General features: G+C 69.8%; 52 protein-coding genes and 1 other RNA gene (2 of these 53 only partly in view). 23 read left to right on the forward strand and 30 right to left on the reverse strand.

Features of this window, described 5'->3' with window-relative positions:
- The 3 genes from G4D86_RS28545 to G4D86_RS28555 form a co-directional block, all read left to right on the forward strand.
- A protein-coding gene (locus G4D86_RS28545) for a tetratricopeptide repeat protein (RefSeq protein WP_163997214.1) crosses the window boundary here: on the forward strand, window positions 1-48 show its end. It extends 1686 nt beyond the left edge of the window; only the last 48 of its 1734 coding nucleotides appear in the window; its start codon lies off the left edge, out of view; the stop codon is at window positions 46-48.
- The gene (locus G4D86_RS28550; protein WP_163997215.1) at window positions 42-458 is read left to right on the forward strand and encodes a MerC domain-containing protein; all 417 of its coding nucleotides are present in this window, start codon (window positions 42-44) and stop codon (window positions 456-458) included. Before G4D86_RS28545 ends, G4D86_RS28550 begins: the two co-directional genes overlap by 7 nt.
- 75 nt (window positions 459-533) lie before the next feature.
- Entirely contained in the window at window positions 534-1082 is a 549-nt protein-coding gene (locus tag G4D86_RS28555; RefSeq protein WP_163997216.1) for an isochorismatase family protein, read from the forward strand.
- 3 nt (window positions 1083-1085) lie between these two features.
- On the opposite strand, the gene G4D86_RS28560 is transcribed toward G4D86_RS28555, so the two are convergent.
- The 7 genes from G4D86_RS28560 to G4D86_RS28590 all read right to left on the reverse strand — a co-directional run bounded on the left by G4D86_RS28560 (window position 1086) and on the right by G4D86_RS28590 (window position 8065).
- Entirely contained in the window at window positions 1086-2567 is a 1482-nt protein-coding gene (locus G4D86_RS28560) for a hypothetical protein (RefSeq protein WP_163997217.1), read from the reverse strand.
- A gap of 155 nt (window positions 2568-2722) precedes the next feature.
- Window positions 2723-3595 carry a metal ABC transporter permease gene (locus tag G4D86_RS28565; protein ID WP_163997218.1) on the reverse strand — a complete coding sequence of 291 codons (873 nt, stop codon included), beginning with the start codon at window positions 3593-3595 and terminating at the stop codon, window positions 2723-2725.
- Window positions 3576-4367 (reverse strand): metal ABC transporter ATP-binding protein, encoded by a 792-nt coding sequence (locus tag G4D86_RS28570; RefSeq protein ID WP_163997343.1) that lies wholly within the window; start codon window positions 4365-4367, stop codon window positions 3576-3578. The genes G4D86_RS28565 and G4D86_RS28570 overlap by 20 nt, the downstream gene beginning before the upstream one ends.
- Window positions 4368-4383: 16 nt before the next feature.
- The gene (locus G4D86_RS28575; protein ID WP_163997219.1) at window positions 4384-5256 is read right to left on the reverse strand and encodes a hypothetical protein; all 873 of its coding nucleotides are present in this window, start codon (window positions 5254-5256) and stop codon (window positions 4384-4386) included.
- A gap of 3 nt (window positions 5257-5259) precedes the next feature.
- Window positions 5260-6183, reverse strand: coding sequence for a metal ABC transporter substrate-binding protein (locus tag G4D86_RS28580; RefSeq protein WP_163997220.1), 924 nt, complete (start codon window positions 6181-6183; stop codon window positions 5260-5262).
- Window positions 6184-6208: 25 nt separating this feature from the next.
- Window positions 6209-7567, reverse strand: coding sequence for a zinc-regulated TonB-dependent outer membrane receptor (locus tag G4D86_RS28585; RefSeq protein ID WP_163997221.1), 1359 nt, complete (start codon window positions 7565-7567; stop codon window positions 6209-6211).
- Between the two features lie 75 nt (window positions 7568-7642).
- The gene (locus tag G4D86_RS28590) at window positions 7643-8065 is read right to left on the reverse strand and encodes a hypothetical protein (protein ID WP_163997222.1); all 423 of its coding nucleotides are present in this window, start codon (window positions 8063-8065) and stop codon (window positions 7643-7645) included.
- A gap of 154 nt (window positions 8066-8219) precedes the next feature.
- Here G4D86_RS28590 and G4D86_RS28595 point away from each other — a divergent pair, with 154 nt between their 5' ends.
- The 5 genes from G4D86_RS28595 to G4D86_RS28615 all read left to right on the forward strand — a co-directional run bounded on the left by G4D86_RS28595 (window position 8220) and on the right by G4D86_RS28615 (window position 13727).
- Complete coding sequence (locus tag G4D86_RS28595; protein WP_163997223.1) at window positions 8220-8561, forward strand: Rieske (2Fe-2S) protein; 342 nt, start codon at window positions 8220-8222, stop codon at window positions 8559-8561.
- Between the two features lie 104 nt (window positions 8562-8665).
- Window positions 8666-9223, forward strand: coding sequence for a GTP cyclohydrolase I (folE, locus tag G4D86_RS28600; protein WP_240360532.1), 558 nt, complete (start codon window positions 8666-8668; stop codon window positions 9221-9223).
- Window positions 9220-10644 carry an FAD-binding oxidoreductase gene (locus G4D86_RS28605; RefSeq protein ID WP_163997225.1) on the forward strand — a complete coding sequence of 475 codons (1425 nt, stop codon included), beginning with the start codon at window positions 9220-9222 and terminating at the stop codon, window positions 10642-10644. The genes folE and G4D86_RS28605 overlap by 4 nt, the downstream gene beginning before the upstream one ends.
- Before the next feature lie 221 nt (window positions 10645-10865).
- The gene (locus tag G4D86_RS28610; protein ID WP_163997226.1) at window positions 10866-11615 is read left to right on the forward strand and encodes a sigma-70 family RNA polymerase sigma factor; all 750 of its coding nucleotides are present in this window, start codon (window positions 10866-10868) and stop codon (window positions 11613-11615) included.
- Window positions 11616-11855: 240 nt separating this feature from the next.
- Window positions 11856-13727, forward strand: a complete 1872-nt coding sequence (locus G4D86_RS28615) for an AMP-dependent synthetase/ligase (protein WP_163997227.1) — start codon at window positions 11856-11858, stop codon at window positions 13725-13727.
- Window positions 13728-13898: 171 nt separating this feature from the next.
- On the opposite strand, the gene tatA is transcribed toward G4D86_RS28615, so the two are convergent.
- A complete protein-coding gene (gene tatA / locus G4D86_RS28620; RefSeq protein WP_163997228.1) occupies window positions 13899-14135 on the reverse strand; it encodes a twin-arginine translocase TatA/TatE family subunit in 237 nt (78 codons plus the stop codon).
- A gap of 76 nt (window positions 14136-14211) precedes the next feature.
- On the reverse strand, window positions 14212-15213 hold the full coding sequence (locus G4D86_RS28625) for a sensor histidine kinase (protein WP_163997344.1): 1002 nt from the start codon (window positions 15211-15213) through the stop codon (window positions 14212-14214).
- 210 nt (window positions 15214-15423) lie between these two features.
- On the opposite strand from G4D86_RS28625, the gene G4D86_RS28630 reads away from it, so the two are divergent.
- The 3 genes from G4D86_RS28630 (at window position 15424) to G4D86_RS28640 (ending at window position 17481) form a co-directional block, all read left to right on the forward strand.
- Entirely contained in the window at window positions 15424-15798 is a 375-nt protein-coding gene (locus tag G4D86_RS28630) for a response regulator (RefSeq protein ID WP_163997229.1), read from the forward strand.
- A 96-nt stretch (window positions 15799-15894) separates the two neighbouring features.
- Window positions 15895-16221: an SCP2 sterol-binding domain-containing protein gene (locus tag G4D86_RS28635; protein WP_163997230.1), complete on the forward strand. Its 327-nt coding sequence runs from the start codon at window positions 15895-15897 to the stop codon at window positions 16219-16221.
- Window positions 16222-16308: 87 nt separating this feature from the next.
- Entirely contained in the window at window positions 16309-17481 is a 1173-nt protein-coding gene (locus tag G4D86_RS28640) for a CaiB/BaiF CoA transferase family protein (RefSeq protein WP_163997231.1), read from the forward strand.
- A gap of 93 nt (window positions 17482-17574) precedes the next feature.
- Here the strand turns inward: G4D86_RS28640 and G4D86_RS28645 are convergent, their stop codons facing one another.
- The 4 genes from G4D86_RS28645 to G4D86_RS28660 form a co-directional block, all read right to left on the reverse strand.
- Window positions 17575-18702: a hypothetical protein gene (locus G4D86_RS28645; protein WP_163997232.1), complete on the reverse strand. Its 1128-nt coding sequence runs from the start codon at window positions 18700-18702 to the stop codon at window positions 17575-17577.
- A 61-nt stretch (window positions 18703-18763) separates the two neighbouring features.
- Window positions 18764-19342 carry a MarR family winged helix-turn-helix transcriptional regulator gene (locus tag G4D86_RS28650; protein ID WP_163997233.1) on the reverse strand — a complete coding sequence of 193 codons (579 nt, stop codon included), beginning with the start codon at window positions 19340-19342 and terminating at the stop codon, window positions 18764-18766.
- On the reverse strand, window positions 19342-22491 hold the full coding sequence (locus tag G4D86_RS28655; RefSeq protein WP_163997234.1) for an efflux RND transporter permease subunit: 3150 nt from the start codon (window positions 22489-22491) through the stop codon (window positions 19342-19344). The genes G4D86_RS28650 and G4D86_RS28655 overlap by 1 nt, the downstream gene beginning before the upstream one ends.
- Window positions 22492-22530: 39 nt before the next feature.
- Complete coding sequence (locus G4D86_RS28660; RefSeq protein WP_420821870.1) at window positions 22531-23613, reverse strand: efflux RND transporter periplasmic adaptor subunit; 1083 nt, start codon at window positions 23611-23613, stop codon at window positions 22531-22533.
- A gap of 340 nt (window positions 23614-23953) precedes the next feature.
- On the opposite strand from G4D86_RS28660, the gene G4D86_RS28665 reads away from it, so the two are divergent.
- Together G4D86_RS28665 and G4D86_RS28670 are read left to right on the forward strand one after the other, a co-directional pair.
- Entirely contained in the window at window positions 23954-25096 is a 1143-nt protein-coding gene (locus G4D86_RS28665; protein ID WP_163997236.1) for an acyl-CoA dehydrogenase family protein, read from the forward strand.
- A gap of 342 nt (window positions 25097-25438) precedes the next feature.
- Complete coding sequence (locus G4D86_RS28670; RefSeq protein ID WP_163997237.1) at window positions 25439-26536, forward strand: M35 family metallo-endopeptidase; 1098 nt, start codon at window positions 25439-25441, stop codon at window positions 26534-26536.
- Window positions 26537-26596: 60 nt separating this feature from the next.
- Here G4D86_RS28670 and G4D86_RS28675 read toward each other — a convergent pair whose 3' ends face one another.
- Window positions 26597-27175 carry a class I SAM-dependent methyltransferase gene (locus tag G4D86_RS28675; RefSeq protein ID WP_163997238.1) on the reverse strand — a complete coding sequence of 193 codons (579 nt, stop codon included), beginning with the start codon at window positions 27173-27175 and terminating at the stop codon, window positions 26597-26599.
- Between the two features lie 124 nt (window positions 27176-27299).
- Here G4D86_RS28675 and G4D86_RS28680 point away from each other — a divergent pair, with 124 nt between their 5' ends.
- A complete protein-coding gene (locus G4D86_RS28680) occupies window positions 27300-27908 on the forward strand; it encodes a hypothetical protein (protein WP_163997239.1) in 609 nt (202 codons plus the stop codon).
- 82 nt (window positions 27909-27990) lie between these two features.
- On the opposite strand, the gene G4D86_RS28685 is transcribed toward G4D86_RS28680, so the two are convergent.
- The 3 genes from G4D86_RS28685 to G4D86_RS28695 form a co-directional block, all read right to left on the reverse strand.
- Window positions 27991-28869, reverse strand: a complete 879-nt coding sequence (locus G4D86_RS28685; protein WP_163997240.1) for an NHL repeat-containing protein — start codon at window positions 28867-28869, stop codon at window positions 27991-27993.
- A gap of 73 nt (window positions 28870-28942) precedes the next feature.
- Entirely contained in the window at window positions 28943-29230 is a 288-nt protein-coding gene (locus tag G4D86_RS28690; protein ID WP_163997241.1) for a hypothetical protein, read from the reverse strand.
- 61 nt (window positions 29231-29291) lie between these two features.
- Window positions 29292-29714, reverse strand: coding sequence for a hypothetical protein (locus G4D86_RS28695; protein ID WP_163997242.1), 423 nt, complete (start codon window positions 29712-29714; stop codon window positions 29292-29294).
- Window positions 29715-29790: 76 nt separating this feature from the next.
- Here G4D86_RS28695 and G4D86_RS28700 point away from each other — a divergent pair, with 76 nt between their 5' ends.
- The 3 genes from G4D86_RS28700 (at window position 29791) to G4D86_RS28710 (ending at window position 37020) form a co-directional block, all read left to right on the forward strand.
- A complete protein-coding gene (locus G4D86_RS28700; RefSeq protein WP_163997243.1) occupies window positions 29791-30429 on the forward strand; it encodes an SAM-dependent methyltransferase in 639 nt (212 codons plus the stop codon).
- 49 nt (window positions 30430-30478) lie between these two features.
- Window positions 30479-36529 carry an alpha-2-macroglobulin family protein gene (locus G4D86_RS28705; protein ID WP_163997244.1) on the forward strand — a complete coding sequence of 2017 codons (6051 nt, stop codon included), beginning with the start codon at window positions 30479-30481 and terminating at the stop codon, window positions 36527-36529.
- Window positions 36530-36663: 134 nt separating this feature from the next.
- Entirely contained in the window at window positions 36664-37020 is a 357-nt protein-coding gene (locus G4D86_RS28710) for a hypothetical protein (RefSeq protein WP_163997245.1), read from the forward strand.
- A gap of 51 nt (window positions 37021-37071) precedes the next feature.
- Here the strand turns inward: G4D86_RS28710 and G4D86_RS28715 are convergent, their stop codons facing one another.
- From G4D86_RS28715 to ssrS, 5 genes are all read right to left on the reverse strand, one after another.
- Window positions 37072-38208: an EndoU domain-containing protein gene (locus G4D86_RS28715; RefSeq protein ID WP_163997246.1), complete on the reverse strand. Its 1137-nt coding sequence runs from the start codon at window positions 38206-38208 to the stop codon at window positions 37072-37074.
- 250 nt (window positions 38209-38458) lie between these two features.
- On the reverse strand, window positions 38459-39730 hold the full coding sequence (gene tyrS / locus G4D86_RS28720) for a tyrosine--tRNA ligase (protein ID WP_163997247.1): 1272 nt from the start codon (window positions 39728-39730) through the stop codon (window positions 38459-38461).
- Between the two features lie 57 nt (window positions 39731-39787).
- A complete protein-coding gene (locus tag G4D86_RS28725) occupies window positions 39788-40561 on the reverse strand; it encodes a TIGR00282 family metallophosphoesterase (RefSeq protein WP_240360522.1) in 774 nt (257 codons plus the stop codon).
- A gap of 11 nt (window positions 40562-40572) precedes the next feature.
- Window positions 40573-41196: a 5-formyltetrahydrofolate cyclo-ligase gene (locus G4D86_RS28730; protein ID WP_163997249.1), complete on the reverse strand. Its 624-nt coding sequence runs from the start codon at window positions 41194-41196 to the stop codon at window positions 40573-40575.
- Window positions 41197-41215: 19 nt separating this feature from the next.
- Window positions 41216-41412: non-coding RNA, 6S RNA (ssrS, locus tag G4D86_RS54535), on the reverse strand.
- Window positions 41413-41579: 167 nt separating this feature from the next.
- Here ssrS and G4D86_RS28735 point away from each other — a divergent pair.
- The 5 genes from G4D86_RS28735 to G4D86_RS28750 all read left to right on the forward strand — a co-directional run bounded on the left by G4D86_RS28735 (window position 41580) and on the right by G4D86_RS28750 (window position 46694).
- On the forward strand, window positions 41580-42542 hold the full coding sequence (locus tag G4D86_RS28735; protein WP_163997250.1) for a tetratricopeptide repeat protein: 963 nt from the start codon (window positions 41580-41582) through the stop codon (window positions 42540-42542).
- Window positions 42539-43558, forward strand: a complete 1020-nt coding sequence (locus G4D86_RS28740; RefSeq protein WP_163997251.1) for a serine/threonine-protein kinase — start codon at window positions 42539-42541, stop codon at window positions 43556-43558. The genes G4D86_RS28735 and G4D86_RS28740 overlap by 4 nt, the downstream gene beginning before the upstream one ends.
- 140 nt (window positions 43559-43698) lie before the next feature.
- Window positions 43699-43875, forward strand: a complete 177-nt coding sequence (locus G4D86_RS52235; protein WP_205519786.1) for a hypothetical protein — start codon at window positions 43699-43701, stop codon at window positions 43873-43875.
- Window positions 43876-44139: 264 nt separating this feature from the next.
- Window positions 44140-45615, forward strand: coding sequence for an ATPase domain-containing protein (locus tag G4D86_RS28745; protein WP_205519788.1), 1476 nt, complete (start codon window positions 44140-44142; stop codon window positions 45613-45615).
- Entirely contained in the window at window positions 45612-46694 is a 1083-nt protein-coding gene (locus tag G4D86_RS28750; RefSeq protein ID WP_163997253.1) for an ATP-binding response regulator, read from the forward strand. Before G4D86_RS28745 ends, G4D86_RS28750 begins: the two co-directional genes overlap by 4 nt.
- 6 nt (window positions 46695-46700) lie before the next feature.
- Here the strand turns inward: G4D86_RS28750 and G4D86_RS28755 are convergent, their stop codons facing one another.
- The 8 genes from G4D86_RS28755 to G4D86_RS28790 form a co-directional block, all read right to left on the reverse strand.
- A complete protein-coding gene (locus G4D86_RS28755; protein ID WP_163997254.1) occupies window positions 46701-47846 on the reverse strand; it encodes a cysteine desulfurase family protein in 1146 nt (381 codons plus the stop codon).
- Window positions 47843-48988, reverse strand: a complete 1146-nt coding sequence (locus tag G4D86_RS28760) for a DHH family phosphoesterase (RefSeq protein ID WP_163997255.1) — start codon at window positions 48986-48988, stop codon at window positions 47843-47845. Before G4D86_RS28760 ends, G4D86_RS28755 begins: the two co-directional genes overlap by 4 nt.
- A 12-nt stretch (window positions 48989-49000) precedes the next feature.
- Window positions 49001-49168 (reverse strand): hypothetical protein, encoded by a 168-nt coding sequence (locus G4D86_RS52240; protein WP_205519790.1) that lies wholly within the window; start codon window positions 49166-49168, stop codon window positions 49001-49003.
- 211 nt (window positions 49169-49379) lie between these two features.
- Window positions 49380-50222: a Fic family protein gene (locus tag G4D86_RS28770; protein ID WP_163997256.1), complete on the reverse strand. Its 843-nt coding sequence runs from the start codon at window positions 50220-50222 to the stop codon at window positions 49380-49382.
- A 116-nt stretch (window positions 50223-50338) separates the two neighbouring features.
- On the reverse strand, window positions 50339-51679 hold the full coding sequence (locus G4D86_RS28775) for an AAA family ATPase (protein ID WP_163997345.1): 1341 nt from the start codon (window positions 51677-51679) through the stop codon (window positions 50339-50341).
- 160 nt (window positions 51680-51839) lie between these two features.
- On the reverse strand, window positions 51840-52787 hold the full coding sequence (locus tag G4D86_RS28780) for a branched-chain amino acid transaminase (protein WP_163997257.1): 948 nt from the start codon (window positions 52785-52787) through the stop codon (window positions 51840-51842).
- 101 nt (window positions 52788-52888) lie between these two features.
- Window positions 52889-54304, reverse strand: a complete 1416-nt coding sequence (locus tag G4D86_RS28785) for a patatin-like phospholipase family protein (protein ID WP_163997258.1) — start codon at window positions 54302-54304, stop codon at window positions 52889-52891.
- Between the two features lie 21 nt (window positions 54305-54325).
- A complete protein-coding gene (locus G4D86_RS28790; RefSeq protein WP_163997259.1) occupies window positions 54326-55264 on the reverse strand; it encodes an AAA family ATPase in 939 nt (312 codons plus the stop codon).
- Window positions 55265-55453: 189 nt separating this feature from the next.
- Between G4D86_RS28790 and G4D86_RS28795 the strand changes: the two genes are divergently transcribed.
- Window positions 55454-55613, forward strand: partial view of a hypothetical protein gene (locus tag G4D86_RS28795; RefSeq protein WP_163997260.1) — the 5' portion only. Its footprint extends 62 nt past the window's final position; the window shows 160 of its 222 coding nt (coding positions 1-160); the start codon lies at window positions 55454-55456; its stop codon lies off the right edge, out of view.

Genomic DNA, 55613 nt, shown 5'->3' on the forward strand with positions numbered 1-55613 from the left:
GAGGCTGGAAGCCCGGGCCCCCGGCCCCTGGAGAAGGTGTCTTGCTGACCGCTTCGGAGACGACGCCCGCACGCTCGCGCTGGGATGGCGTGGGCCAGCTCCTCTCCGCGCTGTGCGTCGTCCACTGCGTGCTGCTGCCCCTGGTGCTGGGCGTGCTGCCCGTGGCTGTCGCCGGGGTGATGGGGGACGAGTCCGTCCACCGCTGGCTCCTCGTGCTGGTGGCCGCGAGCGCGCTGGCCTCCTTCGTCCCGGGGTGGCGCCACCACCGCCGCATGTCCGCGCCGGGGCTCGCCGCGCTGGGCGTGGTGCTGCTCGCGGGCGGGGCCTTCCTCGTTCCGGAAGGGGCCGGTGGCTCCTGGGAGACGGGCCTCACGCTGGCGGGCGGGCTGGTGATGGCGGTGGCCCACGGGCGCAACCGCGCCCTGTGCCGCGACTGTTGCCCTCCCGAAGCGCGGTGAGCGGGAGCGTCTTTCGCGAGCGGTGTCCTGCTTCCGCCGCTTGACGGGCCGGAGCGGTTCGCGCGAGGAGGAGGCATGCCCACCTTCCGCCTCAAGCTGGACCAGGTCGCGCTGCTCGTCGTGGACATCCAGGAGCGGCTGTGCGCCGCCATGGACCGGGACGCGTTGGACCGGATGCTCATGCGCACCAACGCCGCCATCGAAGGGGCGCGCGCTCTCGGCCTCCCCATCATCGTCACGGAGCAGTACCCCAAGGGGCTGGGCACCACGCACTCGCTGGTGCGCATGCGCTTGCCGGACGCGAAGCCCGTGGAGAAGCTGGAGTTCAGCGCGGCCGTGCCGGAGGTACTCGCCGCGCTGGGTAACCGGCGCCAGGTGCTGGTGGCCGGCATGGAGGCGCACATCTGCGTCTTCCAGACGGTGCGCGACCTCACCGAGCGCGGGCTGTCCCCCTTCCTGCTGGCGGACGCGGTGCTGTCGCGCTCGGCGGAGGACCGCCGCGTGGGGCTCGACTTGTGCCGCGACGCGGGCGCCACCGTCGTCACCGTGGAGGCCGCGCTGTTCGACATGCTCGAGCGTGCGGGCACGCCCGAGTTCAAGAAGGTCTCCGCCGCGGTGCGCTGACGCCTAGAACATGGGCGGCTTGTTGGCCTCCGGCGGCGGCAACGGGCCGATGCCGGACGGCGGAGGCGGCAGCACTTCCTTGGAGATGGCGGGCAGCGACGGCGACAGCTGGCCCACGTAGAGCAGCCCGTCGATGCCCTCGTCCGTGGAGGACTCGAAGCGCTGGACGTACGGCGTCTGTCCCGGCGGGGCGGCGACCCGCTCCGAGGGCGTCGCGCCGATGTAGCCGCACTGCAGCTTGCCGGCGCGGTCCAGGTCGCAGCCCCAGCGCGTGCCCTGCGCGTAGCTCATCTCCAGCACCACCAGCCGTCCCTTCTTCAGGTGGTGCGCCATGGGCGTGAAGTCCCGGTCCCACGGCGTGCCGGTGACGGTGCGCGTGTGCGCGTTGCCGGCCACGATGACGTGGAGCTCGTCGGGGTGGGCCTTGCGGCGCGCGTTCCAGACCTTCGCCAGCTCGGCGTCGCGCTGGCTCGCCCAGGCCGTGTCGGTGTCATAGGCCACCAGCGTCACGCGCAGGCCGGTGGCCCGCATGGCTCGCACCCGGTCGATGAGGTCGAAGACGGCGCGGCTGCTGCGGCCGTCCTGGTAGGGCCGCGTCCAGAAGCGGCCCTCCAGGAGCGCGTCCTGGTCGGCCGGCATGCCCGCGCTCGCGAGGTAGCGGTCCACCCGCTCCTGCTCCGTCTGGGGAATGGAGAGGCCGAGCACCACGGGCAGCCCCGCCTCGGCCATCTGGCAGACGACGTTGCCCACCACGAGAGGCACCTCGCGCGAGCCGAGCTGCTCGCCGATGAGCAGGGTGAGCCCCGGAATCATCAGCCCGTCCAGGTCGCGCACCGCCTCCCCGCACTGGCCCGGCGGCGGCGTCGTGTCATGCCAGCGGGCGAGGTAGAACCCGGCGTCGCGCACGGGCGTGGGCACCGGCTCCTGGTACACGTTGCCGCTCACCACCTCCAGGGAGGGCGCGGACTCCAGGCGCAGGGTGAGCTCCTTCTCCAGGTCCAGGTCCCGGTCGCCGCGCGTCGCCATGCGCATCTCGGGCGGGATGTCGCCGCTCGGGTCCCGGACGACGGTGATGTCGTATCTCCCATCGTGGGTCATCTCGTCGCGCTCCCGGAGGACCTTCCACCATGGGTTGCGACTGGTGGCTGGATTGCTTATCGCGTGGAACTTCATGCGGAAGATGCGGACGACGGACTGGCGCGGGCCCACGGCGATGCCCGTCACCAGGTAGCGGGAGAACGTCATGTCTCCCGTGCCTACGCGGTCCGGCTTCTCCCAGGTGGTGAGCAGCTGGCTCGCGTCCTGCGTCTCCTCGAAGGTGTAGCCCCTCGAAGACAGCAGCTCCCGCGTGGCGGCCAGTGCCTCGGCCAGCGGCTTCTGGAAGACGTGCTCGAACTTCGGCTGCTCCGGTGGCGCGGTCTTGGGCGCATGTGCACAGCCAATACCCACCACCACGAGCCACGGCATCAACCAACGGACATTCATGGAGGCCCCCTCCGGCCTGGGACGGAACGCACGGTCTGCCGATGAAACGCTACGACGGTCGTCGTATATCGGGCCACGCGAAAGGCGCTGGGTGTCGTCTCCGGTGCGAACTCGACCCGGGGGCGGGCGCCGTCAACCCGGCGCCCGCGTCCCGCTCAGGCCACCCGCTGAACCAGCCGCATCAGGCTCCGCACCGCCATGGCCACGGCCACCAGCACTCCGGCGAGCACCGTCTGCGAGCCGCCCACCGGGAAGTCGTAGAAGTAGGCGAAGAGGTAGCCGCCCACGCCGGAGATGGCCCCCGCGAGGGTGGCCACGAAGAACGTCGCCGGCAGCCGCAACTCCAGCATCAGCGCGGCGATGGCGGACAGTGTGGAGAAGGCGAACACCGGCAGCGCGCCCAGGGCACGGGCGCACACACCCACCATGACGCCGATGGAGACCATCAGCACCCCGTCCAGCAGGCGCACCGGCAGCCCCTGCACGTGGGCGCCGATGCGGTCGAAGCTGGCGAAGGTGATGCCCCGGTACCACCACAGGTGGATGACCATCACCAGCCCGCCGGCAATCGCCACGGTGTGCAATTGCTCGGGCGTCACCAGCACTGCGGTGCCGAAGAGGATGCCCTGGATGTCGTGGGCCTCCTGGGCAATGCGGTCACCCACGAGAATCGCCGCTCCGCCGGCCAGCGCGTAGGCCAGGCCGAGCAGGCTCTCGCGCGTCAGCTTCAGCTTGGTGGGCTCGGTCATCAGGAGCAGCGTGGCGGCCAGGGCCATCGCGGTGGCGCCCAGCACGGGCTCCACATGGAAGCCCAGGTGGATGCCCGCGAAGAAGGCCAGGGCCACGCCCAGTCCCGCGGACTGGGCCACCGCGGCGCTGACGAACACCATGCGCCGCAGCACCACGTACACGCTCAGGAAGCCCAGCACACCCCCGGCGATGAGGGCGCATAGCAGGGGGTCTCGGAACAGCTCGAACCCCGCCAGGAACTCCTGCCACTTGGAGGGTTCAGCGAGCATCGTTTCCACGGTGGGGTCCCTTGGGTGCGCGGTGGCAGTACTCGTCGCCGTACTGGCGGCGGAAGGCGGGGTGGCAGAACACGTGCTGCGCGTCGCCCATGACGAAGGCGGACGTCTCCCGGTCCACGAAGAACAGGATGTCGGCGTGCTCGGCGGCCACCTCCAGGTCGTGGACCACTACCACCACGCCCATGCCCCGATTGTGCGCCAGCGAGCACAGCCGCTGCATCGTCTCGCGCTCGGCGACGGCGTCCATGGCGGCGGTGGGCTCGTCCAGAAGCACCAGGTCCGCCTCCGTGGCGATGAGGCGCGCCAGCAGCGTGCGCTGCTTCTGGCCCTCCGACAGCTCGCGGTACGGCCGCGAGGCAATGGCCTTGGCCCCCGCCGTCTCCAGGGCCCGCTCCACCGCGTCGCGGTCCGCCTTCCGGGGGAAGGGCCAGAGGAAGCTCCACCCGCGGAGTCGGCCCCAGCCTGCCAGCTCGCGCGCGCGCAGCGGCATCAGCGAGTCGATGGCGGACGTCTGCGGCACGTACGCACTGCGCATCTCTGGCGAGTTGCTGCGGATTTCGCCCGACACCGGGGGCTGCATCCCCAGCAGCGTCTTGAACCAGGTGCTCTTGCCGGAGCCATTGCGGCCCACCACCGCCACGAACTGGCCGCGACGGATGACCATGTCGATGGGCGGCAGCATGGGCTTGTCGTTGTAGCCGATGACCAGCTTCTCGCACGTGAGCAGCGGGTCGCCGGGCGTGAAGGTGGCGGGCACCGAGTGCTCGGCCATCAAGGGGTCTGTCGGGTCAGCGGTCTTCACGGCTCACCTCCGCGTCGGGTTTCAGCGCGGCCAGCGCCTCCAGCAGTTGCTTGCGCAGGGCCTCGTTCTGCGGCGCGCCCAGGTCCACCACGCCGTCGGCGTCAAGCTTGGCGGCCGACCAGTCCAGCCCGTCGAAGAGGGTGGGGGACAGCGCCAGGGCCAGAGCCAGCTTCACGCGCGGCTCGTGCTCGCGGTCCGCGGGGATGTCCAGCGCCCCGCTCAGCTCCACCAGCGGCTCGGCTTCTTCCTCTTCTCCCTCCACCGCCAGGTCCAGGCGGAAGGGACGCTCGCCCTCGAAGCGCGGCGTGGCGCGGTGGTCTCGCACCGCGCCTTGGAGCCGCAGCGCACTCACGTCCCAGTGCGCTTGTGACACGGTGCCATTCGGCAGCTCGCAGTCCGGCTCGCACTCGGGCGTGAGTGTCTGCGAGGCCAGCAGGTCCAGCTCCGCGTCCACGTGCAGCGCGGCCACCAGCGACGACGTGGCGCCACCGCCGCCGTTCAGCTCCGCCTGGATGTCCTCGTAGCTCACCAGCGCACCGTCATCGCGGTGGCAGTGCCCGCCATGGCACAGGCTGTAGCCGGGCGGAGGGTTGGCCGGGTCGAACGTCTCACCGCTGCCTCCGCCGGTACTGCCGCCGCTCGCGGCGCTGAGCAGCTCGACGTGGGAGATGCCCAGGGACGCGGCGTCCAGGCGCACCTGGAAGTCGGACGCGAGCTGTTGGAAGCCGTTGCCCGCGTCGCGCGAGGACAGGTGCGTGTAGCCGGCGCTCACCGTGGGCTCCAGCACGGCGAAGCCCTCGCCGGCGTCCAGCGCGCAGCCGGACAGGAGCATCAGGGGAAGGAGGAGTCGTGCCCGCATGGCTCAGTCCCCCTTGCCGGCGAGCGCCTTCTCCAGGCGCCCCACCAGCTCTTCGATGTGCTGGATGTACGTCTCACCCGCGCGGAAGTCCGTGCCGCCGTGCACCGTGACGATTGGCGCGGGAATCTTGGAGGCCACGAGCTTCGCGGTGGTGTCCGGGTAGTAGCTTTCGATGAGCAGCATGCGCGCCTTGCGCTGCCTGCCCTGCGCCAGCACCGAGGCGACGTGCGACGGGTTGGGCGGGATGCCGGGCTTGGGCTCCAGGAAGGCGATGGGCTGGAAGCCGAGCCAGTCCGCCAGGTACGCCGTCGTCCGGTGGTACGCGATGACGGGGGCGCCCTTCATGCCGGCCAGCCGCTTCTCCCAGCCCGCGCGTGCCTTCTCGATTTCATCGGAGAACTTCGCGAGGTTGGCGCGGTAGTCGGCGGCGTTCTTCGGGTCCAATTGCGCCAGCCGCTCGGTGATGCCACGCGCCACCGCGAGGCCCTGCCGCGGGTCATAGAGGTAGTGCGGGTTGCCGCCCGGGTGCACGTCACCCAGGCTGCGGTCCACCTTGCCCTGGGGGATTTCCAGGATGCGGGGGAACTGCGAGGCGTTGAGGAAGCCCGGGTTGTTCACCAGGATTTTCGAGTTGCGCGCGCCCTGCTGCAGCGTGGGCAGCCAGCCAATCTCCAAATCCAGGCCGATGGCGATGAGCAGGTCCGCGCGGTTGAGGGCCAGGGCGAGGTTGGGCTTGGCGTCCACGAAGTGCGGGTCCTGGCTGGACAGCGCCAGGGACTGCACCTGCACGTGGTCGCCACCCACCGCCTTGGTGATGGCGGCGAGGTCCGGCAGGGTGGTGACGACGTTGAGGTCCGCGCGCGCGGGCGCGGCGGCGAGGAGGGAAACGGCGGCGCACAGGGCCGCGAGAAGACGGAAGTTTCGCATGGGGCGTGAGCTCCTGTGAGAGGGTTTAGAATGCGTGGGCGCCATGGGCGCCGGTGACCAGCTCGAGGGCGAGGAACACCGAGTACTCCGGCGACTGCTGCCAGCCGACCCGGTCCGTGGCGCCCTGGAGGCGCAGGCGGGAGAACTCGGTGGGCCAGAAGGTGACGTTGGCGGAGACGCGCTGCCGGTCCTCCGTCCAGTCCGGGTCCAACGGGTCGACGACGGTGGCGCCGCCCTCGCCCTTGGCGGGCGTGCCCAGCTCGTAGCGCACGGCGGTGGCCCACCGCTGGGAGAAGCGCCACGCGGCCTGGGCGTAGGCGTTGAAGTCGGTCAGCACGTCGCCGGGCACCTGGCGGCGGCGGTAGAAGCCCTCCGCCTGGAAGGTGACGAGCGTGGTGCTGGCCTCGGTGATGGGCCGGTAGCGCAGGTACACGTCCGTGCCGTACACGTCCGTGCGGTTGCGATGGCCGGTGGGGTTGGGCCCGGTGGCCGCGGACAGTCCCCACAGCAGGGACAGGTTGTCCGACAGCGGGAAGAACTGCTTCACCACGCCGGTGAGCTGGAGGTCCAACGGCGACAGCACGCGCTCGTCGGACGCGCCCAGGAAGCTGCGCGCGGTGCCCTCACCGACGGCGTCGGTGGCGCTGCCGATGAGCTCCACGTACCAGGGCAGGGGCGTGAGCCACGACACCTCCGTGCCCAGGCCGCGGTTGCCCTCGCCCCCGAAGACGCGGCCCACGGCGAAGGGCTGGTCCACGAAGTCCCACGCATGCGGGTGGGTGGCGTTGAGGCGCCCGAAGCGCGTGAGGAACTGGCCCGCGCGCACCTGGAGGTTGGCGGGCAGCGCCAGCGTGGTGCCGTACGCCTCTTCAATCTCCACGCCGAACTGGGCGAAGACGATGTTGGCGTCGAAGCGGAAGTAGGGGTCCACCACCGAGCCGATGGACAGCTCCAATTGCTGGAGGTTGAAGCCGTTGCGGGTGGGGTCATGCCCGCCCGTCTGCAAGGGCTCCTTCGCGGTGAAGGCCGCGGCGGCCACGTCGAGCACGAGGCTCAGGTCCAGGAAGTTGGTGCCGCTGGTGTTCAGCCCCGGCACCGCGAGCGTGTTGCCCCCGGGCGTGGACTGCGGCGCGCTGGCGGTGCCGGAGGGCGCGTTCTGCTGCGCCTCCTGCGTGTCGCTGCCCAGCGCCTTCTGGATTTCCTCCAGCTCCTCCGGGCTCAGCTCGGCGGGCGGCGCCTCTCCGGGAGTGCCCGCCTCGGCCGCGGGCGGTGTGGCTTCAGCGGGTGGGGATGGCTCCTGCGCCGCGGCGCTGGCGGTGGACAGGAGGGTGACGACGGACACGACGATGAGGGCGTCACTGGGACGCCTGGACACGGTGGACACCTGGGATGCTCCTCGTACCGGACGCCCGCGAAGCGGACGTCGACCAAAGGCTGGCTGACCCGACTGGACGCGACTTCAGCCGCGTGCGGGAGGAGAGGCCTTGGGCGCGGTGGCGAGGATGGCGAGGGGAGGGGAGCCCCGGGGCGGCGCGGTGGCGGGAGCGCACACCACGAGCCGCTCCAATGAGAAGGTCACCGGGCGGGAGGCGGGCACCTCGTCGCGCGAGCTGGAGGTGAGCAGCGGGCAGGACTCGTGCAGCAGTCCCGTCGAGTCCGTCCCGGCATCAGGGGCGGCGTTCAGCTGGGGGCTCCGGGCGGCGAGCCGGGACAGGCCCGAGCCGGTGCCACGCGCCGACTCCTCGAAGGCCTGGTGCTGCGGGCAGAAGCGGTGCGCGTGCGCCGCCCTCCCGTGCAACAGCGCTCCCACCGGCTGACACGCCCACAGCGCGACGAGCAGCGTCGCGATGTACCGGGCGAAGGTGTGAGCGTGTCGGGTCATCGGAAGCGGGATGAGCCTGGGTGCTGTACTGACGGACCCCTGGAAGTGTCAAGGCAAGCTATCACGCCTTGTTCATGGAGATGGACGTGTCGGACCTTCCTCCATTCACGGCGGCGGGATGCGTCACGCGCCCCGAGGCGTTGGAGACCCGCGCATGCAAGGACATCCGGACAGCGACTTCATTCCGGTGGCGACGCTGGCGGACCTGGACGACCGGGGCCGCGCGGTGGTGATGGTGGGCGGCACCCGGGTGGCGCTCGTCCGGGTGGAGGGGCGCCTCCATGCCCTGGAAGACACGTGCCCCCATCGCGGCGGCCCGCTGTCGGAAGGAGACCTGGACGGTCCCGTGCTGCACTGCCCGCTGCACGCCTGGCCGTTCGACGTCCGGACGGGGCAGTGCTCGCGGCGACCCGGCGTGGGCGTCCGCATCTACGAAGTGCGCGTGGAGGGCGAGCACATCCTCGTGTCCGCATCGGGTAGCTTCCCGGCCCGCTGAACGCCGCCCCCCACACCAGGAGCGACCGCCCCGTGAGTCCGTCCCGAGCCCGCCGCAAGAGCGCCCCCGCCCCGACTCCCTCCGTCGTCCCGGACCGGGCCGCCATGGCCCGCGCGGTGGAGGACTTCCTTCGCGCCGCGGGCCTGCCGCTCCAGGATGCCAACCTCGAGGGTACCCCCGAGCGCGTGACCGAGGCCTGGGTGAGCGAGTTCCTGGACGGGTATGCCCGGACGCCCGAGGCGGCGCTGGGCGAGACGTTCCCCGCGCCTCCGGACTCGTCGGGCGAGCTGGTGGTGGTGACGAACCTCCGCTTCCACTCCATGTGCCCGCATCACCTGCTGCCCTTCACGGGGCGCGCCCACGTGGCCTACGTGCCGCGCTCGCGCGTGGTGGGCTTCGGCCGGCTGTCGGCGCTGGTGGACTGCTTCGCGCACCGGCTCATCCTCCAGGAGGACCTGGCGCGGCAGGTGGCCGGCTCCCTGGCCCGCGTGCTCGGCAGCCCCGCCACCGCCTGCATCATCGAAGCGGAGCAGGCCTGTATGCGGCTGCGCGGCGACCACCAACGCGACGCCGTCACCCACGCGGAGGCCTACGAGGGCGGCCTGCGGCGCGACGGGGCGCTGCGCCGGGAGCTGTGGGCGCGGCTGGGGGCCCGCCGATGAGCACGCCCGCGCGCTTCACCCGCGTGGAGCTCGCGCGTGTGGAGCGCGCCTGCGCGGACCTGCTGCGCTCGCTGTCCCCGGAGCAGGTGCGGCGCGACGAGGACACGCTCGCCGCCTACGCGCGCGACGAGTCCGACAGCGGCGTGTACGCGCCGGACGCCGTCGTCTTCCCGGAGACGACGGAGCAGGTGTCCGCCGTCTTCAAGGTGTGCAACGCGCACGGCGTGCCCTTCACGCCCTGCGGGGCGCGCAGCGGCAAGAGCGGGGGCTCGCTGCCCCTGTGCGGCGGCGTGGCGGTGAGCCTGGAGCGCATGAAGCGCATCCGCTCCATCTCCGTGGAGGACCTCACCGCGGTGGTGGAGCCCGGCGTGGTGACGGGGGACTTCATGAAGGCGGTGGAGGCGGTGGGCCTCTTCTACCCGCCGGACCCGAACTCGTGGGAGTGGTGCACGCTGGGCGGCAACATCGCGGAGAACGCCGGCGGCCCGCGCGCGCTCAAGTACGGCGTCACGCGCGACTACGTCATCGGCCTGGAGTGGGTGCTGCCGGACGGTGAAGTCGTACGGGTGGGCCGGCGCACCATCAAGGGCGTGGCCGGCTATGACCTCGTGGGCCTCTTCGTCGGCTCGGAGGGCACGCTGGGCGTGGCCACCGAAATCACCGTGCAGCTCATCCCCCTGCCGCGCAGGGTGATGACCGCCCTGGTGGTCTTCCCCTCGGTGCTGCAGGCCGCGCGCGGCGTGTCCGCGGTGCTCGCCGCCGGCATCCTCCCGCGTTGCCTGGAGCTCATCGACGACGTGGCCCTGCGCGCGGTGGACGGCCGCGGCTTCCACTTCCCGCCGGGCGCCGGCGCCGCCGTCATCGCCGAGGTGGACGGCAACAACGAGGACGGCCTGCTCGCCGAGCTCTCGCAGCTCGGTGACATCTGCACACAGCAGGGCGCCACCCAGACGCTGGCGGCCCAGGACGACTCCCAGCGCGAGAAGCTCTGGGCCGCCCGCCGCTCCATTTCCCCAGCGCTCCGCGCTCTCAAGCCTCACAAGATTTCCGAGGACATCGTCGTGCCCCGCTCGAAGATTCCGGAAATCATCGAACGCCTGAAAGCCATGGGCGCGGAGCTGGGCCTCACCGTGGCCACGTATGGCCACGCGGGTGACGGAAACCTGCACGCGAACATCCTCTATGAGGCGCCGCACCAACGGCCCCTGGTGGAGGAGGCCCTGCGCCGCATGCTGGTGATGACGGTGGAGCTGGGCGGCACGATCACAGGCGAGCATGGTGTAGGCCACGCCAAGCGGGAATATTTGTCGTTGGAGCAGCAGCCAGGGCTCATCGAATTGCAGCGCCGCCTCAAGCGCTTCTTCGACCCATCAGGGCTTCTCAATCCCGAGAAAATCTTCCCCGCTCCCGAGCGTTCTTAATTTGTAGCCGAAACGGGCTCATTTTCGCCGGGCCGTCGTGCCGCTTACCTTCCAAGTACCGGGAAGCAATGGGCATTGACGGCCTCGTGACTCAGAAGGGCAGCTGAAATGTCCCTCTGAGGAGGAATGAGAAACCCTTTCGTTCGTTGCGCGTCTTAGTTGCAGGTGGACGCGGAGCGGCGGGGGCGAGCGCGTCCGGCATCGAACGGAGGACGGGAAACATGGCCAACACGACAAAGTACGCGGCCGAGGGCCTGTCGCACTACCTGCGCAACCTCGGCGGGCACCAGCAGCTCACGCGCGAGCAGGAGTACGAGCTGGCTCGGCGCGCCCGGAAGGGAGACGAGTCCGCGCGACAGACGCTCGCCAGCTCCAACCTGGCCTTCGTGGTCGCCGTGGCGAAGAAGTTCGCCAACCGCGGCGCGCGCCTGGATGACCTCATCCAGGAGGGCAACGTCGGTCTCATGAAGGCAATCGAGCACTTCGACCCCAAGAAGAACGTGCGCTTCGCCACCTATGCGGTGTGGTGGATTCGCGCCTACATCACCCGGTATCTGAAGGACAACCGCAGCCAGGTGCGCGGCGGTGAGGCCGAGCGCGGCAGCATGGTGGACTTCTCCCTCGACGCCACCATCGACGAGGAGGGGGAGACCACCTTCCTCGACCGCATCGAGGACGGCGGCCCCTCTCCGCAGCAGGTCTACCTGTCGCGCGAGCAGGACACGGAAATCCAGGAGGCCCTCTCCAAGGTCCGCAAGCGGATTGGCGACCTGGGCTGGGACATCCTCACGGAGCGGCTCACCCAGGACAAGCCGCTCACCCTGGAGGAGCTGGGCCAGCGCTGGGGCGTGTCGCGCGAGCGCGTGCGCCAGGTGGAGCTCAAGACGAAGAACTTCCTCGAGCGCTACCTCTCCGCGTTCAACGAGAACGAGGAGCACATGGACGACCTGGCCTCCGCCGACGCGGCGTGAGTCCGGGCGGCCTCCCCACCCGGGGAGATGCCTCAAGCGAGCGGGACTGGACGGGTTCTCTCCCCGGCCGGCCCCGCTCTCGTTTTTTCGCGTTCCGCTCCTGGCAGGTTGGTTTGCCTGCAAGCAATCGTGCGTGCTAAACCCACCCGCCATGCGCTTGATTTTCCTTGTGTTGTGCGAGGGAGAGCGCGCGCAGATGTGGGCCAGGCAGGCCGAAGCGGATTTCGAGGAGGAGCTCAAGTGAGAGCAGAGAATCAGATGGCAGCTCCGGCTCCCGCGGCCGGGGGGTCGCAAGATGGGAACCTCGTCCAGCTACTCGTCCAGAATGCGCGCAACGCCTCCAAGGTGGGCGTCACGCACAAGAAGGACGGGCGCTGGCAGGACGTCACGTGGGCGCAGGTTCTGGAGGAGGTGAAGACGCTCTCCGAGGCCCTGGTGGCCCAGGGCGTGAAGCCGGGGGACCGCGTGGCCCTCTTCGGCAACACCAGCCTCCAGTGGATTGTGTGCGACCTGGCCATCAGCGCGGCGCAGGCCATCACCGTCCCCATCTATTCGTCCAACACGCCCGACGAGTGTCGCTACATCATCAACCACTCGGAGACGTCGTTCCTCTTCATCGACAACGATGAGAAGGACGCGAAGCAGGCGGGCCGCCTCACGCGCATCCGCCAGAAGCTGGCGGAGATGCCCTCGCTGAAGCGGGTGGTCCTCTTCGACGGCGCCACCGCGGGCGGCGTGGAGATGTCGCTGGCCGACATGATGAAGCAGGGCCGCGAGGCCATCCAGGCGAACGCCGACGCCTTCGACACGCGCGTGTCCGGCATCCGCCTGGACGACACCAACTCGCTCATCTACACGTCCGGCACCACGGGCGAGCCCAAGGGCGTCATCCTCACCCACAACAACTGGTTCTACGAGGCGAAGGCCTCCCAGTCGGTGGGCATGATGGAGCCCAGCGACTCGGTCATGCTCTTCCTGCCGCTGGCGCACGTGTTCGCCCAGGTGGTGAAGGCCGCGTGGCTGAGCATGGGCTACCGCCTCATCATCGCCGAGTCGGTGGACAAGCTGCTCGCCAACCTCGTGGAGACGAAGCCCACCGTGCTGCCCTCGGTGCCGCGCGTCTTCGAGAAGGTCTACAACAACGTCGTCTCCAACGGCTCCTCGGCACCGGGCCTCAAGGGCCGGCTGTTCCGCTGGGCCTTCAAGCTCTTCGACGAGTACGTGGAGGCGCGCAAGCAGGGCCGCGAGTACGACACCCTGGCCTTCTCGCTGGCGAAGAAGCTGGTGTTCTCCAAGGTGCGGGCCGCCATCAGCGAGAAGCTGGGCGGCAACATGCGCCTGTTCATCTCCGGCGGCGCGCCCCTGTCCTCGAAGATTGGCTACTTCTTCGACCTGCTGGGCCTCAAGGTGCTGGAGGGCTACGGCCTGACGGAGACGTCCGCCGGCACCACCGTCAACCGCGAGAACAAGATCAAGATCGGCACCGTGGGCGCCCCCATGCCGGGCACCGAGCTGAAGATTGCCTCTGACGGGGAAATCCTCATCCGCGGCCCGGGCGTCATGAAGGGCTACTACAAGAACCCCGCCGCCACCGCCGAGGCCATCAACCCCGAGGGCTGGTTCCACACCGGCGACATCGGCGAGCTGGACGCGGACAACTACCTGCGCATCACCGACCGCAAGAAGGACATCATCGTCACCGCGGGCGGCAAGAATGTGGCGCCGCAGAACATCGAGAACCAGCTCAAGACGCACGCCATCATCAGCCAGGCGATGGTGTACGGCGACAAGCGCCCGTACCTGGTGACGCTCATCACCGTCTCCGAGGAGGGCGCGCGCAAGCTCCTCCAGGACAAGGGCGCCCCGGTGGGCACCTACGCGGAGAACGCGAAGCGGCCGGAGGTCCACGCCGCGGTGAAGGCCGCCATGGACGCCGTCAACGCGGAGATGCCGCCGTACTCCACCATCAAGCGCTTCTCGGTGCTGGAGGCGGACTTCTCCCAGGAGACGGGGGAGCTGACGCCCAAGCTCAGCGTGAAGCGCAAGGTCTGCAACACCAAGTACAAGGCCCAGATTGACGCCATGTACGAAGGCACCGCCGTCGTGGACTGACGTCCCGATGCCTCACGGCCCGGCTCCCCTCGCGGGGCCGGGCTGTGGGAGGCACAGGCAGTGGCCGGAAACGACGACGCCCGAATCACCTCGCGATGGCGGGGTGGCTCGGGCGTCGGTGCTTCAGGGGCGCGCGGGGCGGGAAGGCCGCTCCGCAGCCACCTGGAGACTTCAGGCGTGGTGGCTGGGCGACTGCGACTTGACGTCCTTCTCCACGCCGCCGCCGGTGGCGAGCGAGCCGGGCGCCTTCTGGCCGGGGGCGGCCTCTTCCTCACCGCCGAAGCCCTTCTTGAAGTTGCGGATGGCACTCCCCAGGGAGGAGCCGAGCTGCGGCAGCCGCGTGGCCCCGAACAGGAGCAGCAGCACGAAAAGGATCAGCATCAATTCCATAGGCTTCAGCCCGAGCATCGGACGGCTCCTTCGCGTAAACGCGGCGGAGCATACCGGTGGGCGTCACCATCCGCCAGCAAAGCCGGTGAGCCTCCTAGGCCTGCATGCTCGCCGGAGGACCAAGCTCGGCCGGCGGGGCGAGGAAGAGTGTGAGGAACAGGGTACTTCCCCCCCGGTCCGTCTCCACGCCCACGCCGCCGCCATGCGCCTCCACCTCCTGCCGGGCGAGGTAGACGCGCAGCGGGTCCTCCAGCTTCTTCTCGCGGAAGGCGCGCTCCTCGCGCAGGAAGACGGCCGAGGCGTCCTCGTCCGTCAGGGGCACCCCGTCGCGGCGCACCTCCACCCTCACGTGGGGCGGGGCGGGGCGCACGCGCAGCTGGATGACCTCGCCGGCCTGGGCGCGCGCCAGTTGGTACTGGATGAAGGACTCCACCGCGTGCTGGATGCGGGCCCCGTCCACGGCCACGTCCGGCAGGCCCACCACCGGGTCCACGTCCAGCACCAGCGCCACGTTGGCCGCCGTGGCCGCCGCGCGCTGGCGTTCCACCGCCGCGTCCAGCAGGGGCAGCAGCGACTGGCGCTCCGGCTCACAGGGGAGCGAGCCCAGGTCCGCGCGGCTGGCGTCGAAGAAGTCCTGCGCGAAGGACAGGGAGCGGTCCGCGTTGCGGAGGATGGTCTCCAGCCCGCGCTTCACCTTCGGCTCCAGCGGCGAGCGCCCGTTGAGCAGCAGGGCCGCGTAGGAGCGGATGTTGGCCAGCGAGCCCCGCAGGTCATGCGAGGCCAGGCCCAGGTACTTCACGTGCTGGCGGACGGACTCCGCGTCCCAGCGCACCGGGAAGGTCCACAGGAGCCGCGCCCCGTCCTCCAGGGCCTCCTCGCCCGCGAGCACCGCGTAGCCGTCGCGCTCCCACACGCTCCGGTCCGAGGAGCGGGGCCGGAAGCCGGCGGCGCCGAGCAGCGCGCTCATGGAGGTCACGGCGGGGGGCAGCTCGCTCAGGCCCAGGTGCTCGAGGAGCGTGCGGCCGAGCAGGCGTGGACCCCCCTGGCGGGGAAGGAGGATGAGACCGGGGGCTGCCGGGGTACCGCCTGCTCCCATCTCCCTTGGGCTCGCCACGTTTTCCGCCTCCAGTCCAGCAGGTCACGGAAAGGGTGGACAGCCACTGTCGGTTTTGCAACGTGCGCCGCAGCTTGGAAGGACTGGCGCACTTTCTTGCGCCGCCGGACGCAGGCATGGTGGGAGAATCCCGGCGACGCACCCAGGGAGACTGCTCTGACCCCGCACAACGCACAACATGCTGGCGCCCCGGTGGTCCTGGTCGTCGACGACGACCCGGACATCCTGGAAGCGCTCTCTGAGATTCTGGAGGCCGAGGGTTTCGAGATTCGCCGCGCTCGCAACGGCAAGGAGGCCCTGGAGCGGCTCGAGCCCGAGCCCCCCCACCTCATCCTGTTGGACCTGATGATGCCGGTGATGGACGGTTGGGAGTTCGCCCAGCGGATGCGGCAGCGGCCCGCGGTGGCCGACGTCCCCATCATCGTCCTCAGCGCGGACCGCAACGTGGGCAGCAAGGCCGCGGACATTGGCGCGGTGGGGCACCTGGCCAAGCCCTTCGAGCTGAACGACTTGCTGGACATGGTCCGCCGCTCGCTGAATCCCACCGCCGCGTCTACGAGCGCCTGACGGATGGCGCATCGGTTGTCTTGACCTACCTGGGGGGCGCCATTACGGTCCCCCCGGTTTGATTCAACAATCAACGACCAGGCCAAGGAGCGAGCCGTGACCGCGCAGGACATTATCGAGACCGAAATCCCCAACGTCCTCAAGCAGAAGCCGGAGCTGGCCAAGGAGATCAACGCCGTCATCCACTTCGACATCTCTGGCGAAGGTGGCGGCAAGTGGACGGTGGACCTGACGAAGCCGGACAACTGGGTCTCCAAGGGTGCCGAGGGCACCGCGAAGATGACCGTTGCGGTGAGCAACGACGACTTCGTGAAGATCCGTGAGAAGAAGCTCAACGCGCAGATGGCCGCCATGCAGGGCAAGCTGAAGTTCAAGCCCATGGACATGGGCCTCGCGATGAAGCTGGCCAAGCTGCTGGCTTGACGAAGCCGGAGCCCCTGGGCTCGCGCGGCGCGACCTCCTGCCGGGGGCCGCGCCGCTGTCGTTTCCACCCCGTGTCGAGGAGTCCCCATGTCGTCGCTTCCGCTCACCGGCCTGCGCGTGCTGGATTTGTCGCGCCTGTTGCCCGGGCCCTACGCCACGCTGGTGCTAGCGGACCTGGGGGCCACCGTGGACAAGGTGGAGGAGCCGGACGGCGGTGACTACGTCCGGCAGATGCCGCCCCTGCGCGACGACGTGAGCGGGCTGTTCTACGGCCTCAACCGCAACAAGCGCTCGGTGACGCTCAACCTCAAGGCGCCCGAGGGGCGCGAGGCGCTGAAGCGGCTGGTGCGCCACTACGACGTGCTGGTGGAGAGCTTCCGCCCGGGCGTCATGGACAAGCTGGGCGTGGGCGAGTCGGTGCTGCGGGCGGAGAACCCGCGCCTCATCTACTGCGCCATCTCCGGCTACGGGCAGACGGGGCCGGACCGGCTGAAGGCGGGGCACGACCTGAACTACGTGGCCCGGGCGGGGCTGCTCGGGTACGGCGGCGAGGCGGGTGGGGCGCCGGCTTTCCCGGGCGTGCAGATGGGGGACATCGGCGGAGGGAGCCTCTTCGCGCTGGTGGGCATCCTCGCGGCGCTGCACGAGCGCGAGCGCACCGGGAAGGGGCGCATGGTGGACGTGTCGATGACGGACGGGGCGGTGGCCTTCCTGCACATGCACCTGGCGTCGCGGCTCTTCATGGGGACGGAAGCGGGGCCGCTGCAGCGCGGGACGGAGGCGCTCAATGGCGGCTATGCGTGCTACGGGCTGTACCGCACGGCGGATGACCGGTGGCTGGCGGTGGGCGCACTGGAGCCCAAGTTCTTCTCGGGCGTGTGCCAGCGGCTGGAGCGGATGGACTTGATGGAGGAGGCGTATGCGCCGGGCGAGGCGGGCGCGCGCGTGAAGGCGGAGCTGACGCGGATTTTCGCGGAGCACCCACTGGCGTACTGGCAGGAGCGCTTCGCGGGCTCGGACCTGTGCATCGAGGCGGTGGCGGAAGGGGACGATGTGCTGCACGACGCGCAGCTCCGCGCGCGCGGCCTCTTCGTGGAGGCGGAGGACGCGAGGCTGGGCCGCAAGGTGACCCACCTCCTGACGCCGCTGCGCATGGGGGACACGCCGCTGCGCGAGCCGCCCGCGTTGGGACAGCACTCACGGGAGGTGCTGGCGGAGGCCGGCTTCACCGAGGACGAGCTGAAGCGCCTGGGGCACTGAAGCGCGGGCTCGTCGGGGTTCTACGTCCCCGCAGGACTGGAACGCCATGCGAGACGAGGCTGAGCCCGTGCTCTCCGGGTGGGCCGTGCGCCGTCAGCGCGCTCCACTTCGCCCGCTCCACAGGGCCTCGCCGTGCGCGGCGTGGCAGGTGTCACCCAAGAGGTCCAGCGCGAGCTGGCGCTCCCGTGCGGCGATGGCCGGCAGCTCGTTGAAGGCGCCGAGCGCCTCCAGCCGGCGCACCGTGCCCTCCAGGTACGTGCGTGCCCGCTCCACCGTCTGGCGCTGGGCTTCCGTGGGCCGCCAGCCCGTGTCGTCCCGATAGCGCCCCAGCGTCTCCAGCAGGTGGCCGTGGAACTTCAGCATCTGCACGAGCAGCGGGAGCCGGTACGCGGGCGCGGAGGCGAGGGCCGTCTCGTACTGCCGCGTCTCCGAGTCCAGCCGGTACAGCAGCACGTCCACCTGCGCGTCCAGCCGCTTGCGCCACGCCTTGCGCACGGAGGGGTGGCGGGCCCAGTCGGCCACCGCCTGGAAGAAGTGCAGCCCGCCGCACGGGTGCGCGTAGATGCCCTGGCCGCGCTTGGGCACCTCGGCGCGGCCGGCCTTCAGTCCCGCGGACAGCTCGGCGTGGGCGGCCTCCAGCGTGGTGAGTGCGGTCTCCATCACCGCGTCGAAGCGCACGGTGGCGCCGGTGCCGTCACGGAAGGTGGCTCCCGGCTTCAGCACCTGGGATAGCGCATCCAGCGTCCAGGCGCCCTCGGGTGACGACGCCAGCGCGGGACGGAAGTCGCGCTTCAGGTCCTCCACCAGCTCGCGGAGCGTCACCGGGCCCCATGACGCCTCGAAGCGCTGGCTCAACGGGTAGCCGGCCAGCAGCAGCGTCTTCACCTGGAGGGCAGGGTGGGGCTCCACCGGCGTGCCGTCCGAGGTGGCCGATTCGAAGAAGAGGTCCGGGGCCGCTGCGGAGGGGCGGGGCGTCCGGTGGAGGAAGTCCGCCACCACCACCTCCGCCGCGGCCCGTCTGTCCATCGTGCGGAAGTCGCGCCCGTCCAGCACCATGCCGTGGGCCAGCGCCCAGGGGTTGCGCGGGTCGGCGGCCCACGCCCGGCACCGTGTCGCCAGCAGCGATGGTGGGGCAGGGGCGGTGCCAGACGGACGAGGTTCACCGGAAGCAGGCGCTCCCAGCGCAACGAGTGCGGCGACGAGAAGAACGGTAGAGAGCATGCGCGACGGGAAGCGGTGCGCGCGTCGAACGGAATCTCCGCCGACGCGCGCCTCTACTCTCTCACATCGCCTGCGCGCGGCTGGCAAGCCGCTGCAGCACCCGCTCCAGCAGCCCGAACAGGGACGCCTGGTCGTCGGGCTCCATCAGCTCCAGCATGCGCCGGAGGCCCTGGTCCACGCTGCGGTTGATCTGGTGATACAGCGCGTCACCCCGCTCGGTGAGCCGCGCGACGACGGCGCGCCGGTCCTCGGCATCCCTGGCGCGCTCCACCAGGTCCATGTGCTCCAGCCGGTCCACCACGCCCGTAATCGTCTTCTTGGTGATGCCAATGCGCTGCGCGAGCACGCCCACGTTCGTCGGGCCGTCGTTCCCCAGCCACATCAACGCGTGAATCTGCGTGGGCGTGAGCTGGTGGTCCTCGCAGATGCCATGGAGCGGATCTCTCAGCGAGCGGTACCGCCCGAGCTGCATGATGAGCTCATGCAGCCGGCGGGACTCCTCGGTGGACGCGTCGACGTCCACCTCGGGAGGAAGGCCCTCGTCCGACAGGCCCCCCTCTTCACCGAGGTCATGCTCCGGCTCACCCGTGACGGCGAGCGGCTTCACGCGCAGGGCCGGCTTGTCGTCCGGCCGCCGCATCAAGCCGTCTCCACCCGGGCTGCCGCGGCGACCCCCGGCTGGGGCTCACCATGCGGGCCCACCGCGTGCGGCGTGCCCGTGCCAGGCGCCATGCCCGGACCCCGGCGGCGCCGGAACTTCTCCGTGAGCTGGTCCATCAGCGAGTACACCACCGGCACCACGCCCAGCGTGAGGAACGTGGAGGTGACGAGGCCACCGATGATGGTGATGGCCATGGGTGCGCGCGTCTCCGCGCCGTCGCCGCGGGCCACCGCCACCGGAATCATGCCGGCGATCATCGCGATGGTCGTCATCAGGATGGGACGCAGACGGACCGGCGCGGCCTCCAGCAGGGCCTCGGTGGCCGTCTTCCCCTGCTCGCGAAGCTGCAGGGTGAAGTCCACCAGGAGGATGCCGTTCTTCACCACCAGACCCATCAGCATGATGATGCCGATGAGGGCGAACATCGACATCGCCTGCCCGGTGATGAGCAGCGCGCCAATGGCGCCGATGAGCGCGAAGGGCAGCGACATCATGATGGTGAAGGGGTGGATGAGGCTCTCGAACTGCGCCGCCAGAATCATGTAGATGAGGATGATTCCCAGGAGCAGCGCCGAGCCGAACGCCGCCATCGACTTGCCCAGCTCCTTCGCGTTGCCCTCGAAGTCGTAGATGACCGTCTTGGGCAGCTCCTTCGCCGCATAGCCATTCATGAAGGCGATGGCCTCGCTCAGCGCGTAGCCGCTGTTCAGGTTGGCCAGCAGGGTGATCTGCCGCTTCTGCGACTCGCGGTCGATCTGCACCGGGCCGTCCGCCGGGGTGATCTTCGCCAGGTTGCGCAGCTCCACCAGCTGCCCGCTCGGCGCGCGCACGGTGAGTTTGCCCAGCGCGTCCGCGGAGGCCAGCGTCTCCTCCGGCAGCCGCAGCTTCACCTCGTACGTGTCGCCGCCCTCGCGGTAGTCCGCGAACTTGTCGCGGCCCAGGAAGGCGCGCAGCGTGGCGCCCAGCGACGCCGCCGGCACGCCCAGGGCGGCCGCGCGCTCGCGGTCCACCTCGACGTCGTACTGCGGCTTGCCGGAGCGGTACGTGAGGTCCACGTCCACCAGGCCCGGGTTCTTCAGCATCTCCTGGCGCACCTTCTCCGCGGACGTCACCAGGTCCTGCCAGTTGTCGCCGCGCAGGTTGAACTGCACCGCCTGCGTGCGATTGCCACCACCGGCCACCGGGGAGATGTCCTGCACCGTGGCCTTGACGCCCGAGCGCGGGTGGATGGTGCGGCGCAGGTACGCCTTCAGCTCGCCCTGACCGAAGCCGCGCTCCTTCAGCGGCACCAGGTTGATGATGATTTCACCCTTGTGGACCTCCTCCTGCACACCGCCACCGACGGTGGAGAAGGTGGAGGCGATGCCGGGCAGCGCGCGGACCTGCGCGGACAGCAGGTCCAGCTCCACCTGCGTCTCCTGCAGCGTCGAGCCGATGGGCAGCTCCACCGCCAGCTTGATGTTGCCGTTGTCCTGCTCGGGGATGAAGGTGAACTTCAGGAAGCGCGCCATGCCGAAGGTGGCGAAGAGCACGCCCACCGCCACCACCAGCGTCAGCGCCCGGCGCCGGAGGATGGCCGCCAGCACCTTGCGGTAGCCGTTCTCCGTGCCGACCAGCACCTTCTCCACCACCGCGGACAGGCCGGTGGGCGCGCCGTGGTGGCGCAGCATGCGCGACGACAGCATGGGCGTCAGCGTCATGGACACGGCGTAGGAGATCATCACCGCCACGGCCACCGTGACACCGAACTGGTAGAAGAACATGCCCATCGTCCCGTCCATGAAGGCCACGGGGATGAACACCGCGACGATGGCCAGCGTCACCGCGAGCACCGCCAGGGCAATCTGACCGGCCCCTTCCAGCGCCGCCTGCATGGGCGTCTTGCCCTCTTCCAGGTGGCGGACGATGTTTTCGATGACCACGATGGCGTCGTCGATGAGCAGGCCGATGGACAGCGTCAGCGCCAGCATCGTGATGATGTTGAAGGTGAAGCCCAGCGCCGCCATGACGGCGAACGTGCCCACCACCGACACCGGGAGCGCAATCGCCGCCACCAGCGTGGAGTTCACGTTGCGCAGGAACACCAGGACGATGATCACCGCGAGGATGCCGCCGAGCACCAGGTCGAACTGCACCGCGGCGATGGACGAGCGGATGAACTTCGCGCCGTCCGTCACCAGCTCCACCTTGACGCCCTCGGGCAGCTTGCTGTTGAGCTCGCTCAGCGACTCCTTCACCAGCTCCGCCACCTGCACCGTGTTGGCGCCGGACTGCTTGCGCACCACCATGGCCACTGCGCTGCGGTCCGCATACTTCGCGCCCGAGCGCGCCTCCGCGGGGCCGTCCACCACGTCCGCCACGTCGCGCACGCGCACGGGCGCACCGTTGGGGCTGGCGATGATGAGGTTGCGCACCTCCTCCACGCTCTTCACCTCGGACGTGAGGCGCACCACGCGCTCGCGGCCGCTGTCCATGGTGCGGCCACCCGGCACGTCCAGGTTCTGGGCCTTCACCGCCTGGCTCACGTCGCTGATGGCCAGCCCGAAGCCGCGCAGCCGCTCCGGGTCCACCACGAGCTGGATTTCCCGCTCGCGGCCACCCGTCACGTCGATGCTGCCCACGCCCGCCTGACGCTGCAGCGCCGGCTTCACCACGTCCTCGGCCGTCTTGGTCAGCGTTTCGATGGGCAGCGGGCCGGACAAGGACAGCGTCATGATGGGCGCCGCGCCGATGTCGAACTTCTCCACCACCGGCGTCTCGATCTCCGCCGGCAGCTTGCGCAGGGTGGCCTGCACGCGATCACGCACGTCCTGCGCGGCGACGTCCACCTTGGTGCCCAGGGTGAAGCGGACGATGATCTGCGACACGTTCTCCACGTTGACGGAGCGCAGTTGCTCCACGCCGTTGAGCGTGTTGAGCGCCTCCTCCAGCGGGTCGCTGACGTTCTTCTCGATCGTCTCCGGGTCCGCGCCCGGGAGCACCGTCGTCACGGTGACGACGGGGAAGTCCACGTCGGGGAACTGGTCCACGCCGATGCGCGGATAGGCATTGATGCCGAACACCACCACCGCCAGCATCAGCATGGCGGTGAAGATGGGGCGGGTGATGAAGGTTTTAAGCGGGCTCATTCAGGAGCTCCCAAGAAGTCGAAGGGGGGAGGGCAGGCGTCACTGCACTACGCGGACGGCCGTGCCCTCCTTCACGTCCAGGGAGGAGTCGGCGAGCACGCGCTCGTCGGCGCCCAGGCCCTGGAGGACACGGACGTAACCGGGCAGCACGCGCTCGACGCGCACGTCGCGCTTGCGCACCGTGCCGTCCTGCACCACCCACACGAAGCCCTGCTGGCCCTTGGCGTTGACGGCCTGGGTGGGCAGGAAGAGGCCCTTGTCGTCGGCCTCACCCACGGAGGAGAAGTCCAGCTCCACCAGGGCGCCGGGGCGCAGCGGCGAGGCCGTCTCGCCCACCACGTCCGCCAGCACCTCCACGGTGCGGTTGGAGGTGTCCACCACCGCGCCCACCGTGGAGATCTGCACGTCGAAGCGCATGCCGCTGGGGCTCACCGTGCCCTGCGTCTTGCTGCCCGGCTTGACCTTGTCCACGACGGACTCGGGCACCAGGGCGCGGACCTCCAGGCCCGTGGTGTCCACCAGCGAGAAGACGGCCGTGGGCGGCACCATCGCCACCGTGTCGCCGATGTTCTTCATGCGCGCGGTGATGATGCCGTCGAAGGGCGCGATGATGGCCATGTCGCGCAGGTTCTCCTCGGCCATCTTCAGCGCCGCGCCGGCCTGGGCCGCCTGGGCGGCCGCCTGCTTCTGGCCGATCTCCGCCTGGTCCAGCATGGACGCGGCCATGCCGCCGCCCTCGGCGACCTTGCGCGAGCGCTCCAGGTTGTTGGTGGCCAGCTGCAGCGCCGCGTCCGCGGCGGCCTTCACCGCGCGCGCCTGCTCCACGCCGATGGCCACGTTCGAGGTGTCGAGGACGGCCAGCGCCTGGCCCTTCTTCACCTTGTCGCCCACCTTGACGTTCATCTTCGCGAGGGTGCCGGTGGCCTGCGCGCTCAGCGTGGCCTCCTGCTTGGAGCGCACCTGGCCCGTCACGCGGGTGACGTTGGCGCTCAGCTCCGTCGCCGGGGCAATGGCCTTCACGCCCAGCGCCGCGGGGCCCTGCTCCGCCGGAAGGGCCGGCTTGTCATGGCCCTTGGCGCAACCCGTCGTCACCACCGCCGCCAGCACCGCGGCCATCCACATGCGTCGAATCACGGTCGTCCTGCTCCTGCCGGCTCGCGTCACCCACCCTCGGGGAGGGCCGCACCGGCTGCTGCTCATGGAAAGTCTGCGGCCCGGAAACTACAGGCCCTATACTGTCTGTCAAGAAGATACTCCGCAACACGGACTATCTCCGACCGGGGGGTGTTTAACACCCAAGGAGCGAGCAGGCAGGCGAAATCGACACGGGCCGTCGCGGGGCCCTTCTCCGAGGGGAAAACCCCATCGGGGTGTGACATCCCCGGCGCTTGTGGCCTCCGGGAGTGCCTGTTATTGACTCAAGAATCAATCCTTTCCCCCCTGCCGAGGATCGAGGACGCGCATGCCCAATCCCTTCACCGAGGAACACGAGGCCTTCCGCAAGACGGTGCGAGCCTTCGTCGAGAAGGAGATGACGCCGCACAGCCTGGAGTGGGACCGGGCGGGCATCTTCCCGAAGGAGTTGTTCAAGAAGTGCGGGGAGCTGGGCTTCCTGGGCATCAACCACGACCCGAAGTACGGCGGCAGCGGGCTGGACTACTGGTACGTGACGGCCTTCGCGGAGGAGCTGGCGCGCAGCTACAACGCGGGCGTCAACATGGCGCTGCTGGTGCAGAGCCAGATGGCCACGCCCATCATCAACGAGATCGGGACGGACGAGCAGAAGCGCGAGTTCCTCGAGCCGGCGCTCAAGGGCGAGAAGATCGCCGCGCTGGGCGTGAGCGAGCCGGGCTGCGGCTCGGACGTGGCCAGCATCAAGACGACGGCGCGCCGGGACGGGGATGACTACGTCATCAACGGCTCGAAGATGTGGATCACCAACGGCACGCGGGCGGACTTCATCACCCTGGCGGTGCGCACGGGCGGGGAGGGCTACGGCGGCATCTCCCTGGTGACGTTCCCCACGGACGTGAAGGGCTTCGGCGTCTCCAAGAAGCTGGACAAGGTGGGCAACCTGTCCTCGGACACGGCCATCCTCTACTTCGAGGACTGCCGCATCCCCGCCCGCTACGTGCTGGGCGAGGAGAACGAGGGCTTCTACTCCATCATGACCAACTTCCAGGGTGAGCGCCTGGTGGGGGCCATCACCACGGTGGCGGGCATGGAGCGGATGGTGGAGGACTCCATCCGCTACGGCACCGAGCGCGAGGCGTTCGGCCGGCCGCTGCTGAAGTTCCAGGTGTGGCGCCACAAGTTCGTGGAGCACCTGACGGCCATCGAAGCGGCGAAGCGGCTCACCTACCACGCGGTGGACACGTATGACCGCAAGGAGGTCCCCGCGGTGAAGGAGATCTCCATGGCGAAGCTGTTCGCCGGAGACCTGGCCCAGCGCGTGGCCTACGACTGCCAGCAGTTCTTCGGCGGCATGGGCTACATCGAGGAGACGCCCATCGCCCGCATGTGGCGCGACGTGCGCCTCATCACCATCGGCGGCGGTACCTCCGAGGTGATGAAGGAGATCCTCTCCAAGCTCTACGGCTTCTGAGGCCGTGACTCCGCCGGGGGCCGTGCCTTGGGCGCGGCTCCCGGGCGCAGCGCGCCGAACGCGGGGCTGTTGCAAGCGTGGGACGGGAAGCTGACCTGTTCCAGGTCACCCACTGCTCCGGCCAAACGTCCGGCACTGCTGGGGATTCGTCGCCGAGCCCGCCGGATTGCAAAGTTCCTTTGCGCCCGGCGTGGTGCGAGGGTGCTCCAGTGTGACGTGAGCGGCTCGCCAAACCCGCGTTCCCTCATGGGCGGGAAGCTGGCGCGAAGCTTGCTCTAGCTGGCCCACCCCGGCTGCGTCCCCGCCGCCACCGGGCCCCTCCTCACACAAGGATGCCCCCAAATGAGCAAGCAGCTTCGCGTCTCCTCTCGTTGGCTGGCCGGATGGCTGGTCGGCGCGTCCCTCCTCGGTGCGTGCGCGGCGCCCGATGACCAGACCCCCGCGGGCGACGCGCAGGTCACCTCGCCCGACGCGGTCGAGGCTGGCAGCATCTCCGTGAGCCTGGCGGTGCCGAAGGCGGCGCTGAGCGCGCGCGAGGATGTCCTCGTCAGCGTCACCCTGCGCAACGACGGCTCCCGCGCGGCGCGGCTGCTCAAGTGGAACACCCCCGCGGACGACGTGGAGGAGGCGCTGTTCGACGTCACGGTGGACGGCGCGGCCGTTGCCTTCACGGGCCCGCACTACAAGCGCCCGGCCCCGGTGGACAGCGACTACCTCACGCTGGCCCCTGGCGAGACGCTGACGCGCACGGTGGCGCTGTCGGACTTCTATGACCTGTCGCGCACGGGCAGCTACCACGTGAGCTACGCGGCGCAGCCGCACGGCTCGGTGGCCGCGTTCCGCTCCAACGCCGTGGACGTGTGGGTCGAGGGCCGCGCCAATGTCGACCGCGAGGCCGCGGCGGCTCCGGGTGGGACGGTGACCCTGGGCGCGGTGACGTACAGCAAGTGCGACGCCACGCAGCAGGCCACCGCCCTCCAGGCGCTCAACGCCGCCAGCACCATGGCGAACGGCGCGAACACCTACCTGGCGGGCACGCCGTCGGGCACGCCGCGCTACACCACCTGGTTCGGGGCCTTCTCGTCGAGCGGGTGGAACACCGCGAAGACGCACTTCGTGGCCATCAAGGACGCCTTCGACACCAAGCCCGTCACCGTCGACTGCGGCTGCAAGAAGACCTACTACGCCTACGTCTACCCGGCGCAGCCGTACAAGATCTACGTGTGCAAGGCCTTCTGGGCCGCGCCGATGACGGGCACCGACTCCAAGGGTGGCACGCTCATCCACGAGATGAGCCACTTCACCGCGGTGGCCGGCACGGACGACCACGTCTACGGCCAGAGCGGCGCGAAGTCGCTGGCCATCTCCAACCCGGCCCAGGCGCTGGATAACGCCGACAGCCACGAGTACTTCGCGGAGAACACGCCGGCCCTCAACTGAGCTGACGGCCTGAAGTGACTCACGGGGACGGGGGCGGAGACGCTCCCGTCCCTTCGCATTTCAGGGAACGCGGTCGTAGATGCACGTCCAGAAGTCGGAGGACTCGCGAGCGCGCAGCCACGGCCAGCGCGACAGCTCCAACCCGAGCGTGCACACCACCACCGCGCGCCCACGCGTGGCCGCTTCCAGGCGCGCCATGGCCTCGTCGAGCGCCGCGCCGGTGAAGGGCAGGTAGAGATAGTAGACGGTGCCTTCAGGCACGGACTGCCGCGCGTCGCCGTGGACGTAGGTGACACCGGTGAGGCCCAGGTCTTCGGCCCGCAGTCTCGCGGCGTCGACCAGCGCGGGCTCGAGCTCCAGTCCCACCGCTGTCGCTCCCGTCAGCAGATGCACCAGCAGCGTGGCCTTGCCGAGCCCGGAGCCCACGTCGACGAAGATGTCGGTAGTGCGGATGGGCACGTCGCGGATGAGCTGGAGCAGGGCACCCACGCCGCTCGCGTGGTGGCCGATGAGCTCTCCGTGTCCCGTGTGCTCCGTGGCTGGCGCGGAGGTAAGGCCCAGCAGGCGCTCCACCCAGGCGTCGCGCTCGGCGGGTGGCAGCGACTCCAGCAGCGCCGCGAGCGCATCGCCGCGGAGCATTCCGCGACGCACTTCGTCCCGGAGGGCTTCGTGTTCGAGCGCGGCCATGGCTCGACGATAGCCGGACCCCGGGCGCGCGGGTGCGTGGCATAGTCGAAGCTCACATGCGGAAGCGGGAGGACCGATGACACCGCTGATGACGGCAAGCGTGGCGTGGTACGTGACGGGCCGGTTCTACGTGTCGTCGGACGGGAAGACCGAGCAGGACCTGGGCTACTTCCTCCACCTGGAGGGGCTCCAGGGGCCGCTCTTCACGGACATGAAGAACATGAGCGAGGCGACGGCGCGGCTCACGTTCCGGTCCGAGCCGTTCACCGCGGCGAAGGTCACCAACGGAAGCCTGTCACTGAGCATGGACGTGGTTGGCGACTTCAGCCTGTACCTCAAGGGCGAGAAGCACGTGGGCGCGTCCTTCGACCGCCCGGACTCATTCTCGGATGGGCTGCGCATCGCCACCTTCCGTCGGGCCAGCGTCGTCGCGGGCGGCGCGTTCGTCGGGATGCCCGCCACGCACCGGGCGCTCTCGCTGAACGTCTTCACGGCCCGGCTCGTGTGGAGCACAGAGTTCGACTTCGAAGGCCAGCGGTATGACCTGCGCCGGCTGCTGCCTCACGGCATCACCCAGTGGGGCGAGGCCGGGCCCACCGTCGTCACGCCGCCGCCCAAGGACTTCTCGAGCGTCCTCCCGTTCTTCGGGTCGGCGGTGGCGGTGGGCGCACCCCACGAGCGGTAACCCGCGCTGGCACCGCCGTCGCGGGGCCGCCGGTCTCACGAGTGCATCCGTGCCGCTTCGTGAGACCGACGTGTGGCGCGACTCAGTCCGGTCTTCCCATGCGCGCTGCCACCTTCAACTCTCCCGTCGGGGACAGCGCGACGTGGACGGCCGAGGCGGCAATGCCCTCGCGCTGGAGCGGGATGCGCTCGACGAAGCCGCCGTCCGCGTCGAAGACGTGCACCGCGTTGCAGGTGGCATCCGCCACGTACGCCGTGCCGGCCGAGTCCACGGTGATGGCGCGCGGCCACATCATCCCCTCGGCCTCGCGTCCGTAGTGTCCGTAGCTCCCCACGCCGCGGCCCGTGGCGTCGTAGACGGCGACGCGAGCGTGGCCCGAGTCCACCACGTGGATGCGCCCGTCCGGCCCCACCGCGATACCGCGTGGCAACTGCAACTCACCTGTTCCGAACGTACCCAGCCACTCACCGCCGGCGGAGAACATCTGCACGCGGTGGTTCAACCCGTCGCTCACCAGCAGCCGCCCCTGTGCGTCCACGGTGGCGCCGGAGGGGTGGAGGAAGCGCCCGTCCTCCTTGCCCGCACGGCCAATCTGCCCCACGTGCGCGCCGTCACGCGTGTAGACCTGGACGCGGTGGTTGCCCCGGTCCACGACGTACACGCGGCCCTCCGTCCCGAGCGCCACCGCCGCCGGGCCATTGAGCTCCGTGGCCCCACGGCCGAAGCCGCCCAGCGTGGCCAGCTCCGCGCCGTCCGCGCCGCGCACCAGCACCTGGTGCTCGCGCGGCCGCAGCTCCAGGACGTTCCCCAGGGCGTCGAAGTAGAGAAGTGAGTCCCGCCCTCCCACCTGGAGCGCCGTCACCCCCTGTGAGCCGACACAGCCGGTGCCCGCAACGGGCAGAATGAGCGAGGCGGCTCCCACCGCCGAGAGCCGCAGAAAGAAACGACGTTCCAGGTGCATCCCTGGAGCGTAGTGTCATGTCACTGACACTGGAAAGATGTGACGAGACTGACTCGCGTGGGGTCGGACGGACTCACTTCTTCCGGAACAGGGCCTCGGCGGCGCTCAGCAGGGCGTCGCGGCTCTCCTTCTCGTGGAGGCCGCCCTCGCCAATCTGGAACAGCTCGCAGAAGTTGGCGCCGTCCTTGTCCTTGGGCACCTCCGCGAGGGGCTCCTTGCACTCCTTGGCCACGCCCGGGTCGAAGTGCCGGCAGTTGCGGCACGAGCGCACGTCCTCGCCACAGCCAGGGCATACGTCGCGCCGCCCCACCTGGTTGGCGATGATGTCGAGCGGGCGTCCACAGTGCGCGCAGCCGGGCATGGCCACCTCCACGTGAGAAGGGGCCCCATTGTGCCAGCGAGCCTGCGCGCGTGGGGAGTCCTCAGCGCTGCGGGCTGGAGACGAGCGCCGGAGCGCGCTCCGAGGAGACGGGCACCGGAGGCGGCGGCGCGGACGGGCGCAGCTCGCCCATGGCGTCCACCAGCTGGTCATCCAGGCGCTTGAGCAGGAAGAGCATGTACGCGGACACCGCGGCCAGCACCGACGCCAGGATTCCCAGCATCATGCCGCGCTGCCACCGGTGTGCCCGCTCCAGCACCGTTCGGCGCTCCGCGAAGGACTTGAGCTGCGCGTCCGCCGCCGAGCCGTCCAGCCGATGGGCATAGTCTTCCGCCTGGGCGGTGCCGCGCTCCATCAGCCACTGCCCCTGCACCTGCAGGGCGTCCGAGCGCGTGTAGCAGAAGCCCGCCACACCCGCGGAAAGCAGGGAGACGCACAGCGCCACAGTCACGCTCCGGGTGCCCATTTCAACGTCCTCCGGACTGGCCATTGCGCGGGCCAGCACACCCGCGACCGCTCCGGCTTCCCGAAGACAGTAGCGGATGGTAGGGAGCCCCCCTGACATGGGCAAGCCCTACCGTCCGAAAGACCACTTCTTCCAGAAAGCCAAGCAAGAGGGGCTGCGCGCCCGCTCGGCGTTCAAGGTCGACGAGCTCATCAAGCGTTTCCCGATGGTGAAGAAGGGGCACGTGGTGCTCGACCTGGGGGCGGCCCCGGGAGGGTTCCTCCAGATTCTGGCGGAGGCGGTGGGGCCGGCGGGGCGCGTGATTGGCGTGGACATCGTCGCCATCCGTCCCTTCACGCAGCGGCACGTGCAGACGGCGGTGCTGGACGTGCTGGCGGACGACTTCGACGCGAAGCTGGCGGAGATGTACGACGGCCCCTTCGACGCCGTCATCTCCGACATGGCGCCGAAGACGAGCGGCATCAAGGCCACGGACGAGGCGCGCAGCCTGCGGCTCGCGGGCAAGGCGCTGGAGGTGGCCGCCGCGCGCGGCCGCCCCGGCTCGTCCTTCGTCGCCAAGGTGTTCATGGGCGGCGACTTCGAGGACTTCCGCAACCAGGTGCGCTCACTTTTCGAGGAAGTGAAGGTGGTGCGCCCGGAGGCCACGCGCGGCGCGAGCATGGAGGTCTACCTGGTGGGGCTGCGCCGCAAGGCCCCCGCGCCCGCGGCGACTTGAGGTTCATTGTGGAACGATTCGGCGGGCGGCTGTGTCTAGAGTGCCGCCCATGTACCGGACTCCCTGGACTCGAGCGTCCTCCGCCGCCCTGTTGCTGTTGTCGCTGCTGCTGACCTCCTCTCCCGCGCTGGGGCAGGGGAAGGCCCCGCCGACGTGGAAGGCCATCGACGCGTTGGTGGATGAGCAGAAGGTGGAGGCCGCGGCGCAGGGCGCCGAGGCCCGCCTGGAGAAGGCGAAGGGCGGCAGTGACGAGGCGGAGTGGGCACGGGCGCTGGTGCGCACGGTGCAGCTGCGCAGCGCGCTGCATGGCTACGAGACGTCGGTGCGCTTCCTGCGTGAGCAGCCCTGGCCCAAGGGCGTGCTGCCGCGGGCCACGCTGAACCTCTTCTACGCCCACTCGCTCGTCACGTATGCGCAGGCGTATGGCTGGGAGGTGCGCCAGCGCGAGGTGGTGGCCTCGACCGGCCCGGTGGACCTCAAGTCGTGGACGTACGAGCAGATCCTCACCGAGGCGCAGCGCGCCTACGAGGAGGTGTGGAAGCAGCGTGAGAAGCTGGGCACCGAGCCGGTGAAGGTGCTGTCCGAGTACATCCAGCCCAACACGTACCCCGAGGGCATCCGCTCCACGCTGCGCGACGCCGTCTCGTACCTGCGCGTGGCGGTGCTGGCGGACAGCTCCCACTGGCGGCCCGAGCACGCCAACGAAGTCTATCGCCTGGACTTGCGCTCGCTGCTCGAGGGCTCGCCCACCGTCGACCTGACGGACCCGAACCTCCACCCGCTGGTGAAGGTGGTGGCGGTGCTCGCGGACCTGGAGGCGTGGCACCGCGCCGGAGGCCGGCGTGAGGCGGCGCTGGAGGCGAGGCTGAAGCGCTACGAGGTGCTGTCCGCGCACTTCACCGAGAAGGACGACGCGGCCCGCATCCGCCAGCACCTCGCCGCGTTCCTCACGCCCTTCCGCGACGTGCCGTGGTGGGGCATGGGGCAGGGGCAACTGGCGGAGCTGGAGAGCTCCGCCGGGCACCCGGTGCGCGCGCTCGCGCTGGCGAAGTCGTGCGTGGACGCGTATCCGAAGTCGGAGGGCTCGCGGCGCTGCGCCGCCCTGGTGAGCGCGCTGGAGGCGCCGGACTTCCGTCTCGCCTCCATGCAGTCGGACGGGCCGCGCCGGCGCTCCGTGGAAGTCACGCACCGCAACGTGCCGGTGCTCCACTTCCGCGCCTATGCCTTTGACCTGGAGAAGCGGCTGGCGAAGGTGGACGACTACAACATCCTTCCGTACGGCGACGCGCTGCTGCGCATCTTCAACAGCCAGAAGCCGGTGGCCTCGTGGAGCACGCAGCTCCCGGCAACGGCGGACTTGCGCGAGCACCGCACCTTCGTCACGCCGCCGCTGGAGCAGCCGGGCACGTACATCATCGCCGCCTCCGCGCGCGAGGACTTCGGCGCCAAGAACAACCGCGTGCAGGCGGTGTTCATGACGGTGTCGCCGTGGGTCATCGTCACGCGCGCCACGGCGGGCACGTCGGTGGAAGCGCGGGTGGTGATGGGGGAGTCCGGCAAGCCCGCATCGGAGGTGCCGGTGCGCCTCATCCTCACCGACTACAACAAGGGCTTCCGCGAGGCGGCCAAGGCCACCACGAATCCGCAGGGCGAGGTGACCTTCGCGGCGCCGAAGGGGCAGATGTATCAGAGCTACCTGCTGGTGGCGGGGCGCGGGCGCGAGACGCTGCTCCACCCGAATGGCTTCTCCTTCTACCCACGAGGCGAGCCGCAGGAGACCACCTCGTCGCTGGTCTTCACCGACCGCAGCGTGTACCGCCCGCTGCAGAAGGTGCTCTGGAAGGTGGTGGCCTTCAGTGGCCGCGGCGACCAGGCGCGCTACCGGACGCTGCCGGAGCAGTCGCTGGTGGTGTCGCTGGTGGACCCCAACAACCAGGAGGTGGAGAAGCGCGAAGTGCGCACCAACGGGTTCGGCTCGGCGGCGGGGGAGTTCACCGTGCCCACCGGCCGCGTGCTGGGTGGCTGGTACGTGCGCGTGGCGTCGGGCGGAAGCACCGGCATCCGCGTGGAGGAGTACAAGCGGCCCACCTTCGAGGTGACGCTGAAGGACCCGGAGGCACCGCTGCGCCTCAACCGCCCGGCCACCTTCAAGGGCGAGGCGCGCTACTACTTCGGGCTGCCCGTGGCGTCCGGCACCGTGCGCTGGCGCGCCTTCCGCGAGCCGGTACTGCCCTGGTGGTGGTGGTGGGAGCGCTCCTCCATGCCCGTGAAGCGGCAGGTGGTGGCGTCCGGTACGTCCTCGCTGGCGGAGGACGGCGGCTTCGGCATCACCTTCACGCCCGAGGCGGATGAGCGCTCCGCGCGCACGCCGGGGCTCACCTGGCGCTACCGCATCGAAGCGGACGCGACGGACGAGGGCGGCGAGACGCGCTCGGCCGAGCGTGCCTTCCGGCTGGGCTTCGTCGCGGTGGAGGGACGCGTGGACGCGGACGAGGGCTTCTTCCGCGAGGGCGTGGCTCCCGAGGTGAAGCTGGTGCGCACCACGCTGGACGGCGCGCCGCAGCCCGGCCCCGGCCGCTGGCGACTGGTGGCGCTCAAGCAGCCCACGCAGCCGCTGCTGCCCGCGGATGAGCCCATCGTCGAGCCGCCCGCCGTGGAGGTGGACCCGGAGGCGGTGCGCACGCCCACGCCGGGCGACAAGCTGAAGCCCCGCTGGGATTCGGACTACTCGCCCCAGGCGGCGCTGGCCCGCTGGCAGGATGGTGGGGAGCAGGCGAAGGGCGCCGTGCAGCACGACGCGGAGGGCGTGGCCCGGGTGAAGCTGCCCGCGCTGAAGGCCGGTGCGTACCGGCTGCACTACGAGACGACGGACGCCTTCGGCCAGACGTTCACCGTGGCGCGCGAGCTGCTGGTGGCGGGCGAGGCCGCGCCCATCGCACTGCCGGCGTCGCTGGTGCTGGAGCACGACACGGTGCGGGTGGGCGAGGTGGCGCGGCTGCTGGCCTTCTCCGGCTTCGAGGGACAGCCCCTGATGCTGGACGTGTACCAGGGCGAGCGGCGCGTGCTGCGCAAGCCGCTGACGGGCGGCAAGGCGCCGGTGGTGGTGGAGGTGCCCGTGACGGAAGAGCTGCGCGGCGGCTTCACCGCGGTGTTGGTGGCCGTGCGCGACTGGCAGTACCTGGGCTTCTCCTCGCCCGTGTTCGTCCCGTGGGACGACAAGGAGCTGAGCCTGGAGTTCGCCACGTTCCGCGACAAGCTGCGTCCCGGCGCGAAGGAGACGTGGCGCGTGACGGTGCGCGGCCCGAAGGGCGCGAAGGTGGAGGCGGGCGCTGCCGAGCTGCTCGCGTATATGTACGACCAGTCGCTCGACTTGTTCGCGCCGCACACGCCGCCGAGCGTCGCGGCGCTCTACCCGCACCGTGCCTCGCACGTGGACCTGCGCTCCTCGCTCGCCGTGTCCATGGCCCAGTGGGTGGTCAGCCAGGGCTACGGCGAGGTGCAGGGGTGGAATCCGCCCGAGCCGGACGCGCTGCGCTTCGAGGACGAGTACGGCCTGGGCGGGCCGGGCTATCGGCGCTACCGGGGGCCGGTGATGCGCGGCTCGGCGCGACGCGAGATGGCGGCGGCCCCGAGCGCCGCGAGGCCGATGGAGGAGTCCGAGAGCGGGGCTCCTCCGCCTCCGCCCCCCGCGCCTCCCCCGGAGGCGGCGAAGGCGGTCATGCAGGAGACCAAGGCCGCGGACAAGGCGCAGAATGCGCTGGCGGGACAGGCCGCGCCAGCCGAGGGACTGCGCTCCAACTTCGCGGAGACGGCGTTCTGGGTGCCGCAGCTCCTCACGGGGGCGGATGGCTCGGCCACGCTGGAGTTCACCGTGCCGGACTCGGTGACGGCGTGGAGCGTCTGGGTCCACGGCATCACCCGGGACTTGAAGGGCGGCTCGGTGCAGCGCACCACCCGCAGCGTGAAGGAGCTGATGGTGCGGCCGTACGTGCCGCGCTTCCTGCGCGAGGGTGACAGGGCGGTGCTGGAGGTGGTGGTGAACAACGCTGCGGACAAGCCGCAGCAGGGCACGCTCACGCTCGACATCGTGGATGCGCAGACGCAGAAGAGCCTGCTGGCGGACTTCGGCGTGAAGGGCGCGTCGCAGGCCTTCAACGTCGCGGCGGGGCGGGGGACGAACCTGCGCTTCGCGCTCACCGCGCCCGCGAAGGTGGGGGCGGTGGCCTTCCGCGTGGAGGCTCGCGCCGGCAACCTGAGCGACGGTGAGCTGCGCCCGCTGCCGGTGCTGCCCGGCCGCATGCACCTGTCGCAGTCGCGCTTCGTCACGCTGAAGGGCAAGTCCTCCAAGACGATGACCTTCGAGGACCTGCGCGCGGGTGGGGACCCGACGCGGGTGAACGAGCAGCTCGTCGTCACCGTGGACGCGCAGCTCTTCTACGCGGCGCTCCAGTCGCTGCCGTACCTGATGGACTACCCCTACGAGTGCACGGAGCAGACGCTCAACCGCTTCGTGTCCTCCGGCATCCTCGCCAGCCTCTACGGGCAGTACCCCGAGGTGGCGAAGATGGCGAAGAAGATGAGCGAGCGCGCCACCCAGTTCGAGACGTTCGATGAGTTGGACCCGAACCGGAAGATGGCGCTGGAGGAGACGCCCTGGCTGGAGATGGCCAAGGGCGGGCCCAAGGCCGAAGCGGACCTGGTGCGCGTGCTGGACCCGAAAGTGGCCGCGGCCGAGCGCACCTCCGCGATGGGGAAGCTGCGCAAGGCGCAGACCTCCAGCGGCGGCTTCCCGTGGTGGCCGGGTGGCCCCCCGTCGCCGTTCATGACGCTCTACATCCTCCACGGCCTGTCGCGCGCCATGGAGTACGGGGTGGAGGTGCCGCCCGAGATGACGCGCAACGCGTGGGGCTACGTGGCCCGGCACTTCCGCGAGGAGTACGCGGACAAGCTGATGAAGAAGGGCCAGGGCTGGGAGTTCCTCACGTTCCTCAACTACGTGGCCTCCGCGTACCCGACCGAACGCTACACGGGCGACGCGCTCACCGCCGCCGAGCGCGAGCGGATGCTGGCCTTCAGCTACAAGCACTGGAAGAAGCACTCGCCGTACCTCAAGGGCTACCTGGCGCTGACGCTGAAGCGCGCGGGGCAGGGGAAGGACGCCGAGAAGGTCTGGGAGAGCGTCATGGACTCGGCGAAGACCAGCGAGGAGCTGGGCACGTACTGGGCGCCCGAGGACCGCAGCTGGCTCTGGTACAACGACACCACGGAGACGCACGCCTTCGCCCTGCGCACGCTGACGGAGTTGAAGCCGAAGGACCCGCGGCGCGAGGGGCTGGTGCAGTGGCTGCTGCTGGACAAGAAGCTCAACCACTGGAAGTCCACCCGCGCCACCGCCGAGGCGCTCTATGCGCTGGTGAAGTACCTCCAGTCCGAAGGGGCGCTGGGCGTGCGCGAGGACGCGAAGGTGACGGTGGGCCCGCGCGTGGTGCAGATGGAGTTCTCCCCGGATGAGTACACGGGAAAGAAGAACCAGGTGGTGGTGCCCGGGCCGGAGCTGAATCCGGCCACCATGAGCTCGGTGGTGGTGGAGAAGACGACGCCGGGCTTCGCCTTCGCCTCCGCCACGTGGCACTTCTCCACGGAGAAGCTCCCGGAGGAGGAGCGCGGCGACTTCTTCAACGTGTCGCGGCGCTACTTCCGGCGCGAGCGTGAGGGACGCGAGGCGGTGCTCCAGCCGCTGTCGGAGGGCGCGGTGCTCAAGCCCGGCGACGAGGTGGAGGTGCAGATCTCCCTGCGCACCAAGCACGCGGCGGAGTACGTCCACCTGAGAGACCCACGCGCCGCGGGCCTTGAGCCGGAGAACGCGCAGTCCCGACACAAGTGGGACCTGGGCATCGTCTGGTACGAGGAGACGCGGGACTCGGGCACCAACTTCTTCTTCGAGTGGCTGCCCGCCGGCGAGTACACCTTCAAGTACCGGCTGCGCGCCAACATGGCCGGCACCTTCCGCGTGGGCCCCGCCACCGTGCAGTCCATGTACGCGCCCGAGTTCACCGCGTACTCCACGGGCGCGGTGCTCACCGTGGGACCGGCGAAGTAGACGTCACGTGTGACGGGGTTGCGATTGAAATTTAATTGCGCTTAACCCCGCTTAATCGCGGTCCACACGTAGGGTGCCCCCCACCTGCCGCTCGCAAGTCGAGCGGCAGGCCCGACAACCCGAGGGGGTAGCCCATGTTGAAGCAAGTCGTGCGTCCGCTGTTCCTGGGAGTCCTGGTGGCCTGCGCCTCCGCCTGTGGTGGCGGACTGGAGGCGCCGGAAGGGGAGGAGCTCGGAACGGAGGACCAGTCCGTCTGTGCGCAGGGCTCGTACGTCAGCGAGTGCCGTGACTTCGCGAGCGGCGGCGTCTCGAGCCCGTCGTGCCCGGGGCAGTACGCGTGGAGCTACTGGAACTGCAAGCAGTACCGGTACTACTCGGGCTCCACCGCCGTCTATTACCGCCAGGAGTGCGGCCCGCAGAAGTACATGTGCGGTACCAGCAACACCACGCCGCCGGGGCTGCCCGAGGCGCGGTGCAAGCAGACGTGCTGAGCCGTTGAGCTGACTTCCGTGGCCGTGCGGTGCGCGCGCGGCCACGGGCCTTCAGTCCCCGCAGGTGGGCTGCTCGTCGGTGGGGTGCAGGGTGGCGATGCCGTAGGTGCCGTTGCGCGTGCCGCACCAGATGCGCCACGCCGAGCCCCCCAGGTCCGGCGCCGAGTACACGCCGCCCTCCTTCTTCGCCCCGCCGCGCGCGCAGCACCGGGCGAAGGCTCGCGTGCCGATGGCCACCATCCCCACCGCGTCCGGCGAGCGCGAGAACCCGCCCACCTTCTTTTCGCCGCAGGACCACGGTGCCACGCCCCGGTACTTGATGAGGTACTGGTCGCCCTTCTGCGCGCCGCCGCGCACCGGGCCGCCGTAGCAGAGCTTCCCCTCCGACTCGAGCTGCGCGTAGCGCGGCAGGAAGTGCAGCCCGCCAATGGGGCCGCGCTCCCAGTCGTCTCCGCAGAACACGTGCGTGAAGGCGTTGCGCGGGCCGGTGCTCACCCACAGTCCCGTGAGCCACTCGATGTTGCCCTGCCGCGAGCCCGGCCGCCCCGCTGCGGACAGCGCCCGCTGGATGCGCGGGTCGTCGTAGTACCGCGAGAAGAAGCGCTGCACGTCCCCCGCGCCCACGCTCACGTCCGGACGCGCGGGGCACAGGTCCAGCACCTCGCGGTCCAGCGGCGTCAGCGTCAGCGGCTTGCCGAACAGGGGCTTCGTCTCACACGTCGTCGCGCAGCCCGTGGCGGGCTTCCAGGTCGCTCGAGCCGTGGCCCCGCGCGTGGAGGTGAACTGGATGTCGCCGCGCTCCTCGTCGGCCCCGGTCTCAGGCTTCGCCATGGCGGCGAAGCGGGCCTGCTGCTCCGCCTTGCCCCGGGCCTGCTGCTCGGAGTTGGCGCGGTCCGCGGCGGCCAATTCCGCCGCGCTCGGGGCGCGGGGGGCGGCGGCTTCTGGCGCGCCCTCGCACAGCACCCAGCCCTCGGAGGACGGGCCCTGCAGCTTGCACCACGTCCGATTGGGGCCGCCCTTCTTCAGGAGCGGGTACGAGGTGCCGGGCTCCACCGTGAAGACCATCCGCGTCGACTCGGGCTGGTCCACCGCGTCCACGCGGACTTCGGAGACGAAGGCCCCGGGGCCCGCCAGGGCGGGGAGGGCGGTGGCAAGGCAGAGGGCAAGGAAGGGGAGGGGAAGACGCATGGCGCGCGGGAGTCTACAGCGGCCCGTCAGTCGCTCGGGAGGAGCGGCCCTACGGGGCGGGGTCGGCGCGTGGGACGGCCCTTCCTTGCCCGGCATTCAACCGGGCGTCGCAGAGAGCACAGGCCGGCGGGGACAGGCGGGCCTTCACCGGGCCAGCCCCGGCGAGCACCCAGGGCTTCGGTGAACCTCGAGCGCACGGCGCTCGGCGGGGCCGTGCGCGCCTCTCCCGCCTCATGCGAGAGCGTCAAGCTCAGGTGAGCTTCAGCCGCACCGCGTTCGGCTTGTCCGTGCGGGCCTTGCCCACCTGCACGGTGTACTCACCCGCGCCGTACTCCGCCTTGAGGTCCGTCACCTTCTCGCCGTTGACGCGCACGCTGCCCTGGGCCATCGCCTCGCGGGCCTTCGTCGCCGAGGCCACCAGCTTCGTCTCCGGCAGCAGCTTGAACAGGAGCTGCTTCTCCGCCCCGGCCAGCGACACCTCCACCAGCTCCAGGCTCGCCTGCGGGGCCTCCTTCTTGAGGTTGTCCCAGGCCTCCACCGCCTTGCGGCCGCCGTCCTCGCCGTGGAAGCGCACCGCCATCTCCCGGGCGAAGTCCTTCTTCACCGTCATGGGGTGCAGCTCGCCGCCCTGGACCTTCGCGCGCATCTCCGAGAGCTCCTTCAGCGTCTTCGCCGAGAGCAGCTCCAGGTACCGCCACATCAGGTCATCGGTGATGCTCATCAGCTTGCCGAAGATGGTCTCCGGCGGCTCGTCGATGCCCACGTAGTTGTCCAGGCTCTTGGACATCTTGTCGCCGGTAATCTTCCCGTCGATCAGCTTCGCGTTGAGCCCCTCCAGGATGGGGCCCGTCATGATGACCTGCGGCTCCAGCCCCTCCTCCTTCATGAGCTGGCGGCCCACGAGCAGGTTGAAGAGCTGATCCGTCGCGCCCAGCTCCACGTCCGACTTCAGCGCCACCGAGTCGTAGCCCTGCAAGAGCGGGTACATGAACTCGTGCAGCGAGATGGAGACGTTCTCCCGGAAGCGCTTCTTGAAGTCGTCGCGCTCCAGCATGCGCTGCACCGAGTAGCGCGCCGCCAGGCGGATCATCCCCTCCGTGCCCAGCGCGTCCAGCCAGGTGGAGTTGAAGCGCACCAGCGTCTTGTCCGCGTCCAGCACCTTGAAGACCTGCTGCTTGTAGGTCTCCGCGTTGGCCTTCACCTCGTCGCGCGTGAGCGCCGGGCGCGTGGCGTTGCGCCCCGTCGGATCGCCAATCAGCGCGGTGAAGTCGCCGATGAGGAACACCACCGTGTGCCCGAAGTCCTGGAAGCGCCGCATGCGCGTCAGCAGGAGCGAGTGGCCGAGGTGCAAATCAGGCCGGCTCGGATCGAACCCCGCCTTGATGACCAGCGGCTTGCCCGTGTCATACGAGCGCTGGAGCTTCTTCTTCAGCTCCTCGGGCACCTGGATGTCCACGGTGCCTCGGGTGACTTCTTCGAACTGCTCCTCGGGGGTCGCCTTGCGCAGCGCGTCCGTAGTCATGACGCGCGCAACCTAGCCGATTTGCACCGCCCGTGGCGGCACTTCCTCCGGGGGCGCTCAGGTGCCCGGCAGGCGCTGGCGCACCCGCTCGATGCTCCGGGGCCGGCCCGTCGTGTCGTCGATGTCGATGACCACGCCCTGCAGGTACACCAGCTTCTCCGCCACCTCGTAGGGCGCCTTCTCCCCGCGGAAGCGCGCCAGCGAGGACTCCTTCTTCATGCCGATGACGGAGTCCAACGGGCCACACATGCCCACGTCGGTGATGAAGGCCGTGCCGCCGGGGAGGATGCGCTCATCCGCCGTCTGCACGTGCGTGTGCGTGCCCACCACCGCGGACACCTTGCCGTCCAGGTGCACGCCCATGGCGTTCTTCTCGCTGCTCGCCTCGCAGTGCATGTCCACCAGGATGCAGGGCGTTTCCTTGCGCAGCTCCTCCACCAGGGGCAGCACCACCTCGAAGGGGCTGTCCTCGGTGCGCATGAAGACGCGCCCCTCCAGGTTGATGACGCCCAGGGCCCGGCCGTCGGCGAGCCGCACCAGTCCATGCCCGCGTCCCGGCGTCCCCTTGGGGTAGTTCGCCGGCCGCAGGAGCAGGTCCGGATGCTCCTTCACCCAGGGGAGGATGGCCTTCTTCGTGTAGAAATGGTTCCCGCTCGTCAGCAGCTTGATGCCGCTGTCGAGCAGGTACGTAGCGGTCTCCGCGCTGATGCCGGCGCCGCCCTCGCTGTTCTCAGCGTTGGCCACGCACAGGTCCACCCCGTGCTCGGACACGAGACGAGGAAGGAGCGTGCGGACCGCCTGGAGTCCCGGGCGGCCCACGACGTCTCCCATGAAGAGGACCCTCACGTATCGAGGAAGTCCCAGTCGCGGTACAGGCCCCGCAGCGACTCGGACTCCGTCACGATGAGATCCATGTCCACGTCGTCACTCGTGGTGGGCAGCACCTGGACGACCTGGTCATTGAAGGCCAGGCCGACCCTGCGACTGCGCTGGCTGGCCGCACGGAGGGTGGCGTCGTAATAGCCGCCCCCGCGCCCCAGCCTCTTGCCGTCCCGGGTGAACCCCAGGCCCGGCACCACGAAGAGGTCTATCTGGTCCACCGGGATGAGGTCCGAGGAGTTGCTTGGCTCCCTGACCCCCAGTCTTCCCGGCTCCAGCTCGCTCTCCGATTTGATGGCCCTGAATGAGAGGATGCGCCCGTGTACGTGGGACAGCGGGTAGCAGACGATTTTGTCGTCCTGCAAAGCCGCAATCAAAATGTCCCGCGTGGGCACCTCGCCCCGAATGGGGGCATACAAGGCCACCGTTCTCGCCTTCTGATAGTACGGAGCTGCCAGAAACCGAGACTGAACCTTGAGACCCCGCGTGTCGATGATGTCCGGCGTCATCGCCTTGCGGCGCGCCGTCAACTCTTCACGCAGCGTCTGCTTCCTCGCCGCCGCCTCTTCCACCACCGTCTCGCTCACCGCCGCCACTCCGCAGAAAAAGTCCCCCGCCGCATGGCCGTGTGCCCAGCGTCCATTGAACCCTCTGAAAGCCAGGTGGGAACCGAAATCATGCCGCCGCAGGCTTCCCTCATCCCCCGTGAGGAGGGAGGGCTTGCACATGGCGACCGAAACGGACCCCGGAATGGACGTATCGGTTCGAATTTCTGCTGGGCATCACGCGCCCCGCAGGGGACAGCCCTTTGTAACAAAGCTCAAGCTACAGTGCTACCAAGTCCTCGAATCTATTGGGAAAACCCGTAAGAGTCTGGGGAAATGATAAGGACGGGGGGCGGCGGGGTCAAGGCTTCCTCGTGCGTTTACAAGGCAGCCTCGCGGCTTCTATGATGAAAAGACTCCCGCACATGCCGCCCGCGCTTTCCAACAAGGCACTCGCGACGGTTCTTTCCGTCGTCGCCTCCGGCCTCGCATGGGCGGGACCGACCGTGTCCGGCCCCTACCTGGGGGATATGTACGGCCCGGTGGAGTTCCGCACCGAGGGCGAGCAGGTGATTGGCACGGCCACCGGGAAGGGCGGCGCCTGCGGCTTCGAGCCCGGCACGCAGGTGGTGAAGGGCGAGCTCCAGGGCCACGTGCTGGTGGGCAGCGTGCTGCTGTGCCAGACGGGGCCCAGCTGCATGGAGAAGCAGAGCCACCCGGCGCTCTTCTTCATCAACGCGTATGACCGGGTGCTGAGCGCGCTGGTCCAGCCGCCCAAGGGCTGCCGCTCCCCGGCGCTGAAGGACGGCCTGCTCCTGCTGCTCCGGTCCACGGCCCCGCAGCAGGACGACTCCCAGGACCCGGAGCCCGAGGCGGCCGACGAGGAGGCCGCCGTCCCCGCGCCGAAGGCCGCAAGCGCGGCGGCGCCCGCCGCGGAGGCCCGACGCGCGCCGGAGGCGGGGGTGCCGTCCCTGGAAGAGGGGCATCGACAGCTCGCGGCCGGCAACTGCGTGGAGGCGCAGCGCCACTTCGAGTACGTGCTGGCGACGGATGACCGCAACCCCGCGGCGGCGGTGGGGCTCGCGACCTGCCAGCTGGAGCTGGGGAACGTTCCCGGTGCCCTGACGACGCTGGAGCGCATGCGCGCGTCGACCCGGCCGGACGTGCACCTGTGGCTGGCCTACGCGCACCTGCGCGACAAGAAGCGCCCCCGCGCCCGGGAGGCGCTGCGCCGGGCCATGGATCTGGGCTGGGCGCCGGGGAACCGGCCCGCGGAGGCCGTGCCGGAGGCCGCGCTGCAGGAGGACATCGAGGCGCTGCGGCAGCAGCGCAACCGCAAGCGGGCGCCCGGCCGCGAGGCGCTGGGGGCCGGAAGCACCATCCCGTGAGCCAGCCGCCCGCTCCAGGGAAGACCACCCGGGTCTTCGGCAACTACGAAATCCTCTCCGTGCTCGGCAAGGGCGGCATGGCGGAGGTGTACCGCGCGCGCGTGCTGGCCGGCCCTCGCGAGGGCTGGACGGTGGCGCTCAAGCGGCTGTTGCCGGCGCTGACGAGGGACCCCGCCTCGGTGTCCCTCTTCGCCCGCGAGGCGCAGCTGTCCAAGCAGCTGCACCACCCCAACATCGTCACGGTGCTGGATGCCGGCGTGCTGGAGGGCATCTACTTCATCGTCATGGAGCTGGTGGACGGGCGCGACCTCGGCCAGATCCTCCGGCGCTGCAAGGTGCGCGGCATCCCCCTGCCGTTGGACTTCGCGGTGTACCTGGGCAAGGCGCTGCTGGAGGCGCTCGCGTACGCGCACACCGCCACCGGGCCGACGGGCGAGCCGCTGGGCATCGTCCACTGCGACGTGTCCCCCTCCAACCTGTTCATCTCCCGCGTGGGGGAAATCAAGCTGGGCGACTTCGGCGTGTCGCGCGTGCTGGTGGACGGCAAGCTGCAGGGCGGCGAGGTGCTGGGCAAGCCGTACTACCTGTCTCCGGAGTCGCTGCTGGGCGAGGTCAACCCCGCCGCCGACCTCTGGGCCGCCACGGTGGTGCTCTACGAGTTGCTGACGCTGGAGCGCCCCTTCGTGGGCGGCTCGCCGGACGAGGTCTTCGCCGCCATCTGGTCCCGCCAGTACCGCCCGCTGCGCGAATTGCGCCCGGAGGTGCCCGAGGCGCTGGAGGCGGTGGTGGACCGCGCCTTCTCCAAGCACCTCGAGGACCGCTTCCCGTCGGCCGAGGAGTTCGCCCAGGCGCTCACGCCCCACTACGACGAGCGCGTGGGCACGCCCCTGGCCATCGCCGCCGTGGTGCGCGGCCTCTTCGGCGCCAGCGACGACGTGCCCTCGTCGTCCCCGTCCTCGTCCTCGTCCGGCGGAGCGGCCCCCACGACGGGGACCCCTGGCTCGAGCGCGGGGTAGGGGCCTCCCCCCTTCGCCCCCCGGCAGCGGGAGCGGCACCTCGGCTGGCTGCCTGCTCACGGAGGAAGGCACCCGTGCGCTCCGCCGTGGAGATGACGACATTTCTCCCCGCGCGTGAAGTCGCGCAGGGGAGGAGACCGATGGCCACCGAGCCCAAGCAGCCGAAGCCCGAGCAGGACGCGCCCGAGCGCAAGACGCAGGAAGAGGAGCCCCGCCGGCACTCCAAGGCGGACGAGGCGCGGGAGGATGGAATGCCCGGCTACGGCCAGCCCGATGAGGACGTGCGCGAGCAGTCCATCCCCGAGCAGAAGTGGTAGGGCCCCGGCCCCTCCGTGAACGAAGTCCTGCACTGGCAGCGAGGGGAGGCGGTGAGCCTGCGTCCCCGGCTCCCGGAGCACATGTCTGGCATTGAGCATTGACGCGGGCAGCCGCCTGCTTGGGGCAGGGCATGGCCTTGGAGTCGTGCCCTTCCGTTGTTAGGTCCCGTGCTTCGGGCATCTACCGGATGTCTACCCTCCACGCGCCCTCTTCCGAGCAGCGGAGTCCGCGCGTCGTACCCTGCCGCTCGATGGACAATCTTGATGGACAGCAGCAGCAGCCGTTCGGGGCCGCTCTTCGAGACCGGTATCCCCAGCTTCGATAGGCTTCTGGGGGGAGGGATTCCGCGACGCCAGTCCGTCATCGTGACGGGTGACCCGGGCTGCGGGAAGACCGTCCTGTGCAGTCAGGTGGCGTTCCTCGCGGCGGCGCGGGGACTGCCGGTGGTGCTCGCCACCGTTACCTCCGAGCCCCACGACAAGCTGGTCAGCGAGCTGGCCGGCTTCTCGTTCTTCAAGCGGGAGCTGCTCGACGAGAAGCTCTTCGTGATGAGCGCCTACTCCACGCTGAAGCAGGGGGCGCGCGAGACGCGAGACCTGCTCATGCAGACGGTGCGCAAGCGGGGCGCGAAGCTGCTCTTCATCGACGGGCTGCGCGCCATTCGCGACCTCTGGCAGGACGAGGCGCGGCTGCGCGAGTTCCTCTACGAGCTGGGCATCGGCCTGTCCGCGGCGGACTGCGTGGGGCTCTTCACCACGGAGTACCCGCTGGAGAAGCTGCTGTCGCTCCCGGAGGCCACCACGGTGGACGGCATCGTCTCCCTGTCGGTCAACAAGCGGTCCGCGCGCCGCCTGCGCCGCGTGGAGGTGGTGAAGTTGCGTGGCCGCCCGCACCTCACCGGCGAGCACCTGATGTGCATCGGCGAGGACGGGGTGCGGTCCATCCCCCGGCTGGAGGCCCAGGCCCCGGACATGTCGGACGTGGCGTCGCCCGAGGGCCGCGCCAGCTTCGGACTGCCGGAGCTGGACGTGCTGATGGAGGGCGGCCTGCCGCTGCACAGCACCACCATGCTCGCGGGGAGCATGGGCATCGGCAAGACGCTGCTCGCCGCGCACTTCGCGGCGGAGGGCGCCCGCCACTCGCAGCCATCCCTCTTTGTCTCCTTCTTCGACTCGCCGGCCTCGCTCAGCAGTCGGGCGCGGCGCATCGGCCTGGAGATGGAGCATCACGTGAAGAGCGGCCTGCTCTCGTTCATGCACGTGCCGCCCATGGAGGCGGAGGCCGACCTCGTCGTGGACCGCGTCCTCACGAGCATCACTCGCATGGGCGCGAAGCGGGTGGTCATCGACGGGCTCACGTCCCTGGAAGAGGCCATCGACGACCGGGAGCGGCGGCGCACGTTCCTCGCCTCGCTGGCGTTGCGCCTGCGAGTGGCGGGCGTGACGTCCCTGTTTACCCGCGAGGTGCCGAAGGTGGCCGGCACCGAGCTGGACTTCAGCGACGCGCCCATCGCCATCCTCGGGGAGAACCTGCTGCTCATGCGCTACGTGGAGCTGCGCGGGCGCATCCACCGAATCCTGTCCGTCCTCAAGATGCGCGACAGCAAGTACGACAACGACGTGCGTGAGTTCGAGATCGCCGACACGGGGATGAAGGTCAAATCGCCCATGCGCTCCGCGGAAGGGCTCCTGACGGGGCAGGCGAGGCCGCTGGGTACCAGCATCGGGTTCGCGGAATGAGCGTCGTCCTCATCGCGGAAGACGAAGAGGCGCTGCTGGAGATCTTCGCCGAGGTGGTGGAGGGGCTCGGCCACCGCGCGGTGCGGGCGCACAACGGCGAGGAGGCGCTGACATTGGCGCGCACCGAGCCGCCGGACCTGGTGGTCAGCGACCACATGATGCCGCGGCGCACGGGCATGGAGCTGCTGCGCGCGCTGCGCGAGGAACCCCGCCTGTCCACCGTGCCCTTCGTGCTGCTGAGCGCGGCGCGGCCCGTTGGGCGCGAGGAGGCCGACACCTTCCTGGCCAAGCCCGTGGACCTGTCGAGCTTCGAGGAGGCCGTCACCACGGCGCTGAGCGCGCGGCCTCCTTCCGCGCACCAGCACCCGGAGCGCGCGGCCACGCGCGAGCCCCGGCCGGTGTCCAGCGCGGCGCGCGAGGAGCTGGTCAACTGGGTGGCGCACGAGCTGAAGACGCCGCTGAGCTCGGCCCGGCTCAACGCGCAGGTACTGCTGCGCAAGGTGGCCCAGCGGGGCGGGGACGCCGAGTGCCGGTCCGCGGAGGCAGTGCTCCGCCAGTTGGACCGGATGAACCAGCTCATCACCTCCATCCTCGACGCGGGGCGCCTGTCCGAGGGGAAGGTGGAGCTGCGGACCGCGTACTGCGACATCGTCCCGTTCCTCACCGAGCTCGTGGGCGAGTGGCGCGAGCTGGAACCGCACGTGGAGTTCCTGCTGACGGGCACCCGCGAGCCGGTGATGGTCTCCTTCGACGCGGAGCGGGTGCGGCAGGTGCTCAACAACCTGCTCTCCAACGCAGTGAAGTACTGCGGCGAGCGCAAGCGGGTGGAGCTGGGTCTGGGGATGAGTCCCGGGCTGGCCGTCATCCACGTGCGCGACTGGGGTGTGGGAATCCCAGCGTCGGAGCTGCCCAACATCTTCGACCGCTTCCAGCGGGCCGACGACAACCACGAGCGGGGTCACGGCCTGGGCCTGTTCATCGCCTCGCAGCTGGCGCGGCTGCACGGCGGCTCGCTGTCGGTGCGCTCCTCGCGAGGGGAGGGCTCCACCTTCCAGCTCCGGCTGCCACTGCGTCACTGACGGCCGCTACCCCGCCAGCGCGCGCACCTTCGGCACGTGCTGGCGCAGCGCCTGGAGCACCCGCTCCACCTCTGCCTCGGAGGTGGAGGGGCCCAGGCTGAAGCGCAGGCTGCCGCGCGCCTGGGGCGCCGACAGGCTCATGGCCCGCAGCACGTGCGAGGGCGTCAGCGTCCCCGACGCGCAGGCCGCGCCGGTGGACACGCAGATGCCTTCCAAATCCAGCGCCATCAGCAGCGCCTCTCCCTCCACGCCGTCGAAGCGCAGGCTGCTGGTGTTGGGCACGCGCGGCGCCCCGGCGCCATTCACCTCCACGCCGGTGAGGCTCGCGAGGGCCTCGCGCTCGAAGGCGTCACGCAGCGCGCCCACGCGCGCGGAGACTTCCGGCAGCTCCGCGACGGCCAGCGCCAGCGCCAGCGCGAGGGCCTCCGCGTAGGGCACGTTCTGCGTCCCCCCTCGGCGGCCGCCCTCCTGGTGGCCCGGCGTCAGCGCCCGCACGTCCACGCCCTTGCGCACCACCAGCACGCCCACGCCCGGCGGGCCGCCGAACTTGTGCGCGGAGAGGGAGAGCAGGTCCGCGTCCACCTCGCGCAGCGACAGCGGCACCTTGCCCGCCGCCTGCACCGCGTCCGTGTGGAAGAGCACGCCGCGCTGACGGCACGCGCGCGCCACTTCCGCCGCGGGCTGCACCACGCCCGTCTCGTTGTTGGCCCACATCAGCGAGCACAGCGCCGTGTCCGGCGTGAGCGCGGCCAGCACGTCGTCGGCGCGCACGCGTCCATCTGGCCCCGGCGCCAGCCGCACCACGCTGGCACCCTCGCGCTCCAGCTGCGCCACCGCGCCGAGCAGGGCGGGGTGCTCCACCGCGGACGTCACCACGCGGCGGCGCTCGGGTACGGGCCTGGCGTGGAAGGCGCCGACGAGGGCCAGCGCGTCCGCCTCGCTGCCGGAGCCCGTGAAGGTCACTTCCTTCGGCTCGCAGCCCAGCACGCGGGCCACCTTCGCGCGGGCGGCGTCCAGCCTGGCGCGCGCATCGCGGCCGCCCTGGTGCACGCTGGAGGCGTTGCCGAAGCCGCCCTGGGAGAAGGCGCGGGCGAGGAGCGCCGCCACCTCCGGGCGCACCGGAGCGGCGGCGTTGTAGTCCCAGTAGATCACGTGTCCTGCGCGCACAGCAGCGACACGGGCCGCTCGCTCGCGACGCCGAAGGCTTCCTTGAACCGATTCACCAGCTCGCGCTTGAGCGCCTTGCGCTGCGCCGCCTTGCCGGACAGCGGCAGCCGCGCGCCCGCCATGCTGCCGTGGCCTCCGGAGGAGCCGCCGTAGTCCTCGAAGATTTCGCGGATGAGGCGGCCCGCGTTCATCCGCCGGTCCTTCACCCGCAGGCTCATGTAGAGCTGGTTGCGGTAGGTGCCGAAGGCGAGCGACCACTTCGTGCCCTCGAGGAACATCAGCCGCTCGGCGACTTCGGCCACCATGTCCGGGGAGTAGACCTCCTCCAAATCCGTGATGATGGCGGTGCCGTACACCTTCGCCCGCTCGAAGGCCGTGTGGTACAGCTGGAAGTACCGCGCCGGCAGCTCCGGGTGCTCGATCTGCGCGAGCATCGACTTGTCCATGCGCGGGAACAGCCACAGGTAGCTGTCCACGTCCGTCTGTGTCGTCTCGCGGCCCAGGTCTCGCGTGTCCGCCTTGAGGCCGTAGAAGAGGGCGGTGGCCACCTCCTCGGAGGGCTCCAGCCGCGCCGCGCGCAGGTACTCCACCAGCATGGTGGACGTGGCGCCGAAGTCACCGCCCACGTCGGCGAAGGGCGACTGCAGGCTCTCCTCGCGCAGCGGGTGGTGGTCCACGACGATGTGCGCTTCCAGCTTCGCCGGCAGCGAGTGGTTGCCCACCTTGGGCTGCGTGTCCACGAGGCCGAAGAGGTCGTAGTCGTCGAAGTCGATCTGCGAGACGTGGGAAATCGGCAGGCGCAGCACCTTCACGAAGGCGATGTTCTCCGCTCGGCCGATGATGCCGCCGTAGCCGACGTGGGCCTCCACGTTCGCCCTGCGCTCCAGCAGCTGGGCGAGCGCCACCGCTGCCGCCATGGAGTCCGGATCCGGGTTGTCGTGCGTGAGGATGAGGGCCTTCTTGTGGCCCTTCGCCACACGCAGCAGCCGCTCCAGCTTGTCACGCGCGGGCAACGTGGCGAGCCGTGTTGGCGGGGGCTCCGACAGCTCGCCTCCCGGAGGTCCACCGGGGGCGGGCCCCGGGGTTCCGTTGCTGCGGCGGCTGTTGAAGGAGTGGGTCACAGGCATGGGTGCTCTTCTTTACTTCCTCCGGCCGAGGGATTCGAGAAGCCGGATGTTCTCCCCATAACGTTCTGGAAACGGTGTCTCCAGCACACCAATGGTGTCGACGACGCGCCCGTCCTTCACGAGGCAGCGGAAGGCCGTGAGCCCGATCGCTCCCCAGCCGGGCTCCTCGCGGCGATCCACGCGACATCCCAGGGGTTTTTGGCCGTCGTTCCGGTGGAAACGGCGCACCCGGGGCAGGCCACCTGGCGGTCGCGCTCGTCCATGACGGCCTCGTACTTGCGTACGGTGGACAACGTCGTCCGGCGCACAGGGTGGCAGGTGTCCATGCACACCCCGAGCCGCTGCTCCCGGCGCACCTGCGCACGGGAGCACGGCGACCGGACGTCAGGCGCTAGCTGTTGATGGCCTTGTACTTGCGGGCAAGGTCCTTGAAGAACTTCACCCCGTTGTCGAGCGAGTTCTCCATGGCATCCATCAGCACCGTGCGGAACGCGGCGACGGGTCCCCGGAAGGACTCGTAGTACCGCTGCCGGTCGATGCTGTGGATGATGGCCGGCATGTAGCCGTTGCGCACGAGGATGAGGTTGCTGCACATCCGCCCCACCTTCCCGCTGTGCTCGGTGAAGGGGAAGATCTGCAGGAACCGGTGCTGCACGGTGGCCGCCTGCTTGATGGGGTGGAACTCGCGGAACTCCGCGCTCGCCGTGTAGTCCACCAGCTTCTCCAGCTCGCCCTGAATCTTGGCGGGCTGGGAGATGTCGTGGAAGTACGTGCGATGCAGCGGCATGTCCTTGCGCAGCCCGGAGCGATCCCGCTCCTTGGCCAGCTCCTTCTCCGTGCGCTCGCGACGCTCCATGCGGGCGCGCTCGGTCTGAGCCTCGGGCGTGTTGCCGAGGAACAGGTCGTGCATCCGCTTGATGGTGGTGAGCGTGATCTGCGCCTGCTTCTTGGCGCCCGCCGCCTCCTCACGGATGTAGTCGCACACGGCCTTGTGGTTCCGGATCTCGAGGACCACCGGAATCATGGAGGCTTCCGCGTTGGTGCGGCCGGGGAAGAGCGCGGCCATCAATTCCTGATGGGTGTAGACGACGCCCTCCAGAGCCGCGTCGTGGTAGATCCACGACATCTCGAGCCTGTCGAGGAACTCGCGCGCCGGCTGCTTTTCCTTGTAGATATCGAGGTACTCGCGCAGCGCCTCGTTCTTCTCGTCGATGTCCTGGTAGCGTTCCTTCACGGACTACGGCTCCTTCTCGCTGCGGTTCCGCCGCGGGCGGTATCCGAAGCATGCGGCCGAGCAGTACAACGGCAGGCGGATTCTAGAAATTCCGCGCAGTTGTAACAACGAAATCATCACAGATTGACGAGGAAGACCTCGCACGCCTGGTCGAGCAGGTCCTTGGAGAGCGCGGGCGGTATCTGCCGGTAGCGGGCGGCGTCCTTGATGAGGGAGACCAGATCGCGAGGGTGGCAGGCGCGCAGGTCCATGCTCCGGGGCTTGTAGTAGTGCTCGACGAGGTAGGTGACGGCCTGCTCCACGTAGGGGATGCCCGCCGCCTCGCAGACGCGGCGGAAGATCTCCCGGTACGACTCCTCGTCGGGGTTTCCGACCTCGATTTTGTACTTGATGCGGCGCAGGAAGGCCTCGTCCACCAGCTCCTTGGGGTCCAGGTTGGTGGAGAAGACGAGGAGCTGGTCGAAGGGAATCTCGAACTTCTTGCCCGTGTGGAGGGTCAGGAAGTCCACCCGCTTCTCCAGGGGGACGATCCAGCGGTTGAGCAGGTCCGTGGGGTGGACCTTCTGGCGGCCGAAGTCGTCGATGAGGAGCATGCCGCCGTTGGCCTTCACCTGGAACGGCGCCTCGTAGAAGCGGGTGCTCTCCGAGTAGATGAGGTCCAGCGTCTCCAGCGTCAGCTCTCCGCCCACGACGACGGAGGGCCGGCGGCAGAGCAGCCAGCGGTTGTCCATCTCGAAGGTCTGCCGGCGGCCGGACGCGTCGCCGCCCATCTCCAGGGACACCGGCGTGTGGATGAGCCGGTCATGGACCTGGATGATCTGATTGCCGATTTCGAGGCAGTGCGGGACGTACACCTCGCCGCCGAACATGTGGGAGACGGCCTCCGCGAGGCTCGTCTTGCCGTTGCCGGGCGGCCCGTAGAGGAACAGCGAGCGGCCCGAGTTCACCGCGGGGCCCAGCTTGTCCATCAGCTCGGCGGGGACGGTGAGGTGGCTGAGCGCCATCACCAGCTCCTCCTGGCTGACGACGGGCGTCTCCTCCGTCTGGCTGGTGATGAGGGCGTTGTACTGCTCGATGGGGACGGGGGCGGGGCCGACGTAGGTGGTGCGGGTGAGCGCGTCGCGCGCGTACTCGCGGCCCTTCTCCGTGAGGATGAACTCCACGGAGGCGCGGCCGAAGCCCTTGCCGCCGCGCAGGTCCACCAGCTTCTCGGTGGTGAGGAAGTCCACCACGTGCTCGATGACGCCCGGCCACGGCAGGCGCATCTCTTCCGCGATGGCCATGCCCGTGCCAGTGCCCGCGTAGTACAGGAACTTCAGGGCGATGTCGGCCAGCAGGCCCATCTTGAGCCCCGTCTCCTCCACCGACTTCGGCTCGGTCGGAGCGATGTCGAGGATGGACGGGTTCTCGAGCTTGAACGGATTGTCGTCGTACGCGTACCCGGCGGGAGCCATCAGGCCCCTGTTCTAGCGCATTCGCCGCACGACGGGGCAGCCGACATTCAGTTGCAGGTAGGCCCGGGGCCGTCAGGAGCCCGCCCGGAGGCCGGGCGGGGGGACACACACGCACCCTCGAAGCCCCCTCCCCGAGGGTGGGGAGAGGGCAGGGCGGCGTCGCTCAGACGTAGGTGAGCCACTCCGCGTAGCGGGGCTCCTGGCCGCGCACGGTGCGGAAGTAGGTCTCCTGCACGAAGCGGGTGATGGGGCCGACCTGGCCGGTGCCCACGGTGCGGTTGTCCACCTCGCGCACCGGGGTGATTTCGGCGGCGGTGCCGGTGAAGAAGATCTCATTGCCGATGTAGAGGGCGTCACGCGTGAAGGTGACCTCGTCCACCGAGCGGCCACTGTCGCGCAGCAGCTGGAGCACCGTGTCGCGGGTGATGCCGTCCAGGATGGGCGAGGAGAGCGGGGGCGTCTTGATGATGCCCTTCTTGTTCACCATGAAGATGTTCTCGCCGGACGCCTCGGCCACGAAGCCGCTGATGTCCAGGAGGATGGCCTCGTCGTAGCCCGCATTCACCACCTCGCGCTTGGCGAGGATGGAGTTGACGTACTGGCCCGTAATCTTGCCGCGCACCATGTTGACGTTGACGTGCATGCGGGTGAACGAGCTGACCTTGGCGCGGATGCCCTCCTTGAGGCCCTTGTCGCCCAGGTACGCGCCCCAGTCCCAGGCCGTGACGGACACGCGGGTGGGATTCACCGCGCCCAGGCCCATGGCGCCGTCGCCCATGAAGGCCACCGGGCGCAGGTAGGCGCCGTTGGCGAACAGCGTCTTCTGGCGGCGCAGCAGCTCCAGGCACGCCTCGACGAGCTCGTCCTCGGAGTAGGGCATCTGCAGCTGGATGATGTGCGCGGAGTCGAGCAGGCGGCGGATGTGCTCGCGCAGCCGGAACACGGCCAGCCGGCCATCATGCGTCTTGTAGGCCCGGATGCCCTCGAAGACGCCGAGCCCGTAGTGGAGCGCGTGCGTCATCACGTGGACCTGGCCCTCGTCCCACTTCACCATCTTCCCATCGAGCCAGATCTGATCCGCGCGCAACGTGCTACTCGAGGTCGAGCTCATTCGAAGGTTCCTTCCGCGGGGGACTTCAAGATGGGACTGCCCGGACCTTCATGCCAGCCCGGCCCTATGAGGTCAAAGCACGAAAACGGAATCGCGCCGCGTCACAACACGGGTGGCAGCGGGGTGAGCATCCGTCGGAGGAAGGGCATGTCCTCGGCCAGCGCCTTGCGGCCCAGGTGCAGGGCCTTCGAGGCCAGCTCCACGTTGGGCACGACCTCTAGCGGCGACAGCGTGCGGGAGAACCGCTTGATGTGGTGCGCGTAGGGCAGGTTGGGAGTCACGGTCATCGCGGCCAGCCGCTGCAGGGGCAGCCAGAAGGGCGTGGCCAGCCGGGGCGCGAAGCCGTCCAGCCCGAGGATGAGCGTGTTGCGCGTGCCGATGCGCCCGCGCGCCACCGCCTTCCACGCGGCCTTCGCGGGCAGGTTGTCCACCAGCCCGCCGTCGATGAGGCGCGCCACGCCGTGGTGCGCCAGCAGCCCGTCCAGCAGGCCGTGCATGCGCGGGTCGTCGCGCAGCACGTCGTAGTGGATGACGCCGGGCAGCGCGGACGAGAAGCCCGCGGCGTCGAGCGCGTCGAAGTCGCCGGTGGCGTCGTCCGCGCCCAGGTGCAGGCGGACGGTGATTTCCGGGCGGGTGAACAGCTCCGCCATGGCGCCCATCGCCGCCTGGATGCGCCGGGCCACGCCCGCGGGGTTGAGCAGGCCCAGCGGGCTCGTGCCCAGCAGGCGCTCGTAGTACTCCAGCGGGCGGGGCAGCATGCCGCGGCGGATGCCGCCCACGGAGATGAGCGTGGGGATGGGCAGATCCTTGAGCCGCAGGCCGCTGCCCTCGGGGCCCGCGCCGAAGAAGCGCCCCAGCCCCGCGCGCAGGAACAGCCGCAGCGCCGCGGGCAGCCCGTAGCGGCTCTCCGTGGAGATGAAGCGGAAGAGCTTCCGGAAGGACAGCCCCCGGACGATGTTGATCATCTCCGTGGGGTCGAAGCGCGCCATGCGCGCGCGCATGATTGCGAGGATGGCGCCCATGGACGCGCCCGCAATCAGCTTGGGCTCCAGGCCGTGCTCGTCCAGCAGGCTCATCACGCCCAGGTACACGAAGGCGGTGCCTCCGCCGCCGCCCGCCACCATCACCAGCTCCTTGTGGCGGATTTCGCGGTCCAGCGCCTCCAGCGGCACCCGCTCGCGCAGCCGCTTCGCCACCGCGTCCCGGGCCCGCGCGGCGTGCTCGCGCAAGTCACGCACGTGGGGCACCAGCCTGTCGCGCGTGGGCGGGCGCGGGCCTCCGAGCACGGGTGTCAGGCGCCGCTCCACCTCCTCGCGAAAGGGCGTGAGCAGCGCGCCCACGCCGACGTCCAGCCCGCCGTGCTGAACCTTGTAGAGGCGTGCGAGCGACAGCGCGGTGCGGAGGATGGCCTCCTCGCGCGCCTCCAGCAGGTGCGGGGAGGCCAGCGTCGCGCGCACGAGGTTGAGCTCCAGCTCCTCGAGCGGCCGATTGATCTGGAAGCGTTCCTTCAGCAGCACGGGCGGGGTGTCCCGGGTGCTTCAGGCCTGGGCGATTTGCGAGAGGTTGGCCTTGGCCTTCTCGATGTCGCCCTCGTACTTGAGGACGAGATTGAGCGTGGAGGCCACCAGGTCCGAGGTGAGCTGCTCCGCGTTGAGCAGCGCCAGGCTCTGCGCCCAATCCAGCGTCTCGCTGATGGAGGGCGCCTTCTTCAAGTCCAGCGTGCGGATGGCGGCGACGGCCTCCACCACCTGCTCGGCCAGCACCTGGGACACGCCGGGCAGGCGCGACTTGACGATGCGCAGCTCGCGCTCGCGGTCCGGGAAGTCGATGTGCAGGTGCAGGCAGCGGCGCTTGAGCGCGTCGGACAGCTCGCGGGCGTTGTTGGACGTGAGGATGACGCGGGGGATGTGCTTCGCGCGGAAGGTGCCCAGCTCGGGGATGGTGACGGCGTTGTCCGACAGGACTTCGAGGAGGAAGGCCTCGAACTCCGGGTCCGCCTTGTCGATTTCGTCCACGAGCAGCAGGGCGGGGTGCTCGGAGAGCTGGGCCTTGAGGATGGGGCGGGGCAGCAGGAAGCGTTCGGAGAAGAACACCGCGTCGCCGGAGGCCAGCTTGTCCGCCGCTTCCGTCAGCGTGCGGGCGCCCTGCACCATGTCGCCAATCTTGTCCTTGAGCAGCTGGGTGTAGAGCAGCTGCTTGGCGTACTCCCACTCGTACAGCGCCTTGGCCTCGTCCAGGCCCTCGTAGCACTGGAGGCGGATGAACTCGCGGCCCAGGGCCTGGGCCAGCGCCTTGGCCAGCTCCGTCTTGCCCACGCCGGCGGGGCCCTCGACGAGGATGGGCTTGTCCATCCGGTCCGCGAGGAAGGCCGCGGTGGCGATTTCGGGGGAGGAGAGATAGCCCACCTGCTCCAGGCGCTCTTCCGCGTCCGCCACGCTGGTGAAGCCGCGGCTCTGTACCGTCGAAGGGGTGCTCACGCCTGGAAACTTAACCGACGCCCTCCACCCCACTGCGGCAAAAATGCCAGGGTCTGGGGAGCGTTTCCGCGGTCCACCTGCCTCCCTGCCCTGCAACCCGGCGTAACCACGTAGGGAAATTTTCTTCGCACCGTGGGCACACGTCGTGCATCTACCTTGCGCAATTCACGAAGCGGCGAGGTAGCGGTCATGTTTTGGGCGTGGTTGAGGATGGCGATGGCGGTGGCGGTGGTGCTGTTGCCCGGGGGCTTCCCGCTCCTGCTGGCCTACATCGCGGTGCGGACGCTCCGCGCTCGGTGGCACAACGCGCAGATGGAGGCGCACAGCCGCGGTCGCGAGGCCTCCCTCC

The sequence above is a fragment of the Pyxidicoccus caerfyrddinensis genome (assembly GCF_010894405.1).
In the GTDB taxonomy this organism is placed as follows: Bacteria; Myxococcota; Myxococcia; order Myxococcales; family Myxococcaceae; genus Myxococcus; species Myxococcus caerfyrddinensis.

What these genes read in the sequence shown, in the direction of transcription:
- G4D86_RS52235 (WP_205519786.1), top strand. Translation starts at nt 43,699, where the DNA reads ATGGCCACCGAGCCCAAGCAGCCGAAGCCCGAGCAGGACGCGCCCGAG.
- folE (WP_240360532.1), top strand. Translation starts at nt 8,666, where the DNA reads ATGGCCCGCGCGGTGGAGGACTTCCTTCGCGCCGCGGGCCTGCCGCTC.
- G4D86_RS28580 (WP_163997220.1), bottom strand. Translation starts at nt 6,183, where the DNA reads ATGCGAAACTTCCGTCTTCTCGCGGCCCTGTGCGCCGCCGTTTCCCTC.
- G4D86_RS28590 (WP_163997222.1), bottom strand. Translation starts at nt 8,065, where the DNA reads ATGACCCGACACGCTCACACCTTCGCCCGGTACATCGCGACGCTGCTC.
- G4D86_RS28640 (WP_163997231.1), top strand. Translation starts at nt 16,309, where the DNA reads ATGTCGTCGCTTCCGCTCACCGGCCTGCGCGTGCTGGATTTGTCGCGC.
- G4D86_RS28780 (WP_163997257.1), bottom strand. Translation starts at nt 52,787, where the DNA reads ATGAGCTCGACCTCGAGTAGCACGTTGCGCGCGGATCAGATCTGGCTC.
- G4D86_RS28745 (WP_205519788.1), top strand. Translation starts at nt 44,140, where the DNA reads ATGGACAGCAGCAGCAGCCGTTCGGGGCCGCTCTTCGAGACCGGTATC.
- G4D86_RS28685 (WP_163997240.1), bottom strand. Translation starts at nt 28,869, where the DNA reads ATGCACCTGGAACGTCGTTTCTTTCTGCGGCTCTCGGCGGTGGGAGCC.
- G4D86_RS28715 (WP_163997246.1), bottom strand. Translation starts at nt 38,208, where the DNA reads ATGCGTCTTCCCCTCCCCTTCCTTGCCCTCTGCCTTGCCACCGCCCTC.
- G4D86_RS28605 (WP_163997225.1), top strand. Translation starts at nt 9,220, where the DNA reads ATGAGCACGCCCGCGCGCTTCACCCGCGTGGAGCTCGCGCGTGTGGAG.
- G4D86_RS28645 (WP_163997232.1), bottom strand. Translation starts at nt 18,702, where the DNA reads ATGCTCTCTACCGTTCTTCTCGTCGCCGCACTCGTTGCGCTGGGAGCG.
- G4D86_RS28650 (WP_163997233.1), bottom strand. Translation starts at nt 19,342, where the DNA reads ATGCGGCGGCCGGACGACAAGCCGGCCCTGCGCGTGAAGCCGCTCGCC.
- G4D86_RS28725 (WP_240360522.1), bottom strand. Translation starts at nt 40,561, where the DNA reads ATGGGAGACGTCGTGGGCCGCCCGGGACTCCAGGCGGTCCGCACGCTC.
- G4D86_RS28655 (WP_163997234.1), bottom strand. Translation starts at nt 22,491, where the DNA reads ATGAGCCCGCTTAAAACCTTCATCACCCGCCCCATCTTCACCGCCATG.
- G4D86_RS28760 (WP_163997255.1), bottom strand. Translation starts at nt 48,988, where the DNA reads ATGCCTGTGACCCACTCCTTCAACAGCCGCCGCAGCAACGGAACCCCG.
- G4D86_RS28750 (WP_163997253.1), top strand. Translation starts at nt 45,612, where the DNA reads ATGAGCGTCGTCCTCATCGCGGAAGACGAAGAGGCGCTGCTGGAGATC.
- tatA (WP_163997228.1), bottom strand. Translation starts at nt 14,135, where the DNA reads ATGCTCGGGCTGAAGCCTATGGAATTGATGCTGATCCTTTTCGTGCTG.
- G4D86_RS28575 (WP_163997219.1), bottom strand. Translation starts at nt 5,256, where the DNA reads ATGCGGGCACGACTCCTCCTTCCCCTGATGCTCCTGTCCGGCTGCGCG.
- G4D86_RS28735 (WP_163997250.1), top strand. Translation starts at nt 41,580, where the DNA reads ATGCCGCCCGCGCTTTCCAACAAGGCACTCGCGACGGTTCTTTCCGTC.
- G4D86_RS28695 (WP_163997242.1), bottom strand. Translation starts at nt 29,714, where the DNA reads ATGGGCACCCGGAGCGTGACTGTGGCGCTGTGCGTCTCCCTGCTTTCC.
- G4D86_RS28610 (WP_163997226.1), top strand. Translation starts at nt 10,866, where the DNA reads ATGGCCAACACGACAAAGTACGCGGCCGAGGGCCTGTCGCACTACCTG.
- G4D86_RS28710 (WP_163997245.1), top strand. Translation starts at nt 36,664, where the DNA reads ATGTTGAAGCAAGTCGTGCGTCCGCTGTTCCTGGGAGTCCTGGTGGCC.
- G4D86_RS28690 (WP_163997241.1), bottom strand. Translation starts at nt 29,230, where the DNA reads ATGCCCGGCTGCGCGCACTGTGGACGCCCGCTCGACATCATCGCCAAC.
- G4D86_RS28625 (WP_163997344.1), bottom strand. Translation starts at nt 15,213, where the DNA reads ATGGGAGCAGGCGGTACCCCGGCAGCCCCCGGTCTCATCCTCCTTCCC.
- G4D86_RS28660 (WP_420821870.1), bottom strand. Translation starts at nt 23,613, where the DNA reads ATGTGGATGGCCGCGGTGCTGGCGGCGGTGGTGACGACGGGTTGCGCC.
- tyrS (WP_163997247.1), bottom strand. Translation starts at nt 39,730, where the DNA reads ATGACTACGGACGCGCTGCGCAAGGCGACCCCCGAGGAGCAGTTCGAA.
- G4D86_RS28570 (WP_163997343.1), bottom strand. Translation starts at nt 4,367, where the DNA reads ATGGCCGAGCACTCGGTGCCCGCCACCTTCACGCCCGGCGACCCGCTG.
- G4D86_RS28680 (WP_163997239.1), top strand. Translation starts at nt 27,300, where the DNA reads ATGACACCGCTGATGACGGCAAGCGTGGCGTGGTACGTGACGGGCCGG.
- G4D86_RS28555 (WP_163997216.1), top strand. Translation starts at nt 534, where the DNA reads ATGCCCACCTTCCGCCTCAAGCTGGACCAGGTCGCGCTGCTCGTCGTG.
- G4D86_RS28595 (WP_163997223.1), top strand. Translation starts at nt 8,220, where the DNA reads ATGCAAGGACATCCGGACAGCGACTTCATTCCGGTGGCGACGCTGGCG.
- G4D86_RS28665 (WP_163997236.1), top strand. Translation starts at nt 23,954, where the DNA reads ATGCCCAATCCCTTCACCGAGGAACACGAGGCCTTCCGCAAGACGGTG.
- G4D86_RS28675 (WP_163997238.1), bottom strand. Translation starts at nt 27,175, where the DNA reads ATGCTCCGCGGCGATGCGCTCGCGGCGCTGCTGGAGTCGCTGCCACCC.
- G4D86_RS28670 (WP_163997237.1), top strand. Translation starts at nt 25,439, where the DNA reads ATGAGCAAGCAGCTTCGCGTCTCCTCTCGTTGGCTGGCCGGATGGCTG.
- G4D86_RS28705 (WP_163997244.1), top strand. Translation starts at nt 30,479, where the DNA reads ATGTACCGGACTCCCTGGACTCGAGCGTCCTCCGCCGCCCTGTTGCTG.
- G4D86_RS28560 (WP_163997217.1), bottom strand. Translation starts at nt 2,567, where the DNA reads ATGAATGTCCGTTGGTTGATGCCGTGGCTCGTGGTGGTGGGTATTGGC.
- G4D86_RS28700 (WP_163997243.1), top strand. Translation starts at nt 29,791, where the DNA reads ATGGTAGGGAGCCCCCCTGACATGGGCAAGCCCTACCGTCCGAAAGAC.